The organism is Pelagihabitans pacificus (assembly GCF_009371985.2).
GTDB lineage: Bacteria > Bacteroidota > Bacteroidia > Flavobacteriales > Flavobacteriaceae > Pelagihabitans > Pelagihabitans pacificus.
This window is the reverse complement of sequence record NZ_VIKU02000001.1, coordinates 1,555,978-1,613,648: the sequence shown is the minus strand read 5'-3', so window position 1 is coordinate 1,613,648 and position 57,671 is coordinate 1,555,978. Positions and strand designations below refer to the sequence as shown.

Annotated in this window: 35 protein-coding genes and 1 tRNA gene (2 of these 36 only partly in view); 19 read left to right on the top strand and 17 right to left on the bottom strand. The window is 44.9% G+C overall.

Annotated elements, in window-relative coordinates:
* The 5 genes from FK220_RS06940 to FK220_RS06920 all read left to right on the top strand — a co-directional run.
* Window positions 1-2,866 carry the 3' portion of a T9SS type B sorting domain-containing protein gene (locus tag FK220_RS06940; protein WP_152573519.1) on the top strand. Its footprint begins 4,214 nt before the window's first position, so 2,866 of the gene's 7,080 nt are visible here — the last part of the coding sequence; its start codon lies beyond the left edge, outside the window; it ends in the stop codon at window positions 2,864-2,866.
* Between the two features lie 38 nt (window positions 2,867-2,904).
* Entirely contained in the window at window positions 2,905-3,822 is a 918-nt protein-coding gene (locus FK220_RS06935) for a PorP/SprF family type IX secretion system membrane protein (RefSeq protein WP_238718921.1), read from the top strand.
* 10 nt (window positions 3,823-3,832) lie between these two features.
* On the top strand, window positions 3,833-6,745 hold the full coding sequence (locus FK220_RS06930) for an OmpA family protein (protein WP_238718920.1): 2,913 nt from the start codon (window positions 3,833-3,835) through the stop codon (window positions 6,743-6,745).
* 239 nt (window positions 6,746-6,984) lie between these two features.
* Entirely contained in the window at window positions 6,985-7,155 is a 171-nt protein-coding gene (locus tag FK220_RS06925; RefSeq protein ID WP_166204799.1) for a DUF6747 family protein, read from the top strand.
* Window positions 7,156-7,486: 331 nt separating this feature from the next.
* Window positions 7,487-7,657, top strand: coding sequence for a DUF6747 family protein (locus FK220_RS06920; RefSeq protein WP_166204797.1), 171 nt, complete (start codon window positions 7,487-7,489; stop codon window positions 7,655-7,657).
* Window positions 7,658-7,740: 83 nt separating this feature from the next.
* On the opposite strand, the gene FK220_RS06915 is transcribed toward FK220_RS06920, so the two are convergent.
* The 3 genes from FK220_RS06915 to FK220_RS06905 all read right to left on the bottom strand — a co-directional run bounded on the left by FK220_RS06915 (window position 7,741) and on the right by FK220_RS06905 (window position 11,740).
* Complete coding sequence (locus FK220_RS06915; protein ID WP_152573517.1) at window positions 7,741-8,733, bottom strand: DUF4837 family protein; 993 nt, start codon at window positions 8,731-8,733, stop codon at window positions 7,741-7,743.
* A gap of 14 nt (window positions 8,734-8,747) precedes the next feature.
* Window positions 8,748-10,433: a LysM peptidoglycan-binding domain-containing protein gene (locus tag FK220_RS06910; RefSeq protein ID WP_394352418.1), complete on the bottom strand. Its 1,686-nt coding sequence runs from the start codon at window positions 10,431-10,433 to the stop codon at window positions 8,748-8,750.
* A gap of 113 nt (window positions 10,434-10,546) precedes the next feature.
* Window positions 10,547-11,740 (bottom strand): phosphoglycerate kinase, encoded by a 1,194-nt coding sequence (locus tag FK220_RS06905; RefSeq protein WP_152573516.1) that lies wholly within the window; start codon window positions 11,738-11,740, stop codon window positions 10,547-10,549.
* A gap of 212 nt (window positions 11,741-11,952) precedes the next feature.
* Between FK220_RS06905 and FK220_RS06900 the strand changes: the two genes are divergently transcribed.
* Both FK220_RS06900 and FK220_RS06895 read left to right on the top strand, forming a co-directional pair.
* On the top strand, window positions 11,953-13,104 hold the full coding sequence (locus FK220_RS06900; protein ID WP_152573515.1) for a DNA polymerase III subunit: 1,152 nt from the start codon (window positions 11,953-11,955) through the stop codon (window positions 13,102-13,104).
* A 57-nt stretch (window positions 13,105-13,161) separates the two neighbouring features.
* Window positions 13,162-13,560 (top strand): DoxX family protein, encoded by a 399-nt coding sequence (locus tag FK220_RS06895; protein ID WP_152573514.1) that lies wholly within the window; start codon window positions 13,162-13,164, stop codon window positions 13,558-13,560.
* A gap of 96 nt (window positions 13,561-13,656) precedes the next feature.
* Here FK220_RS06895 and FK220_RS06890 read toward each other — a convergent pair whose 3' ends face one another.
* From FK220_RS06890 to FK220_RS06865, 6 genes are all read right to left on the bottom strand, one after another.
* On the bottom strand, window positions 13,657-14,163 hold the full coding sequence (locus FK220_RS06890) for an OmpH family outer membrane protein (protein WP_152573513.1): 507 nt from the start codon (window positions 14,161-14,163) through the stop codon (window positions 13,657-13,659).
* A gap of 300 nt (window positions 14,164-14,463) precedes the next feature.
* Window positions 14,464-15,300, bottom strand: coding sequence for a class I SAM-dependent methyltransferase (locus tag FK220_RS06885; protein ID WP_152573512.1), 837 nt, complete (start codon window positions 15,298-15,300; stop codon window positions 14,464-14,466).
* The gene (locus tag FK220_RS06880) at window positions 15,278-15,838 is read right to left on the bottom strand and encodes a hypothetical protein (RefSeq protein WP_152573511.1); all 561 of its coding nucleotides are present in this window, start codon (window positions 15,836-15,838) and stop codon (window positions 15,278-15,280) included. The genes FK220_RS06885 and FK220_RS06880 overlap by 23 nt, the downstream gene beginning before the upstream one ends.
* Before the next feature lie 202 nt (window positions 15,839-16,040).
* Entirely contained in the window at window positions 16,041-17,909 is a 1,869-nt protein-coding gene (gene mnmG, locus FK220_RS06875; RefSeq protein WP_152573510.1) for a tRNA uridine-5-carboxymethylaminomethyl(34) synthesis enzyme MnmG, read from the bottom strand.
* Between the two features lie 95 nt (window positions 17,910-18,004).
* Window positions 18,005-18,424, bottom strand: a complete 420-nt coding sequence (gene ybeY / locus FK220_RS06870) for an rRNA maturation RNase YbeY (protein WP_152573509.1) — start codon at window positions 18,422-18,424, stop codon at window positions 18,005-18,007.
* On the bottom strand, window positions 18,417-21,884 hold the full coding sequence (locus FK220_RS06865) for a DUF4175 family protein (RefSeq protein WP_152573508.1): 3,468 nt from the start codon (window positions 21,882-21,884) through the stop codon (window positions 18,417-18,419). The genes ybeY and FK220_RS06865 overlap by 8 nt, the downstream gene beginning before the upstream one ends.
* 73 nt (window positions 21,885-21,957) lie before the next feature.
* On the opposite strand from FK220_RS06865, the gene FK220_RS06860 reads away from it, so the two are divergent.
* The 3 genes from FK220_RS06860 (at window position 21,958) to FK220_RS06850 (ending at window position 25,727) form a co-directional block, all read left to right on the top strand.
* On the top strand, window positions 21,958-23,037 hold the full coding sequence (locus FK220_RS06860) for an alkane 1-monooxygenase (protein WP_152573507.1): 1,080 nt from the start codon (window positions 21,958-21,960) through the stop codon (window positions 23,035-23,037).
* Window positions 23,038-23,135: 98 nt separating this feature from the next.
* On the top strand, window positions 23,136-24,641 hold the full coding sequence (gene gltX / locus FK220_RS06855) for a glutamate--tRNA ligase (RefSeq protein WP_152573506.1): 1,506 nt from the start codon (window positions 23,136-23,138) through the stop codon (window positions 24,639-24,641).
* Between the two features lie 153 nt (window positions 24,642-24,794).
* Window positions 24,795-25,727 carry an SPFH domain-containing protein gene (locus tag FK220_RS06850; RefSeq protein ID WP_152573505.1) on the top strand — a complete coding sequence of 311 codons (933 nt, stop codon included), beginning with the start codon at window positions 24,795-24,797 and terminating at the stop codon, window positions 25,725-25,727.
* 319 nt (window positions 25,728-26,046) lie between these two features.
* Here the strand turns inward: FK220_RS06850 and FK220_RS06845 are convergent, their stop codons facing one another.
* Window positions 26,047-27,732: a glutamine--tRNA ligase/YqeY domain fusion protein gene (locus FK220_RS06845; protein WP_152573504.1), complete on the bottom strand. Its 1,686-nt coding sequence runs from the start codon at window positions 27,730-27,732 to the stop codon at window positions 26,047-26,049.
* 284 nt (window positions 27,733-28,016) lie between these two features.
* On the opposite strand from FK220_RS06845, the gene FK220_RS06840 reads away from it, so the two are divergent.
* From FK220_RS06840 to FK220_RS06815, 6 genes are all read left to right on the top strand, one after another.
* Window positions 28,017-30,251, top strand: a complete 2,235-nt coding sequence (locus FK220_RS06840; protein WP_152573503.1) for a T9SS type B sorting domain-containing protein — start codon at window positions 28,017-28,019, stop codon at window positions 30,249-30,251.
* Window positions 30,252-30,279: 28 nt separating this feature from the next.
* Complete coding sequence (locus FK220_RS06835) at window positions 30,280-32,478, top strand: PorP/SprF family type IX secretion system membrane protein (RefSeq protein ID WP_238718919.1); 2,199 nt, start codon at window positions 30,280-30,282, stop codon at window positions 32,476-32,478.
* Window positions 32,478-46,352, top strand: a complete 13,875-nt coding sequence (locus FK220_RS06830) for a T9SS type B sorting domain-containing protein (RefSeq protein ID WP_152573502.1) — start codon at window positions 32,478-32,480, stop codon at window positions 46,350-46,352. Before FK220_RS06835 ends, FK220_RS06830 begins: the two co-directional genes overlap by 1 nt.
* 18 nt (window positions 46,353-46,370) lie before the next feature.
* Window positions 46,371-47,324, top strand: a complete 954-nt coding sequence (locus tag FK220_RS06825; RefSeq protein WP_152573501.1) for a PorP/SprF family type IX secretion system membrane protein — start codon at window positions 46,371-46,373, stop codon at window positions 47,322-47,324.
* A 92-nt stretch (window positions 47,325-47,416) separates the two neighbouring features.
* Window positions 47,417-47,776: a dihydroneopterin aldolase gene (gene folB, locus FK220_RS06820; protein ID WP_152573500.1), complete on the top strand. Its 360-nt coding sequence runs from the start codon at window positions 47,417-47,419 to the stop codon at window positions 47,774-47,776.
* A 35-nt stretch (window positions 47,777-47,811) separates the two neighbouring features.
* Window positions 47,812-47,882: transfer RNA gene (locus FK220_RS06815), tRNA-Cys, on the top strand.
* 130 nt (window positions 47,883-48,012) lie between these two features.
* Here FK220_RS06815 and FK220_RS06810 read toward each other — a convergent pair.
* The 3 genes from FK220_RS06810 to rnr form a co-directional block, all read right to left on the bottom strand.
* A complete protein-coding gene (locus FK220_RS06810; protein WP_152573499.1) occupies window positions 48,013-48,699 on the bottom strand; it encodes a LysE family translocator in 687 nt (228 codons plus the stop codon).
* Window positions 48,700-48,770: 71 nt separating this feature from the next.
* Window positions 48,771-49,454, bottom strand: a complete 684-nt coding sequence (locus FK220_RS06805; RefSeq protein WP_152573498.1) for a head GIN domain-containing protein — start codon at window positions 49,452-49,454, stop codon at window positions 48,771-48,773.
* Between the two features lie 54 nt (window positions 49,455-49,508).
* A complete protein-coding gene (rnr, locus tag FK220_RS06800) occupies window positions 49,509-51,698 on the bottom strand; it encodes a ribonuclease R (RefSeq protein WP_152573497.1) in 2,190 nt (729 codons plus the stop codon).
* A 623-nt stretch (window positions 51,699-52,321) separates the two neighbouring features.
* Here rnr and FK220_RS06795 point away from each other — a divergent pair.
* Complete coding sequence (locus tag FK220_RS06795; RefSeq protein ID WP_152573496.1) at window positions 52,322-52,759, top strand: RpiB/LacA/LacB family sugar-phosphate isomerase; 438 nt, start codon at window positions 52,322-52,324, stop codon at window positions 52,757-52,759.
* A complete protein-coding gene (locus tag FK220_RS06790) occupies window positions 52,756-53,196 on the top strand; it encodes a GNAT family N-acetyltransferase (RefSeq protein WP_152573495.1) in 441 nt (146 codons plus the stop codon). The genes FK220_RS06795 and FK220_RS06790 overlap by 4 nt, the downstream gene beginning before the upstream one ends.
* Before the next feature lie 13 nt (window positions 53,197-53,209).
* Here the strand turns inward: FK220_RS06790 and FK220_RS06785 are convergent, their stop codons facing one another.
* From FK220_RS06785 to dcm, 4 genes are all read right to left on the bottom strand, one after another.
* Window positions 53,210-53,584: a hypothetical protein gene (locus tag FK220_RS06785; protein WP_152573494.1), complete on the bottom strand. Its 375-nt coding sequence runs from the start codon at window positions 53,582-53,584 to the stop codon at window positions 53,210-53,212.
* 55 nt (window positions 53,585-53,639) lie between these two features.
* Window positions 53,640-55,316 (bottom strand): glycoside hydrolase family 5 protein, encoded by a 1,677-nt coding sequence (locus FK220_RS06780; protein WP_166204793.1) that lies wholly within the window; start codon window positions 55,314-55,316, stop codon window positions 53,640-53,642.
* Between the two features lie 90 nt (window positions 55,317-55,406).
* A complete protein-coding gene (locus tag FK220_RS06775; protein WP_238718918.1) occupies window positions 55,407-55,937 on the bottom strand; it encodes a hypothetical protein in 531 nt (176 codons plus the stop codon).
* A gap of 86 nt (window positions 55,938-56,023) precedes the next feature.
* Window positions 56,024-57,250: a DNA (cytosine-5-)-methyltransferase gene (gene dcm, locus FK220_RS06770; RefSeq protein ID WP_152573491.1), complete on the bottom strand. Its 1,227-nt coding sequence runs from the start codon at window positions 57,248-57,250 to the stop codon at window positions 56,024-56,026.
* Window positions 57,251-57,458: 208 nt separating this feature from the next.
* Here dcm and FK220_RS06765 point away from each other — a divergent pair, with 208 nt between their 5' ends.
* Window positions 57,459-57,671: the beginning of a (2Fe-2S)-binding protein gene (locus tag FK220_RS06765; protein WP_152573490.1), read on the top strand. Its footprint extends 252 nt past the window's final position; the window shows 213 of its 465 coding nt (coding positions 1-213); the start codon lies at window positions 57,459-57,461; the stop codon falls past the right edge of the window.

The window sequence follows — 57,671 nt, the reverse complement described above, 5'->3', positions numbered from 1 at the left end:
AAATGAGCCGGCCACATGCAACCCGAACGCACGAATAGAAGTACGGAATTTTGTGACTACTACCTCTTTGTCATGCTTCGGGGTTTCTTGTGGAACCTCTGAAATACCCACTGGTGATACTTTCGAAGACGTTATCATACAAAAACCGGAACTTGCCGAAACAACCCTAGCAGCAACGGCCTCATACGATTATGATTATGGGAATGCCACCTATGATTACTCGGTTGAATTTGGTATAGAAAATACAGGGGTGGTTGATTTGGCTCCAGGGTTTACCTATGACGTGTATTGTTCGGACGGTGCCGGCGGAAAAGCAGGGCTTTCCATCTACACCGGTAGCATAGCACAAGCCATTGTAGCTGGAAGTTCAATCACCGAAAATGTAACGTTCACGGCAAGCAACTTCTGTGGACCCAATAATAATATTATTGTTGAATTGGTCCCTTCTGCCAGCAATTGTCACTGTGATGTCTTGGCAATTGAAGTGACCGTAGACGACATAATCGACCCTGTCATCAACAATTGCCCTTCCGACATCACCATTACAAATACCGATCCCGGTACTTGTGGGGCCATGGTTAGCTGGACTCCCCCTACCGCTACAGACAACTCCGGAATAGCAACATTGACTACCAATAATTACAATTCGGGCGACGAGTTTCTTCCTGGAACTACTGAGGTAATTTACACGGCTACCGACCCCAATGGCAATACGGCCACTTGTAGCTTCAACGTTACCGTAGTAGATGCCGTAGACCCGGAAATAAATGGGCCAGGGAATCAGACCTTGAACAACGATCCGGGAAATTGTACAGCGGTTTACAACTATACCCTCTCGGCCTCCGACAATTGTATGATGAGCACAGGAACCTATCCAATAATGGCTGATTTTGAAGAGGGAGATAGAGGTCTTCTACGGGCAGAGTGCTGGCAATTCTGGGGATCGGTAATTCGAAATGCCAGTCCGTTTACACCGGGTATTTATAGTTTCCACACCCAAGAGATCATCAATGCAGAATCAAGGACGTTGGTGAGTCCGTTAACCTATTTCAATGGTACCGGACAGGTTATCTTTGAACACCGCCTTGAGAATCGGGTTGGGAACAATACTCGATTGACCGTATCCCTGGAAGATGAGGGTGGCGTCATAACCCCTATCTATAATTACGTATATGTGAATACCAGTTTGCAAAATGTAGTAATCGATATCACACAAACGGGGAATTACCGAGTGCGTTTTGATTTTGATACGGATGGGGGAGGTACCTCAGGCCGTCGGGCAAGACTTGACAACCTTCTCATCCCTGGAATCGATTTATCGGATACGACCAACAACCCTAGCAACTTTGGTGTATGCGGACTTCTAGACTTCGTAATTACGCAAACTTCAGGGCTGCCATCAGGTGCCGCGTTCCCTGTGGGTATTACAACAAATACCTTTGAGGTATTGGATGCTTACGGAAATGTGGGTACTTATAGCTTTGATGTCGAGGTCATCGACAATGAAAACCCAACGGCGAGCAATCCAGCCCCCCTATCATTTGAGTGTCTCTCCGATGTTCCGGCACCAGATCTTTCGGTGGTCTTGGATGAGGCCGATAATTGTGCGGCACCCACCGTAGCGTTTGTAAGTGAGTCGAGCAGCGGTGTAAATCCGGTGGTCATCACACGAATCTACAGTGTTACCGACGGTGCGGGCAACAGTATTCAGGTACAACAGGATATTACCGTTCAGGACAGTGTAGATCCTACAGCCAGTGATCCCGCTCCTTTGACCGTTTCTTGTCCGGTAGATGTTCCGGCACCGGACCCCACCGTGGTACTGGATGAGAACGATAATTGTACGCTGACTCCGATCGTGACTTTCATGGGCGAAATCAGCGATGGCAATAGCAACCCGGAATTAATTACGCGTACCTATAGCGTTGCCGACGATGCGGGCAATGCCATTACGGTGCAACAACTAATTACAGTCAATGATGTTGACGCCCCCATACCAAATGTGGCTCCCTTACCGGATGTTATGCTGGCATGTGGTGAGGCTTTAACCGTAATTCCGGAAGCTACCGACAACTGTATGGGAACCATTGTGGGTGTATCATCGGATGCGCTTAGTTATGATGTGGAAGGAACCTATACCATTACATGGACCTATGACGACGGAAATGGCAACACCAGCCAGCAAATACAAAACCTGATTGTCAGCTGCTCGGTCGATATCGAAATCATCAAAACAGTTGAACCGGTTCAAGCAGTTATAGGGGATACGGTCGTATTTACGATAACGGCTTCAAACCTCAGTGCCATTGAAGGAACTAACATTGGTGTTGAAGAAATTATACCAAATGGTTTTGTGTTGGTATCAAGCAGCGCCTCTATAGGCGCATATGATGAAGGTACTTCCACGTGGGAAATCCCTTCTTTGGACGGAGGAGCATCAGCTAGCTTAGAAATTACCGCGACGGTTGCAAGTGTGGATGAGACAACCAATGTGGCTGCTTTGATCTTTATGGACCAAATCGACCCCAATCCTTCCAACGATAGGGACGAAGCGACGGTTGAAGTAACCCAATCCACATGCCTAACCGTTTTCAATGAATTTTCACCCAATGATGATGGTGCCAACGACCTTTTCTTTATTGAATGCATTGAGCAATACCCTGATAATATACTAGAGGTATTCAACCGATGGGGAACCAAGGTTTTTGAAATGAGGGGTTATGACAATAGTTGGGATGGTACTTCAATGGGCAGGGCCACATTGAACACCTCCGAGAAACTACCGGTCGGCACCTACTACTATACGTTAAACCCGAATGATGGGACCACCCCGCCAAAAGCAGGTTGGTTGTATATCAGTAGGTAAATCCTTGTTATATGAGATTATCAATCTAACCAATGAAAATGTCCCGAATCTTTAAAATAGTATTTCTCTTTACCCTGCTAACTACTGGCATGTATGGTCAGCAAGAGCCCCAATATACCCTTTACAACTATAATACCATGACCGTGAATCCCGGTTATACAGGGTCTCGGGGACATCTGGCCCTTCTGTCGTTGTACCGCAGCCAGTGGGTAGGAATAGAAGGTTCGCCGAAAACTATAACGTTCGGTATAGATTCTCCCGTTGGTATTTCGGATGGGGTTGGGCTTTCGATCATACAAGATCAATGGGGTCCTGCCTCGGAAACCTATATTGATGGTAACTATGCCCACCAACTTATCCTTAATAGAAAAGGAGACAAGCTGGCGCTCGGACTAAAAGCGGGTGCGCGTTTTTTTAGCGTAGATTGGTCAAAAGGCATTCGAAGGGACCAAGATGATGTACAGTTCAATGAAAATGTGAATGGCAAGCTGTTACCGACCATCGGTGCGGGAATTTTTTATTATACGGGAAAAGGATATTTGGGGCTTTCGGTTCCTAGTTTCTTTCCTTCGGAACACTATGATCGGAATATAGAAGTACAATCCGTGGAGCGCATGCACTTTTATTTTATCGGCGGATATGTCTTCGACTTGAACCCAGATCTGAAGTTCAAGCCTTCATGCTTTGTAAAACAAGTGCTGGGGTCCCCCTTGTCGGTAGATGTTTCAGCAAATTTTCTAGTATACGAAACACTAAATTTAGGCGTTAACTATAGATGGGACGATTCTGTCAGCGCTCTGTTCGGGTTTCAGATATCGCCCAGATTTAATGCTGGTTATGCCTATGATTACAGTATCAACGAACTAATTAACTACAACTCCGGAACCCATGAGATCTTCCTTCGGTATCAATTGATTACCCGGGAAAACAAACTAAAGTCCCCCAGATTTTTCTAATAACCTAATCATGAAAAAATTCATCACCACCTACTGCCTCCTCCTTTTTATGGGAGTTTTTGCATTTACTCCTACGTCTAATATCGACGGATTAGATGCGGAAACCGGTACGCTGAAAATAAATTCCGACCATTCGGTTTCCACATCTGCCAACCCTTCCAATAGCAAAGAATTTGAAAAAGCGGCAAAGAGCCATGGGATTTCGCATCGCAAGCTTACCGATTTAAACAATGCGAAAAGCGGATATTACGTCATTGCGGGGGTCTTTGGCAATTTAAAAAACGCAAAGAAGTCCGTTCAACGCCTAAAGAAGTCCGGGCTAAATGCCGGTTATTTACAGGATGCCACTTCTGCATTAAACTATGTTTATATAGACCATTATGCAGACGGACAAGGTGCAGTCGATGCCTGTACAACGCATTTCAACGGCCGCTACAAGGAGACTGTTTGGATTATGGTCTCGGAAACAACCGTTGCGCCGAAAACTACCAAAAAGGCCGTAAAAGCGTTCGATGATATAAAAGGTACAAGTTTTCCAAAAGTGGCAAAGGAAAACAACATCCCGACCCGGACCTTCAGAAATTTAGAAGGGGTCAAAAATGGTTTCTACATCATAGCCGGCGTATATAGCAATGGTGATAATGTAAAAAAGTTGCTCAAAAAGTATAACAGAAAAGGATTTGAAGCCGGCAGCATTCACGTTTCCGATACCGGCCTACACTATTTGTATCTTGAATATCATACAAGCGGACAACATGCCATCGATGCCTGTGTCGACCAACTTGAGGGAAAGTATAAAGACAATGTATGGATTATGCAAGTCGAGGAAAGCGAACCCGTCGAGGAAACCGCTACCATTCAGGCTACGGAAGGAACAGCCTCCACAAACAGTACCGAAGAGCTGCTGTTAGCTGAACAAAAAACAGCTACGAGCATTAGTGTGGATGAAGTATCCTACGATATGCTAACGGCGACAAGCCAAGCCAATAGTACTTCAATCATATCCAATACTCCCAATAAAAGTAAGCTAATTCAAAAGGCAGATAGTTATTTCAACAAAATGTGGTATGCCGAAGCCGCCGAACTCTATGAACAAGCCTTGGCCAAAGGGGAAAAAAATTACTCTTTCGACATTATCCAAAAAGCGGCAGACGCGCATTACTTTAATACCAATATGGAAAAGGCCCATAGTTGGTATGAGGTATTGTATGAACAATATGGAAAAGAACTATCCGCTGACAATATTTTTAAGTACGCCCATTCCCTAAAAGGCACCGGTAAATACGCTAGAGCCAAAAAGCTGATGCGTCTTTACAACAAAAAAATGAACAGAGCCCAGGAAGGGGAGCTAGAGGATTCCAACCCTACACCCAATGAAATAGTACTGGACAATATTCTGGGAGCCACCCAGAACTTTGAAATTAAGAATATGGGCATCAATACGGAATACTCGGATTTTTCCCCCATGTTCTTGGACTCGAGTAAGGTAGTGTTTGCATCGGCAAAAGATTCTTCCTTTTTAAATACCAGGCGGTATAAATGGAATAACCAGCCGTTCCTGGATCTCTATGTGGCGAAAATAAACAAAGAAACCCAAGATCTCAAAGGCGCCATCAAATTCTCCAAGAAAATCAACACCAAATACCATGAGGCTTCGGTCACTTTTTCACCTGACAATACGACCATGTATTTTACCAGGAATAACTATGGAAAAAAATTAAAGCGCGATAAAAATGGTGTGAACCACTTGAAAATCTATGTGTCTAACAAGGTAGACGGTGAATGGACGGAAGCCCGGGAAGTGCCGTTCAACAGTGATACCTACTCCACCGGCCATCCGGCGTTAAGCCCTGATGGCAAACAACTCTATTTTGTTTCCGATATGCCAGGAAGCATCGGACAAACCGACCTCTTTGTCGTTGATGTGTTGGAAAATGGTAATTTCTCGGAGCCAAAGAACCTAGGTCCCGAAATTAATACCGAACGAAGGGAAATGTTCCCATTCATCAACGATAAAAAATTGTACTTTTCGTCAGATGGCCATACCGGACTTGGAGGATTGGACGTATACGAAGCAGCTATTGATGAGGAAGGGGGTTTTATGGAGGTTCTTAATGTTGGGCAACCCGTAAATAGTAATAAAGACGACTTTTCCTATATCGTCAACGAAGAAAATCAGCAGGGCTTTTTTGCTTCTAACCGGGAGGGTGGTAAAGGAGATGATGATATCTATTCCTTCAAACGCCTAATTGTTGAGGAAGTTCCTGAAAACCTGAATGCCATTGCCGGTGTGGTCACCGAGATGGTAACCGGCGACATTATGCCGCAGGCGCTGGTTGAATTGCTAGATGAAAATGGCATTAAACTGAAAGAAGTGGTCACCGAAGAAGACGGCAGTTTTGTGTTCGAGGATCTCGACAGCAGCACCAAATACATCCTGAAAACCACCAAAGGAGAATATTTCGAGGATAATCGGGAGGTAACGACAAAAGAAAACGAATTGGTCAATGTAGACGTGAACCTACGGCGTTTGGAAGAAATGATCGCCTTGGAAGATGGTATCAAGAAATTGAAGACCGAAATGATTTTCTTCGATTTCGATAAGTCTTACATACGGAAGGATGCCGCCGCCGAACTGGATAAACTGGTCGAAGTCATGACAGAGTACCCCGACATGGTGATTAAAATCGAATCACATACCGATTCACGTGGTAGCAATGTCTATAACAAGTACCTGTCCGAGAAAAGGGCAAAATCTACTCGGGATTACATTATTTCACAAGGAATCGATGCCAGCCGTATAGAAAGTGCCAAAGGGTACGGTGAGGAGCAATTGTTGAATAATTGTAACGGCCGCATACGTTGTACCGAGGAAGAACATTATCGCAACAGACGTTCCGAATTCATTATCGTTGATATGTAACTACTTAATCAAAAGGATTTAAAACCCGCTTTCCGAATCTGGAAAGCGGGTTTTTTTGTCCCATTTCCCCAGCAACATGGATTCAAGGAAAGTAATTGAAACGCAATTCCAATAACCAAACCCAGGTTTCACAACAAGCTTTAAGATCTTCACAACAAATAAACTCGGCAAAATACGTAAATATCAGATTTAGAGTTATATAGATAAGTAAACACCAAATCGAACTAAATATCTACAACATGAAAACTACCCTGCTGATCAAAGAAATTTATTTGGAAGCTTTTAGGAACCTGGGCCATGCATTCGTCAAATCGTATTTCAAGGCTTTCTCTTGGTTTTGTTTTGCAAGCTTCGCTATAATGCTTTATGCATTTATCTTCAGAGTTGCCACAGGCTTTGCCTTTGACTAACATATTCGACCAACCTAACTGAAAAAAGCACCCTTTATGGGTGCTTTTTTTATGGACACGCTTTTAACAAAATGCCAGGGCATTGATTGGATAAATTAGAACAACGGAAAAGAAACCCCTTATGCGGGTTTTTGGGCCAACAGAGCGCACCCATTTGTTTAATTAGAAACCTTCACAGTCCCAATGCTCCGCTTATCCCCTCAAATATGCCATACATCGAATAAATGCAATATGTCGAAAAAACAACGAAGATACGTTCCCGTTTATCTAAATAATTCTCTTCAAGAAACAGGGTTCTTCATCTTTGTCCCATAATTTAAAAGAACGATATATGAAGCAATTACTACTTGTAAAGGAAATTTATGTGGAAGCTTTTCGGGACTGGACCTATATGATACTCCAAAGGTATTTTAAGGCCTTTTCCTGGTTCTGTCTCTTTTTATGGGCCATCACTGTATACGCTTTTATTTTCAGGCTCTCGACTGGCTTCTCATTTGGCTGATTCCTAACGCTTATGACCAACCAACAAAAAACCCTGAAACCAATGTAAGTTTCAGGGTTTTTACTTTCCTTGAAGAATCCTTATTAGTTCCCCACTTCCAAGTCGATCGTCTTTAATATTGCTTCCAGTTCGAACATATCATCACGCTTTTCCGCGGCCGGTGCAAAGACAAATCCTTCGATGACCATCTTCCTGTCATTTTTTTCGTCATTGATAATGTACGTAAGAAACGGACCGGCCATCGGGTAATTCTTTATGTCCCATATACCTCTTACTTCCACTGCTCCCTTTCCGTCGATTTTCGTAGCGAATACATGGGGGGCAAAGGCTGGCTCGGTACGCATGTGCGTAATTTTACCGGGGTTGTCGGGACCTGGGATATATAGTTCCCCAATGGAATCCCTCATTCGTACAATATCCCGCACCAAGGTAGAGTCGCTCTTAAAAAAGTCTGCCGGAACGGTGTAGGCGATGATATTTGAGGTTCCCTTCAGAATTTGCCGATCGAGCCAAACAAAATTGTCTTCCTGCCTGCCTACCTTGTAGATTGATGGAATATCCATAGAAACCCCGAAAGTTTCTTTCATCACACCCTCCTTATTTAAGGATTTGAGGAATCTTTTTTGTTTTTCTTCGATTTCTACCGTCTTGAAAGCGTTGATCATCTCGTCGGCCTTCATCTCGATGTTCTCTATCAATTCCTCGTTGTTTCTGCCCTTGATGACCCCTATCTTCTGGGGAGTTGCATACAGGTCGGTTTTGATATGGGCGATATCCAGGGTGTCTTTCATCACATAAAGAACCGACCTCGAGCTTCTAGTGGTCCCGGTAAACGATTTCGGCGGAAAATGATTGATACTGAATTTTGGTTCGTTCAGGGTGAGCGCCAATACGGGGGCGGCAAAATGCTCTCGTACTTTGTCGCCTACCTCCCCTTTCCAAAGGGCGTCGTCCATAACGACCGCTAAGGAGTTAATGGGCCCAATACTCGATGGGAGGTAGTCTTGTCTTTTTCCTTCTTTGCAGGAAAAAAAAACAATCAATGCAACGAGGAGAAGTGTTCTGCTTAATTTCATATAGTGTTTTCTGTTTACGGTGAACATTCGCACAATTTCAATTTTGTGCCTGGTTGTAGATTTTTACCGCTAATACCGTTCCATTTTCGTAAATTCTCTACAGAAACTCCCGGATATTTTCTAGAGATGGTCCACAAGGAGTCGCCGCTCTTTACCGTGTGTACCTTTGTCCCAGGTGGAAAAGACTGATTTTTGGCGACGGCAGAGGCCTCCTTTTTGGGAGTTTGACTGCGATTTCCCCTGTATCTTGGATAGATGGTCAAGCGTTGTCCGACCCTCAAATTATTGCTCCTCAACCCATTCCATTGTTTAAGCTGGCTAACACGTACCCCGTATCGCTCCGCGATTTTTCCAAGATAATCGCCGCTTCTTACCTTGTAGCGAATACGCTCTCTTTCCGCCTGTTTGACCAATGCCGGTAAGGGACTTTCCTTGCTTTCCAATTCCTTTTTAACATGGGCGTAAATCTGTATTTCATTCGCCACAAATTTGCCCATGGCATCCTTTGGCAAACGCAATGCATACTTTTTCCCCTTAACGTAGGGAATTACATTTAATTTATAGGACGGGTTTAAAACCTTTAGTTCCTCGATACCCACCCCTACCAGTTTGGAAATCTGGTCGAACGTAATTAAACTCTTGACTTGGATTGTGTCGGTCTCGAAATAAGGCCTTTCTACCATTCTTCCTTTCAAACCGTGTTCCTCGGCGTATTCGAAGACATACATCGTAGCAAGGAAAGCAGGAACGTATCCGGCGGTTTCCCTTGGCAGATTTCTGCGAATGTTCCAGTAATTCCGATGCCCGCCCGACCTACGTATGGCCTTGTTTACGTTACCGGGTCCGGAATTGTAAGCCGCTAACGCCAAATCCCAGTCCCCGAATATTTCATAGAGCTTGGAGAGAAACTGACTGGCAGCTTTGGTGGCCTTGATGGGATCACTACGCTCATCGACATAGCTGGTAACATCGAGTTTGTATTGTTTGCCCGTACCGTACATAAATTGCCAAAGTCCGGTTGCACCTACCCGAGATCTGGCCTTTGGATTTAGGGCAGATTCTACGATTGACAAGTACTTCATTTCGAGCGGGATATCATGTCGGTCAAATTCCTCCTCGAACAACGGAAAATAAAACTGGCTCACGGTGAGCATACGTTCCATCAAATCTCGTTTGTGAGTCAAAAAAGATTTGATCAAACGCTCCAACGAGGGATTATAGACTACATTGAAAGGCGTCTTTTGATTGAGCCTTTCCAACCGCGCCTTCAACGAATCCCTGGGGAGATCATATACATAGTTCTCTTCTACCGCGATCGGACTACCGTCTATCTGGGAGCCATTTCCAAGTTCCAAAACCTGGTCATACATCTCGTTGAACAGCATGTTGGTTTCATAGAGCTCTTTCATCCAAAGACTGTCATACATAGCCGCCTGTGGGTGGTCTTTTAAATTGTATTTACCTTTTCCATCGGCGAGTGGTAGCGGCAAATCTTGGTCAGAGGTTTCATCCATCCGTTCCATTTGTTCGACACTTTTCTCAATATCGGTAGATAGTGTATCGACAACGGCCGATTTCACCACGTCAATTTTCCCATCGTTCGTGGAAATCGCCAAGGAATCTTTTTCCTGTGCATGCATTGCACCGGCAACCATTAGCGCTACAGCGGTTAGGAGTAACCGTATGTTTTTTGTCATCATCATCAATTAATCTTAGCGGAAGGCTAACGAAAATCCGATTTTTTTTCGAAAGTGGGAAATTTTCGGTGTTGAACCAATTGAATTCCTCTCGGTGCCTTTAATCGATAACGCCTTTATTCCCCGATTATTGCAGCGATTCCGGGCAAGGATTTACCTTCCAAACTCTCTAGCATGGCACCGCCACCGGTAGAGACATAACTTACTTTTTTCTCGAACCCGAATTGTTTTACGGCCGCTACCGAATCACCACCGCCTACCAACGAGAATGCTCCTTTTTGGGTGGCCTCGTCTATAAAGTTTCCTACCGCTATCGTCCCTTTTGCAAAGTTTTCCATTTCAAACACCCCTACTGGCCCATTCCAAAGAATGGTATTTGATTTCAAAATAATCTCTTTGAAAATTTCCAAGGTTTTGGGACCGGCATCCAAGCCCTGCCATCCATCCGGGATCTGGTCTACAGCGACCACCTGCGTATCTGCGTCGTTATCAAAGTCGTTAGCCGCCAAAACATCTACCGGAAGATGTACGTTCACTCCCTTCGCTTCGGCCTGTTTTAATATCGCGACAGCGAGCTCCATCTTATCATCTTCACAAATAGAATCCCCGATTTTTCCGCCTTTCGCCTTCACAAAAGTATAGGTCATTCCGCCACCAATAATCAAATCATCTACCTTATCCAAGATGTTTTCTATAATCGTAATCTTCGAGGAAACCTTGGCGCCCCCAAGTATGGCAAGCACCGGTTTTTCACCCGTGCGCATTACCTTCTCGATTGCTTGTATCTCCTTGGCCAATAAATACCCGAAACACTTGTTCCCTGGAAAAAAATCGGCTACTATGGTCGTTGATGCATGGGCCCTGTGAGCTGTTCCAAAGGCATCATTTACATAAATATCGCCGAGCTTGGCCAATTGCCCCGCAAACTCCCGGTCTCCTTGCTCTTCCTCGGCATAGAATCGAAGATTTTCCAATAACAAGACCTCTCCGGATTGCAAATCAGCTACCGCTTTTTCAGCGGTTTCCCCTATACAATCCGCTACAAATTTCACCTGAACCCCAATAATGTCGGATACGGCGCCGCAAATATGCCGTAAGGAAAGGTCTGGGTTCCTCTGACCCTTTGGTCTTCCCAGGTGTGACATCAAAATTGCACTACCACCATCTTCAAGGACCTTGATAATAGTAGGTTTTGCCGCCTCGATTCTGTTCGTATCGGTTACATGGAAATCCGAATCCAACGGAACGTTAAAATCTACCCGAATCAACGCCTTTTTGTTTTCAAAATCAAAATCGTCAATAGTCTTCATATACATGGTGGTTTACAGAATCGCAAATGTAATTATTTATTGGCATGGGATAAAGGGTGCCTACCTAATAATTTGCAATGTCTTTTGATAAATGAGACCCGTGCCAATAGCATTTCATAAAATCTGTCGAGGAAGCTTAGACTGTTCATTGAATCTTCAATATCGACCTTGCGGATAAAAACACGTTTCCTTAAAAAACCTATCTTTGGGCTATGCTTTTCAAAGACATTTTAGGACTTGTTCATATAAAAAATCACTTGGCCACCAGTGCCGACTCTGGCCGTATTCCACACGCCCAATTATTTGTGGGACCCGAGGGTTCGGGAACACTGCCTATGGCAATTGCCTACGCACAGTATATTATTTGCGGAAACGAAAAGGGAGAGAATCTCGGAGGTAATGAAGCCTGCAACAGGAAGTTCGATGCTGTTTCGCATCCGGATATGCATTTTGCTTTCCCTGTTGCAAATAGCGACAAGGTAAAAAGCCATGCCGTTAGTAATCATTACATGCAGGAGTGGCGCCAATTCGTCAACGAACAACCGTATGGGAACCTATTTGACTGGTACCGGTTGATCGGTATCGAAAAGAAGCAAGGCCAGATTGGAGTCGACGAAGCTATGGATATCGTGAAGAAACTTTCGTTGAAATCCTATGAAGGAGGATACAAGGTGATGTTGATATGGATGGCCGAAAAAATGAACAATGCGGCTGCCAATAAATTACTGAAGTTAATCGAAGAACCCCCGAACAAGACCATATTCCTTCTCGTTGCCCAAAATGAAGAACAGTTGTTGCAAACCATTCAATCCCGATGTCAAATAGTACATTTTCCACCCTTGGCAGAGGAAGCCATTGCAGATGGATTGATCGTTAACGGACTTACAAGACCCGAAGCGCTACGGGTGGCCCATGAGGCCAACGGGAACTTTAACAAAGCCCTCGATTTGATGAATCGGGACTCGGAAGATCTCGTGTTTGAAAAATGGTTCGTACAGTGGGTGCGAAGTGCCTTTAAGGCCAAAGGAAATAAAACTGCGATACACGAGCTTATTCTGTGGAGCGATGAGGTGGCCGCGACAGGTCGGGAAACCCAGAAAAAGTTTTTACATTATTGCATCGCGATTATCAGACAGGCTTTGTTGATCAATTACAATGCCAAGGAGTTGGCCTTTATGCAGATTCATGTTGATGGGTTCCAACTTGAGAAATTCGCGCCCTTTGTTCACGAAAATAATGTTCTGGACATAGCGCGTGAATTGGAGGATGCGGTCTATCATGTTGAACGAAACGGCAATTCCAAAATAATTTTTACCGATCTTTCAATAAAGTTGACACGTTTGCTACATCGAAAAGCGGCATAACTTTATGGCGATTCGCGAAATAAGTGAAGAGCGCAACTAATTAAAAAATAAATACGTATGGCTAGTATTACCGATAATGCCGCTGAGCTACTGCTGTTACTCTTTCTAGTAATAACTTTTTTACAAAGTGGCATTGACAAAATAATCGACTGGGGCGGAAATCTCAGTTGGCTCAAAGGTCATTTTTCGAAAACGCCTCTGGCCGGACTGGTACCTGTTTTGTTGGCAACGGTGCTATTGGCCGAGCTTATCGCAGGAATACTATGCGCTATAGGCCTATATCAACTTATTGCTAGCGGTGAATCAAAAGTCGCTTTTTACGGAGCAGTACTATCCTGTGTTTCGCTTTTGATGCTTTTGTTCGGACAGCGGATTGCCAAGGACTATGTGGGTGCCAAGACCATCGTCGTTTATTTTGTCCCCGCGGTGTTTTTGGTGTTTCTTTTACAGGGATAGGAGAAACAAGACCCCTATGATCCCTGAAAGAAGGTCTCCAAAAAAATCCCTATGGCTTAGTAAGCCATAGGGACATTATCTGGAAAAGCATTTCTTTTAGTTCTTGTACTTATCGTTCAAAATCTTTAAGATTTCGTCAGTAAGATCGTCTGCATCGGTTCCGTATAGTACTGCGCCCCCGTCACCACCTCCAAGAATATACCTGTAGCCATTGCCTTTCCCGTAAGCCTTGATTTCTTTCTTGACCTTGCTCACCAAAGAATCCATTTCGGTTCTACCGTCTTGTTGTATTTTTTGCTCTTCTTGCTGGATCTGTTGGCCGATGAACTGACCCTTTTGTTGTATAAGACCATACTCCTCCTGGGCCTTTTTCTGTGACATGCCCTGGGCTTTTGCCTGAAACGCCTGTGCTTCTAACTGAAATGCCTGGGAAATACTGTCTTTCTTTTTTCCCATTGCGGCTACCTTGGCATTAAACTTTGTTTCTACATCTATTTTCTCCTGATACTCATCCATCAGCTTTACATTGTCTACATATCCAATTTTTTGTTGTTGACAAGATACCATTGCCATTACAGTGATGGCCAAAATCAATTTTTTCATTGTACCGTTATTTGTGGTTTCCATTTTTAAGTGGGGCAAAAGTAGGAAAGCTTTTTCGAATGCTACCCTAAGAACCGGATTTTTTGATACGCACTATTTTGGCGGTGCATGCTGCAAAAACAAAACAATAAGCGATTTCTATTAAAAGGCATAGCCTGTATCGGGTTTGTCTATGGAAATTGGTTTTGTAAAACCCCTTATTGTAACAGAATCTCTAGTTGGCAGGCCATTTACTAGGTTACACATCTGAAATGGCGTTAAAAGGTCTTAAAATGGTTTTTATGTGGGTAAACACTTTTTTCAGCTATTTTGTCCTCTCTGAAGGATATATATTAGTGAAGAATACTCTTTGGAACGCCATGCCATTATGTTCGATCGAAGCCCGTTAAAAAAAGCATGTAAATATCGTTGTTTTCCCGTCTTGTATTTTTCGGATAGCAGCGCAACATAAAAAGAATCGAAGTGCATCGGCTTGACATTGATCACTTTCAAATTGGAAGATGCAAATAATTTTTGAATGGCGCTTCGTGAAAAGTGCCAAAGATGTCTGGGCACATCGTAGGCCGCCCAGAATTCTTTGTAATGTTCTGCATCAAAAGATTTAAAATTCGGGACGGCTACAATCAGTGTTCCTTCGTCTTCCAACAAATCTACCAGTTTGCTAATTTGGTTTTCCAAGTCGGGTAAATGCTCCAGCACATGCCATAGAGTGATTACTTGATACTTCCTTTGGTTCTTCGGGGCAATTTCCGGTATTAGATTGATTCCTTTTTCCGAGGCCTTTTTTCTGGCCCCCCAGTTGGGTTCGACCCCGCTGACCTCCCATCCTTTTCGTTTGGCAGCTAGTAAAAAATCACCTGTGCCGGCTCCAAAATCCATGAGTGTTCGTTGGCCACTATCATAGCGATTAATCAATCGAACCTTTCTCCGTATACTATACCTTTTGACAGTTTGGTAAATTTTCTCCAGCAAACTACTATTGGCATCGGTATGTGAAATATACCCAGTGCTTTCGTAATATCGGTCCAAATCTTTCGGACGTGGTTTGGTAATCAACATCTCGAGGTCTTCATGCAGTAACAATTCGAACTCCTCTCCTGAAACGGCATGGTCTTTAGTTCTTAAATACGACTTCATTATAGTTATGGGTAGACAGGTACTCTTTTTTTAAGGCCGAAAGATAGTTTAAAACCGCTTCCCGTGAAAGCGCATTTAAAGAGAGACAATCATTTTCACTATCACTGTATACCTCGATTGCAATGTACCAATGTCCCTTTCTGCTGAAGTTATTTGCGCTTTCCATTAAGTAAGGTTCAAATTCCTCGTTGCCCAAGGCTCCATTGAGCACTATATCGAACATGGCCGGGGCGAGATTCAATGTCTTATCAGCAATTTCAATTTCATACCAGGCGAAGAAATACTGTTCTTCGTTTATCTTAAATGGAATATCGTCATAAACATTGGTGTCGTTCAACTGAAACTTTGTGTTGACATATTCATAAAAATGACCAGCGTCTTTAGGATCTTCAAAAATGAACATCTGTCTTTTCGAAAGGCCTCTTTTGAACTTTTTGCCTCGGGTTACCTTATAATCTTCAATAGTTGGAGCAATACGTAAAGGAATGCAGGAGTGAAATAAAACGAAAAGTGATACCAAAAATAGGGAATGCCGCATGCAGACTGGTTTAAGAAGTTAACAAATCACCTCAAAAACCGAACCAAAACGACTACATTTTAAATAGCTGAACGCTCAGGAACCAATTAGACTAGGATCGTATTTATTCATCAGATGGCAACAGAATCTGACAATTCAAGGAGCGATTTCAATGACGGGGTTCCCCTGGCCTTGTGAATGTTCCACGTGGAACATTATGATTTTACCTGCCCAAATAAACCAAGAGCACACTAATGTCCGACGGATTGACCCCACTGACCCTTGATGCCTGTGCAATCGTTACGGGCTGAATGGCATTCAGCTTTTCCCGTGCCTCAAAGGAAAGCGATTTTAATTTGGAGTAATCGAAATTCTCCGGAATCTTTATTCCCTCTAGTCTTTGTAATTTGTCGGCATTATTCTTCTCCTTTTCGATATAACCGGAATATTTAACTTGAATTTCAGCTTGTTCCAGCACGTCCCTACCAAGCTCATTGTCCTCAACGAAACCGGAGACCGTTTCCAATTGAAGCATATGATCAATCGTAACCTTTGGCCTAGAGAATACCTTGAACATTTTATCGGACTGTTTGACGAGGGAAGAATCCAAATCGGCCAAAATCGGATTGATCTCCTCCGGACGTACGCTCGTTTCCCTGAAAAAATTTACAAAAGCATCTGACTTTCGTTGTTTTTCTTCCATTCGCTTCAAACGTTCTTCCTTTGCAAGACCTATAGCGTATCCCTTGGGTGTTAGCCGCAAGTCGGCATTATCCTGCCGTAAAAGCGTTCTGTATTCTGCGCGGGAGGTAAACATGCGATAAGGTTCTTCGGTTCCTTTTGTAATCAAATCATCGATCAGAACTCCAATGTATGCCTCATCACGTTGTAAAATGAAGGGCTCTTCTTCATTTATTTTGAGATGTGCATTGATGCCCGCCATCAACCCTTGTGAAGCCGCCTCCTCATACCCGGTGGTTCCATTAATCTGTCCGGCAAAATAAAGATTTTCTACCAACTTCGTCTCCAAAGTGTGCTTTAGCTGTGTGGGCGGGAAATAATCATATTCAATCGCATACCCTGGCCGAAAAAACTTTACGTTCTCAAAACCTTTCACCGATTTTAAGGCTTTATACTGTACATCCTCGGGCAGCGAAGTGGAAAATCCGTTCACATATACTTCCACGGTATTCCAACCTTCTGGTTCTACGAAGATTTGATGGCTGTCCTTATCGGCAAAACGATGGATTTTATCTTCAATAGACGGACAGTACCTAGGCCCAATACTTTTAATGCGCCCATTGAACATGGGCGAGCGATCAAAGCCTTCGCGGAGTAAATCATGAACCAATTTGGTGGTATGGGTCATATGGCAATCACGCTGGTTACTCAGTACCGGTGTTTGCAAATATGAAAATTTTTCAGGGCGCTCGTCGCCCGGTTGGGGAATCATAACTTCGTAGTTCAACGATCTTCCATCGACTCTCGGAGGCGTACCGGTCTTCATTCGGCCGCTATCGAATCCGAAATCAACCAACTGTTCAGTGATGCCCGTCGAGGCTTTCTCGCCAGCCCGACCGCCCCCCAATTGCTTTTCCCCGATGTGAATCAAGCCGTTTAGAAAAGTGCCGTTGGTAAGCACCACCGCCTTCGCTTTGATATCGAGCCCCAAGGAGGTGCGAACCCCGATCACCCTTCCGTTCCCGACCAAGAGGCTCTTTACCATATCTTGATAAAAATCACAATTTGGTGTGCCCTCCAAAGCAAGCCGCCATTCCTCGGCAAAACGCATACGGTCATTTTGTGCACGTGGGCTCCACATCGCAGGACCCTTTGATTTATTGAGCATCTTGAATTGGATGGCCGATCTATCCGTAATAATACCGCTATAGCCCCCTAATGCATCAATCTCCCGTACTATCTGCCCCTTGGCAATGCCTCCCATTGCCGGATTACAGGACATTTGTCCTATGGTCTGGAGGTTCATGGTCACTAGCAACGTTCTAGAACCCATATTGGCGGCAGCGGCAGCGGCTTCCGCCCCCGCGTGACCACCTCCAACCACAATTACATCATATCCGTCTGTGAACATCTGCTTTCTATTATTGATATCTCAAGTAAAATACCGGGCTTTACAGGTATTCCACCTTAAAGACTTCACTTCAAATTAACGGCCGCCATTGTAGACTAACGTTCCACGTGGAACATTTCAATCTTTTCATCTTCTTTACGACGCATCACTGCTTGGTCCTTCTTCTTTTTGTCATCGTATCCCAAAAGATGCAGCACTCCGTGTACCATCACTCGCCTCAACTCTTCCTCAAAAGCAATAGCCAGTTCAGAGGCATTTTCCTTGACACGTTCTACCGAGATAAAAAAATCACCAGACATCGAAAATGCCTCGCAGTAATCAAAGGTGATGATATCCGTATACGTGTCGTGCCCAAGATATTTTTGGTTTATCTCCAGTAGGTATCGATCCGAACAAAAAACATAACTTAATTCTCCCAGCTTCTTTCCCTCCGATTCAATTACCCTACTTATCCAATCGGAATACCTGGTTTCATCTCTCAATCGAAAGTCGACCTCATAATGAAAGCTAATCATCCTTCTTAAAATATTCCTTGACCTTTTCTTGAAAATTAGGCCGCAAAGGTAAGGCTTGGCGGTTTAAAATCTCCACCTCATTACGATAATTATCGAGTAGTTCAGGTTTGGTTGTTATAGGGTTTTGAAATCCGGTCTTATTCGTAGTGCTTTCCCGCTCCGGTTTCTTACCCTGCTTCATAGCGGCATTTTCCAATTTCAACAACTCGTATTGAATGTTGTTTATTTTAGATAGGCTTCGCTGTGTTACCCCATTTTCCAATAGATCATTTTCAAAATCTTCCATTTGTCGCACTAACTTCTCTCCCAATTTCCGGTCGCTATTATTGATCATATCCCGTAACTGCTTTTCCAACTGTTCCCTCAGCTGTTGTTGCTGCTTATAGATTTCATAAATCTCCTTTAACTCCTCTTCGCTCGGTTGTCCTTGACCTTGTCCGCCCTCCTGACCACCATTATTTCCAGAAGCACCTTGACCTTCTTTTCCTTCTCCGTCCTTACCTTCTCCATTATTACCTTCTCCACCATCTTTTCCTTCTCCATCCCGGCCCCTATCTCCAGACTTTTGGTCTCCCTTTTCCCCCTGTTCTCCTTGCCCCGTTTTACCCTCACCTTCCACATTCTGGGGCTTTCCCTGTCCAGACTGGCCCATGCCCTGCATCTTCTCCTTTAGCTCTCCTTGGGATTTGATGATATCCGGTAACTGAAAGCCATCCTGACTTTGACCGGAACCCTGCCCCATCTGCATGCTTTGATTCATATTATCCAACAAATCCGCTAAAAAATCCGCTAAACTATTCGAAGCGTTTAACACATACTTCTGGTACGATACTCCCTGGTATATTCGGCTTTCGGCCATGCTTTCCAAAGACCTGTCAATATTGTAATATACCTCGGTAATCTGCTCGTTCACGAACTCTGAAAGTTCAGCCTGCCTGAGGGATAGTGCAAAAAGACTATCGTCGACATGTTCAAAAAGGCCCTTCAACTCTTGTTGTTCCCGTACGACCTTGGAGAACTGGGGAATATCGGCATCGGCCGCCTCCAAACTTTCAAACAGGTTCTCCTGCTTAAAGGAAAATGTAATCAAATTGTCCAATATCTGCCGTAACATCTCTGCATCCTCGGCAATGGAGGAGCCGCTAGACCCCCCTGCGGCCGATTGCTGTAAATCTTCGGATAACTCCTTCATTTTCTGCGACGCCGACTTCTGTTTTTGTGAAGCTGCTTTGGCCACGTTGTTCTTTTGTGTTTCCGAATCTTGTTTCTTTTCCTCCTCAAGTTTTTTCAGCGCCTCTTCCTGTAATTGCCTTACCCCTTCCTGTTTCTCTTCATCCACGTTCATATCCATAGGTTTCTTCAAATCCGCATTATCTTTTGCTAACTCAAGCAACTCCTTTGAAATTTGGTTAAATTCCTTGTTTATTTCTTTTTGCTCCTCCCGTTTGTCGGGCTTTCCCAAATCTTCCGAGGCCTTCTCCTGCTTTTCAGCCAATTTTTGAAGATCTCGAGCCAATTGTGCCGCCTTCTCCGTCACGTAATACCGTTTGGTCAATTCCAGCAATTGTTCTAGGTTTCGTTGGCTATTCCGCTGCTTTTTGCCCAATTCATCCAATCGCTTGGCCAACTCTTCCTTGTTTATTTTATCGGCAATCTTATTAAGTTCCTCCAATAATTTTTCATTCTTCCTAGCCTCCTTCTCTTGTCGCTCCAAACGCTCTTGCAATAGTTTATTGAGTTTGTCGTCTTTATCCGATTTTTCCAGATTCTCTTTCAATTGCTTACTAAACTTTTGCATCATGCTTTCTTGCTGTTGCTGTTTTTTCAGGAAGTCCTTGATTTGGCTCTGATCATTAAAATTCAATTGTGCCTTCTCTTTTTGCTGCTGGTTGATGTTCTTGAGGGTCTCTTTTTGCTCTTTAAACTTTTTCAAGGATTTATCCATGTTTCCGATAATGGACTGCTGTGACTGCAACTCCCTGTTTTTTAACTGATCTTCATCAAGTAGTGCCATTGAAAAGACCTGACTTTTACTGGATTTCCCCTTATGAATCGCATCGTTGTCCCTTGCCTCGAAGAAAAAACTATAATTCTTCCCGGACTGCAAGTCCAGGCCCGATGGAAATGTATAATAAAACTGTTCGAAATTGACGTTTGGATTGCTTAGCACCAACTCCTGCTTCTTATCGGGGTCGTCATCGGGATAACAAACCAGACGAATGCGACTTAGCTTGTAATCGTCGGTCGCCTCCCCTACATAATATAGAACATTTGGATTCAAGGAATCGGTCAGCTGCCTAGCCCTAATTGTGGGGTAGGCATCCTTGATTATTTTAAAGCGATAGGACAACTTTTCGTAATCGGCAATATATTGATTCGATGTTGCCAACTCGTAGGGCAAATCCGAATAAACGCTTTTAGAAAGTTGAAATTGGTCATCATCCCCAGAAAAAGCAAGTGAGGTGTCCCTGGTTATCAGTCGTATGCTTTCGATATGCCGGCCTCTAATTTGCCAAGTAACCTTAGTACCCTCAGGAAAAGTGGCGTTCCCTGTGCTATTCAAAACCTCTGGCAACCGATTGGTATAATTCGGATAGTCCAGACGGATCTTAAAATCCTGTATGGAAGGCGTCTTTAGCACATTGAGGTGGTAATCGGCCGAGCGAATCCCGTTCGCCGTAAAGTGAAAGTCCGATGGTTGCAAGGGGGGTGAAAACGTATATTGGAAAACTCCATCCTGTTTTTGGAGCAGGGACTCCTTACCATCAATAGTAATAAATACTTCGCCTGGACGCACGTCGCCAACCGTTGTCAGCCGAATCGTATACGATTTTGAATCCAGCACATCCAGTGTTTCGTTCAGCAATTTGAAACTGAAAGGCGCCGGCGGTTCATACGCCAAATCATAATTGACCACTCTATTGGCCGATCCAAAGAATGAACTCCAATTTCCGCTTATCCACAACGACACAAATAATAATAAGGGTATTATTAGGTATTTGGCATATTGCAAATTCTCTTTAAAATTCACAGCCTTGGCAAACGGGATGGGTTTTAGTTTTTCCGATCGTTGCGCAATACTGGCCAACAGCAATTCTGTTTGGTTCCTATCCTCTGCCAAATCAAGCAAATTGTAAAGTTTGTCCCCTACTTCAGGGAAATGCTTCCCGATCAATAACGAAGCCTGTTTGTTGCTGATGCCCTTGCGAAGTCTAAACAGGTAGAAAAGCGGTGTAGCGATATATCGGTACAACAGGAAGAATTCCACCCCAATGAACACCAATAACAATATCAGCCGGCCCGTAGAATTGAGCCATAAGAAATACTCAACACCCATGATGACGAAAAAGAACAGTAGACCCAGTGCCAAAAAAAGCATGCCGCCCTTCATCAATAATTTGGTGTAATACTTTTTCGTAAACCTATTGAGTTTATCGAGTATGTTGTGATAACTGTTCAATATCCATTATATTTAATACCAAGATACTTGATATGGTAAATTTAAGTATCAATTAATTGTTAAAAGGTTCGTGATGAAAGATTTAAAGTACCTGGCGGCCTTGACATTGCCACTGTCGGCTGTAATCGGTTTATATATACAGGGCATATGGAGTTTCTTCACTCCGTTTTATGCATTTGTACTGATTCCTATTCTGGAACTGCTGCTTCCACACGATGAAAGCAACTATGAAGGCGCGGAAAGAGAAGATAAAGCCAAGAGCAAACTGTTCGATTGGATGCTCTATTTGAACATCCCGATCGTATTCGGTCTATTAGGGTATACCCTATGGTTTGTTTCCACCGCTTTTCTCACCAAGTACGAGCTAGTAGGGCTTATGATATCCTTGGGAATTGTTCTAGGAACCAATGGCATCAATGTTGCTCATGAATTGGGGCATCGACAGACCACAGTGGAACGACATCTTGGCAAGCTATTACTGCTTCCCTCGCATTATATGCATTTTTACATCGAACACAATTTCGGGCATCATGCAAACGCAGCGACCAAAGAAGATCCCGCCACGGCACGGTATAACCAAACGGTATATTCTTTCTGGTTTACGTCGGTAATTCGCCAATACATAAGTGCTTGGAAGCTGCAGCTAAAACTTCTTAAGGGAAACAATGAAGGTTTTTTAACCCTCAACAACGATATGCTGTGGTACAGCATCTTACAGCTTGCCTACTTGGCCGGCATCTATTTGTACTTTGGTACCATCGGCCTACTTTTCGCCATTGGCGCCGGGATCATAGGATTCTTAATGCTCGAAACGGTCAATTACATAGAGCACTACGGCCTGTCGAGGCTAAAACTGCCATCGGGCCGCTACGAACGCGTACGTGAAGTACATTCATGGAACAGCAATCATGTAATGGGCCGTATCGTACTTTATGAACTTACAAGACACAGCGACCATCATTATAAATCCTCCAAGAAGTATCAAATATTGGATTACCATGATATCTCGCCACAAATGCCTTTCGGGTATCCGACCAGTATGGTGCTTTCGTTAGTACCTCCTTTGTGGTTCAGTCTGATGAACCCACGGATTCCCGACGAGATGAAACAACAATCCCATACCCCTTCCGATGGAACGCCAGCCCTCGGCTAAGTATGGAACGCTAGCTTGCTTTTGATCCAGTAAAATTCCACCACCGTACCCCTGTCGGCAGGTGCATCTTTCGTAACTTTGGGCCATAATAAGTTTGTATGACCCAAAATATACGTGTTCGTTTTGCGCCCAGTCCTACCGGGCCCTTGCACATTGGGGGTGTGCGCACCGCCCTTTTCAACTATTTATTCGCCAAAAAACATAGAGGTGCCTTTGTCTTGCGAATCGAGGATACCGACCAAAATCGTTATGTGGATGGGGCGGAGCAATATATTGTTGAGGCGCTTGAATGGTGTGGGATTCCCTTTGATGAAGGACCTGATAAAGAGGGCGGTTTTGGCCCCTACCGACAAAGTGAACGAAAACATCTTTACCGCCGTTATGCGGAGGAACTTGTTGAAAGGGGAAAGGCCTACTATGCCTTCGATACTACTGAAAAACTCGATTTTCATCGGAAGGACCATGAAGCAAAGGGCAAAACCTTTATCTACAACTGGCACAACCGTTTGAAATTGGATAATTCCCTTTCCATGATGCCAGAGGAAGTCCAAACGCGTTTGAGGTTGGGTGAAGATTACGTTATCCGGTTTCTAACTCCCCCTGACGAGAAACTTCAGCTACGGGACCGCATTCGTGGGACCATCGAAATCGATACCAACATTTTGGACGATAAGGTTCTTTTTAAAAGTGACGGAATGCCCACTTATCACTTGGCCAATATTGTTGATGATCACCTCATGGAAATCACCCATGTCATTCGGGGCGAAGAGTGGTTGCCCTCTTTGGCTTTACACCAACAACTGTACGATGCCTTCGAGTGGAAGTCTCCGGAGTTTGCCCACCTTCCTTTGATCATGAAGCCGGTCGGAAAGGGAAAATTGAGCAAAAGGGATGGAGAAAAAGGAGGATTTCCCGTTTTTCCGCTATCATGGAACGATTCAATAGGCTATAGGGAAGCCGGGTATTTCCCAGAGGCCGTTATCAACTTTCTAGCGCTCTTGGGCTGGAACCCCGGGACCGAGCAGGAGCTTTTTGGTTTGGACGAATTGATAGACCTTTTCTCCCTGGAACGCGTGCACAAGTCCGGTGCGCGTTTTGACCCTGATAAAACCAAATGGTATAACCAACACTACTTACAGCAAAAGACCAATACAGAGTTGGCACACTCGTTCTTACCCATCGTCCGGGCAAAAAATATCGTCGATTCCAAGGTGACCACAGATTATTTGGAATCGGTCATCTCTTTGATCAAGGAACGCGCCACCTTTGTTTCCGACTTTTGGGAACTGGGTGATTATTTCTTTGTGGCACCAACGAACTACAATGAAAAAGCCGCTAGAAAGCAATGGAGAGAGGATACTCCGGAGATAATGAACCAGTTGGTATCCGTTTTGGAAAAGACGAACGATTTTACAACCGAACCTTTGGAAGCCATCGTCAAAACCTGGATTTCCGAGCAAAATCTGTCCTTCGGTAAGGTCATGCCCCCGCTCCGCCTCGTATTGGTAGGGGATATGAAAGGCCCTCATATTTTTGATATCATGGGCCTAATCGGGAAGAAGGAAACCATCGCTAGAATACGCAGGGCAATTTCCATTTTGTAGTTGGTGCCCCCTCAAAGACGGCTGTTTCCAAAAACCTAATGATTGGTAGGTAGGTAATTGCCGTTAAGCGCTTTTGTAACAATTCTTAGAAAACCACTACCCATATACAAAGCGTTTTCGTAAATTCATTCCATTAACTAAAAATCCGAAACCATGGGCTTTAATGTGTTTTTAATACCGATTATTTTTTTTGCGCTCGTAATTCTCTTTTCCTCTTTCTTCATCGTGAAACAACAGACTGCGGTGGCCATTGAGCGCTTTGGTAAGTTTCATAGCATACGGCAATCGGGTCTTCAGATGAAAATTCCGCTGGTAGACCGTATTGCAGGCCGATTAACCTTAAAAATACAGCAACTGGATGTAATTATCGAGACCAAGACCTTGGATGATGTTTTCGTCAAATTAAAGGTTTCCGTTCAATTTGTCGTCATACGCGAAAAGGTGTACGACGCATTTTATAAGTTGGAGTATCCCCACGACCAAATCACTTCCTTTGTATTCGATGTCGTACGTGCCGAAGTGCCCAAAATGAAATTGGATGATGTTTTTGTTAAAAAAGACGATATTGCCATAGCGGTGAAACGCGAATTGCAGGAATATATGTCGGATTATGGGTACGACATCATCAAAACCCTGGTAACCGATATTGATCCCGATGCGCAGGTAAAGGCGGCCATGAACCGCATCAATGCCTCGGAACGTGAAAAAATAGCCGCCCAGTTCGAAGGGGACGCTGCGCGAATCCTAATCGTTGAAAAAGCGAAGGCCGAAGCCGAGAGCAAGCGCTTACAAGGACAAGGTATTGCCGATCAAAGAAGGGAAATCGCGAGAGGGTTGGAAGAATCAGTAGAGGTCTTGAACAAAGTGGGCATCAACTCACAAGAAGCCTCCGCTTTGATAGTGGTTACCCAACACTATGATACCCTTCAGTCGATAGGAGAGGAGACCAATACGAATTTAATCCTCCTTCCCAATTCGCCCCAAGCTGGAAGCGATATGTTGAATAACATGGTCGCCTCATTTACGGCAAGCAATATGATCGGGGAACAAATGAAGAAAACCGGATCACGGAAAAAAGAAGAGTAGAAGCCATTTTCCGAAAACTAAAACCCCTTTGACGGATCGACACTGTCCTGGGGCTTTTTTTGTGTACAATTTAAAAAACCTTTGTCGGATAGCGGTAGTTGCTTTCTTTGAAACGCTATTCAGGTCTATCGGGGAACCTGCTCCATTGCAAATGCTTCATCTTTCAAAATTCTTTCATAAAGGCCTCCTAAGAGGGGAAAACACAGCCGAGCCACAAACACCACCATAAAAGAAGAACACCTCTTAGAATCCCTTTAAATCTGTTGCTTTTCATAGAAAATACCGATTGCTATATTTCAATCGATAAGAAATTCTTATGCTAGTCTTTTCGAAGGATTTTTGCCCAAGTGTCCCGCAAACCGACCGTTCTGTTAAACACCAGTTTCTCCGAATTCGAATCAGGATCTACACAAAAATAGCCCAATCGTTGAAATTGAACCCGATCTCCTACTTTGGCATCTTTCAAACTAGGTTCCAAATAGCCGGTAATGGTTTTCAACGATTCCGGGTTGATGAAATCCATAAAATCCTTGTCTTTGTGCGTATCTGGACTTTCATCGGTAAACAGCCGATCATATAAACGAATCTCGGCCTCGATGGCATGCTTCATAGACACCCAGTGCAACGTACCTTTCACCTTGCGGAGGCTCTCCTCGGTACCACTTCCACTTTTGCTTTTAGGGTCGTACGTACACTGTACCTCGATAATATTCCCTTCGGTATCTTTGGTGCAGCTTTCGGCCTTAATGATATAACCGTTCTTCAAACGCACTTCCCCGCCTAGCTTTAATCGAAAGAACTTGCGATTTGCCTCTTCCCTAAAATCATCTTGCTCAATATAGAGCTCCCCTGAAAAAGGCACCTTTCTAAAACCGGCCGATGGATCTTCCGGATTATTTTCCGCATCCAACCATTCCTCGCTACCTTTCGGGTAATTGGTAATGACCAATTTCAAGGGATTTAAGACACCCATAACCCTTGGGGCAATTTTGTTCAAATGGTCTCGGACATGAAACTCCAAGAGCGATACATCGATTAAATTTTCCCGTTTCGCTATCCCTATGGTATCCGCAAAATTACGAATCGATTCCGGAGTATAGCCCCTTCGTCTCAAGCCGGAAATAGTGGGCATCCGAGGGTCGTCCCATCCTTTCACAACCCCACTTTCGACCAACTGTAACAGCTTGCGCTTGCTCACTACCGTATGGCTTAAGTTGCGACGCGCGAATTCCCTTTGTTTCGGTCGTATCTTCCCTGGGTCGTAAATCTGGTCCAGAAACCAGTCGTATAACTCTCGATGTGGCAAGAACTCCAACGTACATAACGAATGCGTCACCTGTTCCACATAATCGCTCTGACCATGTGCCCAGTCGTACATAGGATAAATACACCAATCGGTATCAGTACGGTGATGTGTCCTGTGAAGAATCCGATACATTAACGGATCGCGCATAAGCATATTCTGGGCTGCCATATCGATTTTGGCCCGTAGTACATGGGTACCTTCGGCAAACTTACCTTCCTTCATTCCTTCGAATAATTCCAAATTTTCCTCGACCGAACGACTTCGATACGGACTTTCAGTGCCCGGTTCGGTGGGTGTTCCCTTTTGATCGGCCATTTCCTCCGAAGTCTGACTATCCACGTAGGCCTTGCCATTCTTGATTAAAACCACGGCCCAATCGTAGAGCTGCTGGAAATAATCCGACGCATACCGTTCGGTATCCCACTCAAATCCCAACCACTGCACATCTCTCTTTATCGCATCTACATACTCCTGCTCCTCCTTGATAGGGTTGGTATCATCGAAGCGCAGGTTTACGGGGGCATTGTACTTCAATCCCAGCCCGAAGTTGAGACATATGGAGCTGGCATGTCCAATGTGTAAATACCCGTTAGGCTCGGGAGGGAAACGAAACCGAAGCTGGTTCTTTTCATACCCCGTTTTCAGGTCGTTTTCGATGATGTGTTCCAGAAAATTCAGGGATTCGCGTTCTTCGCTCATGAACAGTTTTTTTAAAGCTACAAAAGTAGCGAAAAACCCCTAAAAGCGCACCTCAAAATACCCTCCCATACAAATAAGGGCGTTTCACAACAACTTTGTTCCACGATACAACATTAAATTCCCTGCGCGGTAATTATAAGCCATATTTGTTGTTGAATACTGTATAGCTGTAAAGCAATGGCCCACTAACCCAATTTTGAGCTATTGTTAAACATCGACCACTTATTCGTTTTATCCGGTCCCAAGTCAGATAGAACCAGTAGTCACTAAAACTACAACTACTTATGAAAACAAAATTATTTCCCCATCTGCGTTTTCTCGCACTGACCTTTCTGCTCTTTGGGGCATGTGAAGCTTCCGCGCAAATTATTATTCAAGCACCGGAACCCGCCCCAAACCCGAATTTTGGGGGCTCTCCTTGGACCCAAATCTGCGCCGGCATCGGAGGATTTAACCAGTACTATGCGACTGTAGATTTTACTGGGTCGACCAACAACGATAATGAGTGGATCTTGGAACTATCCGATGCGAGCGGGAGTTTTGCCTCCCCCATCGAATTGGCAAGGGAAAGCGATAACACAACGGTTCAAGACACCGGTTTTGAATTCTCAATTCCTACCGATACAAGAGGTTCAGGATACAAACTACGGGTTAGGAGTACCAGCCCTGCCAAAATTGGTACGGAGTCCGGTACCTACAATATGTACTACATGGACCAAACTACGAGCTTTAATATAAGTCCCAATGGAGACGGTTCCACCGGTGATGTGTGCAGCACAACACCCATTAATCTCACCGTAGACAATATACCCAATGCAAATACCTATCAGTATATTTGGTATCGAAGCGGCTCCCTATTATCCGAGACAAGCGAAACCGTTCTTGCCGACCAAAGTGGCGTATACCAAGCATATGTGGATTACGGAAGCTGTACTGGGTCGAGCAATGCCTTTTCCAATTCGGTTATGGTAACCATCGGTTCCGCCGGAGCAGGTATCTCCATAGTCCCGCCTGCCAAAACCGCCTTGTGTGCAGGGGACGTGGAAACCTTACAAATAGATACGACCGACCCTTCGTGGAACTATCAATGGTATCAAAACGGCACCGCCATTACCGGAGCGACCAATCCTTCTTATAATGTCGACGCGAACACTCCTGGATTTGAAGGAAATTATGAAGTCGAGATTTCCGCTACCGGAATCTGTAATGAACGATCAGCGGCGGTCACCATTACCAACGCAGCCAATTTTACGGTTACGAGGGACAATCCCGCCAATATTGTGGTATTGCCTTCCCAACCGGAAACCCTAAGCGTAAGCACTACCGCTCTTTCCCCTTCGTACCAATGGTATCGAAACGGCAGCGCCCTAAGCGGAGAGACCAACAATACGTTAGCCATCACACAAGACGGAACCTATTACGCAGCGGTGACACAAAATGGAGGGGCCTGCTCCTCAACGACCAACTCGGAAACTACCACAGCGGTCGTTCCTGCTGCCTTTGAGGTAGTTATCGGCTATCAAGGCACCTATTCCCAGTGTGTAAGCACCAGTGGTGTGTTGGAAGTGACTACCATCAACGCCGACGATGGGGCTGGAAACTTGACCGATGTAACAGCATCCTTAATCGATGCCTTTGGCTATCAATGGAAAAAAGATGGTGTAGACGTGGCAGGAGCTACGGCAAAGACCATTAGCCTCACCAGTACTGCCGAAAACGGATCATATAGTGTCGATGCCGTGTTGAATACCTATAACGATACCTCGAATAGTCTATCGGTTCAATTATTGACCAATGAGACAGTGTCTATTACCAGTACAAGTACCGTTTATTGTAACAGTACGGATACAATCACCGTTAGCACCTCCTCCGATCTAAGCAGCGATGCCTTTTCTTGGGAGCGGGATGGAACCAGTATCAATACGACCGACTTTGCCCTAAACGTAAACGAACCAGGAACATACCGTTTGGTCATTGATAAAAATGGATGTGACCTGATTTCCAACGAAATTTCCATTTCACCTTTGAATGCCGATCTGATACAGTTAGACGTTGATGGGGATGTGGTATTTCCAGAAGGAAGTTCCAGGACCGTTACCGCATCTGGCGGGACCAGTTATCAGTGGTTTGACGCCGACAACAACCTGGTAAGCAACGGCGACTCGATGACCTTCACGGAGGAGGGCGATTATGTATTGATTGCCAACATAGACAACTGTGAAGTTTCCAGACAGCTCAGGGCCGTTTACTTGGAACTGTTCAATATACCCAACGTAATTACTCCAAACGGAGACGGAGCCAATGACCAATGGGTAATTCCCAATTCCTATTCGAACAAGTCCGATGTCAACGTCATTATTTATGATGATAAAGGAACTGAATTGATGAATGTTATGGGATATCAGAACAACTGGCCCGAATCGTCCATGTCGTTCCCTAAACAAAATATGGTATTCTACTATGTGGTCAAGAACGCCACCGAAACATTAAAACAAGGCACTATTACAGTTATTAGATAACAAAACACCAACCATACTACCTGAGACCATGAAGCTTTTAAGACTCCTTTCTGTATCGATGATTGCCCTTTTGGCCATGACAACGACCTTGCATGCCCAGGAAGACGATCCCATTCTGCCCTACCGGGTGGCGCCGCAGAACTTGCTAAAGTTCAATCGGTTTTTGATAAACCCTACCTTTTCCACGGTAAGGGAAGACAAGTCCTATATCAACTTGTTGCATAGAAACCAATCGGTACAATTTCAGGACAATGACCAGACGTACTTCTTAAGTTATAGTGGCCGTATCGGTGATCGAAGTGGTCTTGGTTTGAGCTTGTACACGCAACGTCTTGGTCCTATTTCCAATATCGGGGTGCTGGCGAACTATGCCTATGGCCTTAAGTTAAGCGATAAGAGCAATTTCACTTTTGGGGGTAATCTGGCCTACTATAGTACAGGATTAAATCTGAACGATGTTAGTGCCCTCGAGGTTAATGATCCCCGGCTTATCGGTACCCAAGACAGTAATGTACTCTCTTTTCAACCTGGATTTAATATTTCATACGGCAATTTCGACTTTGGAGCCTATGCGGAGAACCTAATCGAATACAACCTAAAGACCAGCGAATCGCTCTCCGAATTTGGGGATAAGGCCTATTCGGCCCATTTACAATACACCTATCCTTTTAAAAGCGGATCGGGAATCATGGAAAATGCCCGATTGATGCCTTTGGCCCGTGTTCGAATGAATGGCCAAAGAGCGGTCTCCTCAGGCGCCAATGACCTTACGTTGGGAGGAAGTCTCATCCTCGACCTTCCCAAACTGGGATGGTTACAGGGAGGATACGATGATTTTTATGGCGCTTCTGCCGGTGTCGGATTTAACATCAATAAAAGACTTTCCTTGGGTTATACCATGGAAAAAGGCTTAGTCAACGACTTGGATAATTTCGGTGTCACCCATGAAATATCATTTGCCTACTCCTTTACTCCTAATTTGACCGAAGACCGAGTGATGCTCGAAGATGGTTATGAGGAACTGGCAGATAGCGAAGAGCCTACCAACGAAGACTTGGCAAGTAGTGAGGAGATCGAGGAATTAAAGCGAAAGCTGGCAGAGAACGATGCCATTATCGCCGAATTGATGTTCCGCCAAGACTCCTTGGAGGCCAATCGCCAAAAAGATTTGGAACGTCGTTTTGAGATGGTCATGCGCATGGTACGCAACGAGACCAATGGCGAGCGTCCGGACCTGGAGAAAAGGGCGGAGGACCTTTTCCTTGGCGGAAAGGAGCGACCTACGACGCTGGCCGATAATTCTAACGACAATAGCTATACAGCGAATAGCGGCCCGACCCAACCAAAGGATATGGTGACCCCTGTTTCCACGGAATCGCAACGTACCAATAATGCTTTTGACAACAGTGGTAGGGATCGAGTAACCACCACTACTCCAAATACACAACGTAGTGGCAATTCACCCAGCACTAATTCGGCCATAAACAACAGATTAGCTTCCACACAGGATAACACACGAAACCAAAACGAAACTCAAATTGCCGATCGAAACGCCATCAAAAGTCGAAAATTCCGCAACTTGGATGGGGTGGAAAACGGCTACTATGTCGTCGCCAATGTGTATAAAGGGGGCCATTATATGGATAAGTTTATGAACGACCTCAATGGACGCGGCTTTGTGACCGACTATATCGATAATCCAAACAACGGTTTGAAATACGTGTATTTGGAACGTCACGATAGCTGGGAAGACGCCGCCGCTGCGTACAAAAGTAAATTGGGAGGCGCCTACGAAGGAGACCTGTGGATCATGAACGTAGACAATCGGTATACCAACGAACGCTATGCCAGCAACGTAGAAAAAGTCAAAGAAAAATCCAATCGGTATTCCGATAGCGAGGTTGCCTACAATGAAGTGGCAAAGGACAAAGTCGAAGCCGTTGAACCGATTACCAAAAAGGCTATTATCAATGGCGTGGGCTCTGGTTATTATATCATCGCCAACGTTTTTGCCAACCCAAGGAATGCCAATCGTTTTGTGAAGTTGTTGAATTCCTATGGGTTAAGTGCCAGCTATTTCATTAATCCGGAAAACAACTGGCGCTACGTATACCTCAAGAGACACGAATCTTGGAATAACGCTCTCATTTCTTACTACACCAAACTAAATGACACGTATGATGACAAAATGTGGATTATGCGTGTGAAACCAAACCTACTGACTTAATGAAACCTTTATCGACCAAAAAGCTATTCTTATCTGGTTTTTTATTACTTATTGCGGGGTGCCTTACCAGCTTCTCCCAACTAAAAAACGATTTCGATGTTCGCTATGAGGCAGATATACGGGGTGAATTAACGTTCATTGCCAATAATATCGTCAATCGTAATGTAGAAGAATCCGTCCGATACCGATGGGTACGGCGGCGTGGGAGATGGGTGCTGGAAACCACTACGGTGCCGGCAGCCAGCCCTAACGAACCTTATAACGATACCGGGAGTTCTTCCATCAGCAACGACAGTCACGATATGCAATATATCGACATTGACAATGACGCCAGTACCTTTAGTTCGAGCAGTGCTACCTTGGACATACCCGATGAAGGCTGTTCCTTGATTAGATATGCCGGACTTTACTGGGGTGCGGTGTATGTGAACCCGGATCGAAGTAATCTCGATGAAATAAAATTTCGAGTGCCCGGGGGTACCTACCAAGATATTACCGCCGATGAAATTCTTTTTGATGGTAACGGTGATACCGACTTCGGATATTACAGCCCTTATGCCTGTTATAAAGATGTAACCTCCATTGTAGCCGCGAATCCTAATCCGGATGGGGATTACTTCGTCGCGAATGTGAGGGCCAGCCTCGGTGGAGGGATTGGTGGAGGTATTTCCGCTGGTTGGACCTTGGTCATTGTTTATGAAAATCCCAATTTACCCGGCAGCAAGTTCATAACCACTTTCGATGGCTATGCAGGAATCAAGTCGGGGGAGTCAACCGATATTCCTATCAGTGGATTCACCACTTTACCGGCTCCGTTCGATGTGAATGCAAATATTACGGTAGCCGCGTTGGAGGGCGATAACCGCATAGAGGGCGACGGCCTTCTGATCAGTTCCGGAGGTAATCCGTTTACCCCCTTAAACAGCACGGTTAATCCTAGTGACAACTTTTTTAATGCCAACATCTCGATTGACCCGAATATCGTGATGACAAGAAATCCCAACAGCATCAATACCCTTGGGTGGGATACCGATCTTTTTCCAGTTACCAACAATTTCAACCAGGTAATCCCCAATGACGCGACCAGCGCAATACTCCGGGCCACCTCGTCGCAGGATAAATACGACATTTTCTTTGCGGCTTTTGATGTGGAAATCATCGCCCCCAATATCGTTTTGGAGAAAAAGGTTTTTCTGCCGGGAGGATCCAGTGATGCCGACAATATAACGGGCCAAGGGGTAAATCTCGGTCAGAATTTAGATTACGTGCTCTCTTTTGATAATATCGGAAACGATGATGCCACCGGTACCAAACCGGACCATCCGGATTACCAGCCTGGCGATAGTCCATTTTATACCATTAGAGATGTTCTTCCACTGAACGTATCGCCCCCTGATGGGCGTACGGATTTTATTCCATCCGATTTTGTACTTCCTCCGGGAATGGCACAACCGACGTATGATCCAGCGACCAGGACCCTCATATTTACGATTCCCGATGAGTTGGTGGAAAAGGATGCGCCCCAATATTCGATTCGATTCAGCGTACAGGTCGCCGAAAACTGTTTTGACTTTATCAATGCCTGTTCCGATCAAATCGAGAACTTGGCGTATTCAACCTATAGAGGGGTTGAAAACAGTGCTCTGGTGACCGATGACCCGAGTGTTACCGATTTTGATTCTTGTGGCTATGTGGTGCCAGGGGCGACCAATTTTCTATTGGACGACCTATCTGACTGCAATTTTGAAAGAACACTGGAACTCTGTGGCTCTAGTACCCTTTTGGATGCCGGAGATGGTTTCGGAGGATATATATGGAAGTTGGATGCCAATGAAAATGGAATTTTCGATGACTCTGATCCCCTGGTGCCCGATGACGGAGATCCAGACAATGATCCAAGTACTATTTTGGTGAATCAAGTGGGGACCTATATTGTTGACAAACTAGACCTCGACCCGTGCAAGGGCTTTAAAGAAATAATTCATGTGGTGCCCTACGGATCCGGATCGATACCGAACCCGATTATCGATTATTTCAATATGGTCAACAGCGATGCCGATACCACTAACGATTTGGCTGGGGAAATTGTTCAATGTAGTATCGACAGTGATTTTTTACCCAAAATCTTTCTTTGCGGTCTGAATGATTCCAGACAGTTGCAAGTAAATATTCCGGATGCACAAAGCATCAGCTGGGAATTATTGGATCAAGCCAGTTGCGATTCAGAAGGTGATAATTGTGCCAGTAAAAGCGTGGAGTGCGTGTATAATCAAGTTGGTACTGGCAACAATTTCATTGTCAATACAGCCGGTAAATACCGGTTGCAAGTAAACTATCTCAACGGATGCGCCAGCCGTTTTTTCTTTCACGTCTTTCAAAACACACTCGATATCCAATCTACCAAGCAGGATATCATTTGCAACACACCTGGTAATATCACGGTAAACAGTCCTGCTACCGGATATGGATACCGCTTGGTCGACGATAATACAGGAGCGGTCATCGTGCCATTCGGCACCAACAACAGCTTTGACTTCGGACCCGGAGAAAATGGTGGTTACCGAGTGGAGGTGACCCCGCTTGACAGTTCGAACCAACCAATAACAGGTGCCTGTATCTTCAGTACCCCGGTCATCGGCATTCTTGATCGGGAGGTACAATATGCCGTTGATACTACCGATGCCGGTTGCAATGGTTTAGGGTCTATTAGCCTCGAAGTAAGCAATGCCGACGCCAATTATGAATATGAAATACGTTTGGATGACGGAAGCAACGGGGGCCAGGGAACATTGGTCGATAATGCCACTGCCAAAACGACCAATTATTTTACGTTCGACAATCTTGCCGCTGGTGATTATATTGCGATTATTCGAACAGACGATGGTTGTTCCTACAGCGAGCAGGTTACAATCGCTGATGATGGCCGATTGAATTTGGAGGCAAGGGTATCGCAACATATTACCTGTAGGGAAGGGAACATCCAAATGTCTAGTACAGGAGGTCAAACCCCACATACCTATGCTATTTGGAGTCATGTCGACGACGGTGGGGCCACAGTCATTTCCTATTCCGATGTGACCGATATTCCGGCCTCGGAATTCCAGTCAAGCCAAATTTTCGATATCGTAGATCCAGGAGAATACACCTTCGTAGTAGTTGATAGAAATAGTTGTTTCGCTTTCTCCAATACCGTTACAATAGAGTTTCGCCCTGCGGCGGAGTTCAACCCTACCTCGGTAAGTGATGTGCTTTGTTTTGGAGACTCCAATGGTTCCATCCAGATGAACCTAACAGATGACAATAATTACCAACTTACCTATTACCTATTTGACAATGCTACCTTCGATGAAACCAATTACAACCTCAACAATGCCCAAGCGGTCAATGCCACTGGCTATTTTCCCGGGTTACCGGCCGGGGATTATGCCATCGTCATCAATCAACGAAGAGGTAGTGCTTCTTGCGATTACTTTGAATACCATACTGTTTCTTCACCAACGAGTGCCCTTGCGATCGATGGGGTCAAGATTCAGGACTACACCTGTACACAGGATGGTATCATTGAAGCACAAAACGTAACCGGAGGTACTGCCCCCTACGAATACAGTATAGACGGAATCTTTTTTGTTTCCGATACTACTCCCAATGCCCATCGTTTTGAAAACTTGGGTGAAGGCTCCTATGTAATTACGGTAAGGGATGCAGCAGGATGTACCGAAACTACGGGTCCCATTCAAATGAACCCGCTTAATGAACCTACAAATCTAACATTTGCCTCCACACAACCTATCTGCCCTGCAGTCACCTCCGACGTGACGGTGACCGTTATAGGTGGCAATACTCCTTTCAACTACGAGATAATCGCCCCGGCAGGGGATGCCCTCGATAACGGAAACGACCCTGTTTTTGTTGGATTGGCGCCGGGCACCTACACCTTCCGGGTCGAGGACGCCAAGGGATGTACTATTGAAAGAAATTATACCATCAATCCAATTACCCCCATAACGGTGGTTGGACAGCTGGACAACAACATCTCGTGCTTTAATCTTCAAGACGGGGCGGTTACCTTTAACGTAGCAGACTTTGCAACTTCCTATGATTATAGTGTGGTAGGTCCTGCTAACTTTAATGGGGTTGGCGAAACAAGTGCCACCGTATCACTTACTAATTTGGAGGATGGTACGTATTCTATTACGGTTACTGATTCCGATACACAGTGTATAGCTACCGCAAGCGTGACCGTTGCCGCGCCTCCGGCAGCTCTCGTAATTTCCGATTTAAATATTACCGATCTGAGCTGTTCAACAAGCGGTACCGTCCCAGGTTCTGTGACCGTGACCGCACAGGATGGATGGGGTGGCTACGAATACGAGTTGGAAGATCCGGCCGGTGGAGTAACAGGGCCACAGTCCAATAATTCGTTCTCCGGACTCACGGATACTTCTGGCGACTATACGGTAACCGTCAGGGATGCCGGAGGGTGCACCGTAACCCGAACCTTTACCCTTACCCCCACGGTAACTCCAGTGTTGGAGGTAACGGCCAATAGTTTATGCTATGATAGCACTGCGGGCTTGACCTTAACCGCCAATGTCACCTCCGGTGGGGAAGCGCCTTTCCAATATCGATTGAATGGTGGCGCCTATCAGACCGAGGTCGATTTTACGGGCTTGGGACCTGGAAGCTATACGATGGAGGTTATCGACAGCAAAAACTGCACGGCATCCACCAGTATCGATGTTTTTCCGACCTTAACCGCCTCGGCAAGTCTGATAAAAGACTTGGATTGCAGTGCCTCTCCCGATGCGGAAATCCGTGTAACCATCAACGGCGGAAACCCAACGTTCACCTACGAAGTGTTGCGGGACAATGCTTCGGTTCAGGCAAGCACTCCTGTACCAGCCATCCCCTTTACGTTTACGGCGACCGTTGCAGGAACCTATGAATTTGTGATAACCGATAGCGAGACTTGTTCGGTGACCACCAATGAGGTAGTGGTGACCGACAATCCGCTTCCGACGGTAACCCCAGTTCTTACACAACCGCTATGTAATAGTGAAGCCAATGGTAGTGTCGATTTAAATGTGACCGGGGGATTACCTCCGTACAGTATCGTGTTCAACGGAAGCGCTCCAAGTACCCAGGAGGTATATGCCGGTCTGTCGGCCGGGGTAAACTATCCCTATACGGTTACCGATGGCAAAGGCTGCGTCGCTTCTGGCAGCATTACCCTGTCAGAGCCTTCAGCCTTGGCATTTGCCACATCGATAACACAACAGTATACCTGCGATACGGGGTCTGCAACCATCGAAGTCACCACCTTGCCTACAGGTGGGACCGGCCCTTACGAATATAGTATTGACGGTGTGAACTTCAGTGGTTCGACCACCTTTTCAGGACTGTTGAACGGACCCCATACCATCACGGTCAGGGACGCGAATTTTTGTACGGCAACCAGCATACAGACTATTGATCCATTAAACGGGCCGACCGATTTATCCTTTAGTGCGACGGCTGTCAGCTGCCCCGCGCTTAGCTCTGATGTAACCGTTTCCGTAGTAGATGGCAATGCTCCCTTTACTTATGAAATTATTGCTCCCGCGGCCAGTACGGCCAATAATGGAAACAACAATGTTTTTGTGGGACTGGCTCCAGGTACCTATACTTTCCTGGTGACCGATGCCAAGGGCTGTGATATTCAACGAGATTATAGGGTGGCCGATATTACGCCCGTCACTGTGGTTTCACAATTAACGACCAACGTCAGTTGTTTCAATGTTTTACCTCCGGACGGGGAATTCTCGTTCACGGTCGATGATTTTGCGACCACTTATAGTTACACCGTTGAAGATGGTAGTGCTGCTGTAATACAGTCGCAGAATACTATCAATCTAACCACGCCAATCGCGGTGGCCGGTCTTGCCGCCGATACCTATACCGTTCGCGTGACCGACGATACCACCAATTGTACCGCGACCACGACCATGACCATCAGCAATCCGCCGGCTGCTTTGGATTTCACCTTTACGGACACGCCGGTTACCTGTCTCGAAAACGCTACCATCACGGTGATGGCCACAGATGGATGGGGAAGCTACGAGTACCAATTGGAGAATACGGTAGGCCCGTCAATGGTTTATCCGTATCAACCAAACAATACTTTCACCAATGTCCCGGCTGGTAGCTACACCATTTATGTTAGGGATGTTGGAGGATGTGTTGTCGACAAGCCCATTACGATCGATCCTGCACAAACACCAACCATAGGGTTGGACACTACTTCGGATATCTGTTACGACAGTGCGACCCAAGCATCACTAATCATCAACATAACCGACGGTGTCGCCCCGTTTAGCTACACGATAAACGGAGGAGGACAAACCGCAGTTGTTGGCAACCCGTTTACCATTCCCAATTTAATACCGGGAACCTATGACATTCAAGTCACCGATGCCTATGGCTGTATGTCCAACATATTATCCCAGACCATAGCCCCGCAACTGACGGCAACCGCTACCTTGACACAAGACCTTTTGTGTACCGGGAATGCTATCATCGATGTTGTAATTAATGGAGGTACCACACCATATGCCACCTATCAAGTACAGATAGATGGGGGTGGCTATGGGGCGACAACCGCCATTGCTGGCACCAGCTTTACCTATAATGGCGCTGCGGTTGCAGGAACTTATCAGTTTTTAATTACCGATGCCCAAAACTGTCCTATCGAGACCAATGAGGTCATCATTACGCCGACGGAGATTCCCCAAGCCACACCGACCGTAACCGATGTTGCCTGTTATAACGGTTCCGACGGTTCCGTGTTCATCGATGTGGATTCGAATTTTGGTACCGCTCCCTATACCATCAGTTTCAATGGGAGTGCCTTTACCTCTACCACGAACTACTCTGGACTGTCTGCGGGCAATTATCCTTTCATCGTTAGGGACAATAGAGGTTGTGAGTTCAATGGAAACGCCATGGTCAATGAGCCTTTGCAAATCCTTTCGAGTATGACTGCAAGGGACGTAACCTGTGTTCCTTCATCGGGTGGCGTGAACAGTGGAAACCAGCTTGGAGGTGTCGATGTAACCATTACCCAAGGAGGTGTCGCCGACTATATTTATACGCTATACGACAGCGCGAACAATATCGTGGTGTTAGGTAACGGAGATCCAAATCCGGTTACTTCATCGAGCACGACACACTCTTTTGACGGGGTCGATTTCGGAGACTATTACGTACGGATTGTCGATGCCAATGGCTGTGAAAGTGATCTCGGTTCCGTTAGGGTCCGATCAAATCCATATTTAACGCTTACCGCCAATATCCCACCACCGGATTGTCCGACAGGCGGAACGGCTGAAATAACCGCTTCCGGCGGTTCTGGTGATTACACCTTTGATATTTATGATGTAGGGACGCCACCGACCTCGGAAATTTCAACGGCACCCGATACCGAAGTGGCGACCTTCACTGGCTTGAATCCCGGTCAAACCTATATCATCAGGGCGTATGACAACACCAACAATTGTACTAGCTATCAGGAAGTAGTCATTCCGACTTTATCGGGAATCACCGTAACTATAGATAGCACTACTGACCTAACTTGTGCCGGGGCCGATGATGGTGTGATGACGTTCACGGTCGATAACTACGATCTAGGAGTTACCAGTATCGACTACGAAATACTGAATGCGGTGACCAACACACCGGTAACAGGGGCAGGAACATATGCAGGAACCATCGGACCTGGTCCGGCAGGTGGACCGCAAAGTTTGACCATTAGCCAGATTCCCCCGGGTGATTATGTACTGCTTGTCGATGAGGCCACCGCCCCATCCTGTAGCAATACTACTACCTTTAGAATTACCGAGCCAACCCCGGTAACCTTGACCTTGATCAGCCAGACCGCCGCGAACTGCAATGATCTTGCCGAAGTAACGGTGCGAGCCAGTGGAGGAACCGGCCCATATAGCTACGCCTATGTGGTCAATGGTGCAGGTGTTCCCGGTGCCTTCCCTGAAGGGGCAACTTTTACATTAAATCCCACGGTTAGTTTGGATTGGGACATATATGCCCAAGATGCAAATAATTGTATCGTATCCATACCATTGGACGTGACCATTACCCAAGATCCATCGCCCCAAATAAGTGTCGCCCTTAATGACCAATGCACCGCTGACGAAGGAGGATTTTCCGTGGATATCACGTTGGATGCGGTCGGAATTATTCCCCATCGAATCAGCATTGATGGTGGCGCGCCACAAAGCGCTTCGGGCCTAAGTGTGGTCGGTGATATCATGACCGTTACCAATTTGAGTTCAGGCGCCCACACGTTTGAGATATTGGACGTAAACGGATGTGGGGAAACCGAAAGTATTACTATTTACCCGCCATTAGCGATTGTTGCGAATATTACAAATGATGAAAATTGCAATCCCGCCAATACGGGCGAAGTGACCGTGACTGCCAACGGTGGTTCTGGCAACTATACCTACAGACAAATTGCCCCGGCCGGTCCTACGGAACCATCGGGTATCTTTACAGGATTGACCCATTCTACCTCGTATACCTTTGAAGTGGAGGACGTCACCACGACTTGTAGGATTCCAATTACTGTCACTCTACCCACGCCAGTCGTTCCGACCTTTACCTTAAGCAAGACCGATGTGAGCTGTTACACTGGTAGCGATGGCACCATTACAGTTACCCTTGACCCCGGTAATATCGATATGCCGTATTCCTACAGCTTGGATGGGGGAGCCCCACAGCTCTCCAACGTATTCAATGGTTTAAGCCAAGGAACGTACGATGTAACGGTTATTTCGGATAAGGGATGTGAAGACACGAGGTCGATAGACGTAAATGAACCTAGTCAACTAGCAATCACTGCCCTGCCCTCTGACTTCAGCTGTGATGATGTGGCGAGTACCATAACGGTCACCATCGATAACGATGGTACGGGTAATCCGTCGGGAACAGGGCCTTATACATACAGTTTTGATGGAGGGGCCAACTACCAACCGGGCAACACCTTTGAGGTTCCCTATGGCTCGGCCGACGTTACGGTCGTTGTCAAGGACGCCAATCATTGTACCGATACCCGAGTTGTGAATATTCCAGTAAGACAGGATGTCCAGGCCACTATCAACAGAATTTCGGCACCTATCGACTGTACAACCGCCCAAGAGGTAATCGAGATTGTGGTCACCAATGGAGTCGGACCTTACACCTATACCGAGCTGCCTAGTGGGGCCGTTGTTCCCGACCCCACCAACATCGTTTTGACCGCGCCTGGAACGTATACCTATGAGGTGCTCGATACCGATACCAATTGTTCCGTAATCGTGGAGCACGTCATTGCCCCATACGATTTGATTGACGTATCGGCAACCGTTACCTCCGATGCTACCTGTAGTTACGGCACCGATGGACAAATCGAGGTGACCATTACGGGGTACACCGGTACCTTTGACTATGAAGTTCTTGATAGTACGGGAAGTGTTGTTGTCGGGACTTTGGACTCGGACAACGCCACTTCCGATCCGTATGTCTTCAGCGTGTCTACCACACTTGGGGCCGGAACCTACTCCGTGCGGATTATCGAAACATCCTTCCCGGAATGTCGTGATATATCGAATACCGTGACCATAGATGCTCCAGAGGCAGTAATGGTAATGGAGGTCAGCAATACCCCTGCGAACTGTAATGATGACGCGATTGTGGTAGTGCAGGCCAGTGGTGGCACAGCAGGATATACTTATGCCGTTTTACCCGATGGAAGCCCAGCTCCAACACTTCCGGCACAGTTTACGGAGGATGAGACATTGCATCTAAATCCGAGCACAAATACGTTATGGGACGTTTATGCCATGGATGTAAATGGATGTATCTCCCCTGTACTGGATATTACCATTAGTTTGGATACTTCCCCGGATATTTCTTTGGCCATTGATGACGAGTGTGCGGCAGAAGGAAGTTTTGGAATTACCGTTACCCTGGATGCCGTTAACACGGGTGTTGCACCCTATACCATGAGCATCGACGGAAATGCCTTTGAAAACATCGCTAGCTTTCCACACACCTATGCGGGATTAAGTGCGGGGGGGCATTCTATAGAAATACGCGACGCCAACGGATGTGGGGAAACTGAAAATATCAACATCGATCCGGAGCTAACGGTAATCGCGGTAGTCAACACCCAACCTACTTGTGCCACGAATGATGGAATCATCGAATTTACGGTGGCGGGAGGTTCCGGCGCTTTCACGGTCGAGCTGTTAAGGGCCGATCTTTCGGCAACCGGGATCGCAGCTACCGGAAATCAGTTTACCGGAGTCGCCTTTGGAGATTTTGTCGTGCGGGTAACCGATACCACATTGGGTACGCCTAATTGTAGTGCCGATGCCCCTATTTCATTGGAAGAGCCATCATTGGTAACCTTGTTGCAAACCGACAAAACGGATGTTAGCTGTAATGGCCTTTCCGATGGTTCCATTACCGTTAATATGGAAACACCGTCTGCAGGGGTGAATGACAACCCGCCGTACACTTTTGAGATTACCGATGGTACCAGTACATTTACGCAAAACACCAACCTGTTCACCGGACTTTCCGCGGGAACCTGGGATATTACAGTAACTTCCAACAGAAACTGTGTTGGTGTAGATCAAGTAACGATCGTGGAACCAACGATATTGGACGCTGCCATAACCAATGTAGGTCCTTTTGTCTGCGACCCTAATAATACACAACAAGCGGCGACCATTGAGGTTACCATTACAGCCGGAACCGGAACACCGGATTATTTCTATAGTGTAAACGGCGGCAGCTTCTTGCCAACCGGAGGAGAAATTTTTACGTACTCCGCCATAACGGCCGGCAACTACGACATTGTCATTCGCGATGCGAATGGATGTATGTTCCCGTTGCCGACCCAGAACATAGCGCCCCTTAATACCTTCATGGCAACCGTGGCACTAAGTGATGCGATTACGTGTGCCAACGGACGTGAGGAGGTCTTGATTACGGTGGCCGATAATGGCAATCCGAATACCTATACGTACGAGTTATTGCCTATGGGCAATTCCAACGGTACGCAAACAGCCACAACCGGGAATACCGCCACCTTTGAACTTACAGCAGTGGGGACCTATACATTCCGGATTACCGACACGGCTACTGGTTGTTATGTGGATACTGCGCCCTATGAAATAGTGCCATACGATCTTATCGAGGTGACTGCGCAGGCCGTCGATCCCGTCATATGCTATACTGATGTGAATGGAAGCTACAGCTTAACCGTTTCCGGCTATACCGGTGATTACGACTATGAAGTGTTCGACAGTGCCGATAATCTAGTTCTCGGCCCAGTAAGAACCGATACCGGGGTTAATCCCAGGGTGCTTAGCGGATTGTCTGGCGGTAGTTACTATGTACGTGTGACTGAGGTCGATGCTACTGGTACACAGCAGTGTTCGGATGAGACTAATATTTTCACCATCGTATCGCCCGATATGCCACTTTCCGTGACTACCACGCCTTTGGCCAACGTGACTTGTGACAATGACCGAGGAGAACTCTTGATTGAGCCAAGTGGAGGATACGCTCCCTATGATATTGTGCTGACCAACACTACAACCGGGGATGTTTATACGGAAAATGATGTGCTAAGCCACGTCTTTAATGGTCTTTCTGCGGGCAATTATACCATTGTAGTAACCGATAACGCTAGAACCCCTGGTTGTCAGGTAACCGATAACGAAGTGCTCATCGAGCCTACGCAAATAGATGCTACCGCCGTCGCTACCAACACGCCGCTATTGTGCGAAGGGGACACGAACGCTACCGTTTCTGCGATAGGCGTTGTCAATGGTAGCGGCAATTATGAATATCAGTTGAATTATTACGATCCGGCAGACGCTAACGATCCCTTCAACACTTCCGGTGCTATCTTGACCTTCAGCTCGGGTGCCCAAACAAGTCCCAATTTCAACAATTTGGGTGCGGGTATTTACAGCATCACCGTATCAGACGGATGGAACTGTGATCGTGTAACAAATTTGGTGGCCATTGAAGAGTATACGCCGGTGGTCGCTACATTGATTAGGACTAGCCCTATGACCTGCCAGACAGGTATCGAGCTCAGGCTATCTGCCTCTGGAGGTGCAGGAGCACCTTACGAATATTTTAATCCGTTGACGGGTACGTGGGATGCCATGGATGATGCTGCATCAAATGATGTTAAAATCCTAAGTTTTCCAAACAATCCAGCGACTGATCCAGACCTCTATCAATTTATCGTTAGGGATAGGAATGCTTGTATCTCAAATCCTTCCAATGAGATTTCGGGAAGAGAGCCGGAGGAATTGCAACTAGAGGCCACTGCCATTGCAGGTATTGACTGCTTCGGAGCGGATACAGGGGTCATTCAGGCGAGTGCCGAGGGTGGTTTAGGAAATTACCGATACTCGTTGTTCACCGATGCGGCTTTGGCCAATAATTATTACGGGGCCGGGGTCGATCAGGCTTCAGGAGAGTTCAGGGATTTACCAGCTGGAACCTATTACGTCAATGTCATCAGCGAGGATTGTACAACGCCTCCCGAAGAGGTAATCATCGATCCTGCGGTTTATCTCGAGTTCACGACCACTAAAACCGATGTGAGCTGTTTTGATGAGGAAGATGGAACGATTTCCGTATTGGATAATGGTGGTGGAACCGGTGAATATCAATACGCCATCTCTGGTCCTAACAATAATAACTTACAACAGTTTGATTCTATTAACGTCTTTACTGGACTGGAGGGTTCTCCGGAAGGAACGGTTTATCAAATAATCGCCCAAGATTCCAATGGTTGTCTCACATACTTCGAGGAGACCATCTATAAGCCGACAGAATTAATGCTGACGGCCACACCAACCGATGAGAGTTGTTTGGACAGCAATGACGGAAGTATTTTACTGAACATTACAGGAGGTACCGCTCCTTACCGTGCTGCTTTAAATTCTACCGATGATTCCGATTTCGTTCCCGTGGTCGATGGTTACGAATTTCAGGATTTGGCTCCCGGCATCTATGAAATTTACCTGCGCGATCAAAATGACTGTCCGTCAGTAGCGATTGCTACCGTAGCGGAAGGAGTGAATCTACGAGCCGAGGTACGACCTGTGTACGAATGCGACAGCAATAGGGTTATGAACTATATCAACATTACCCTGGAGGATGATACCATCCTCGGAGACGTCATGTACGCTTTGGATTCGGATGATATCAATGATGCCCAACTAAGTCCGGATTTCAGAAATTCAGCGCCTGGCGAACATTATGTTACGCTGTTCAGCGGCCGATGTGTTAGTGATCCATATCCATTTACCATCGAGGAATTTGAGGAATTGACGCTTCGTCTTGAAAACAACAACATAAATGAAATCACGGCTATTGCCGAAGGCGGACAGCAGGAGTATACCTTCTATTTCGGAGATGTCAACAATGGAAACGATAACACTTACTACATCAACAGAACGGACACCTACGTAGTGACCGTAGTGGATGAAAACGGTTGTGAGGTTTCGGTTTCCATATTCATGGAGTTCATTGATATCGAGATTCCTAACTTTTTTACGCCCGGGGATGGAGATGGACTGAACGACACCTGGAAACCTCGGAACGATGAAGGCTTCCCTGAGATACTAACTGTGATTTTTGACCGTTATGGTAGGGAGGTGTACAAAATGAGACTCGGTGATCAGGGATGGGACGGACGTTACAGGACAAAGGATCTCCCTAGTGGTGATTACTGGTACATTTTAAAGCTGAACGGAGAAAACGATGATCGTGAGTTCGTTGGCCATTTTACCCTATATCGATAAAACTTAACCTACGTAACCATGCGCAATAAACTATTGATACTTGCCCTACTGTTCGGCGCCGTGTTGGCCAGGGGGCAAGAACTAAACTCCCCCCAATTATCCCAGTATTTGGCCGATAATCCTTTTGTGCTATCGCCGGTATATGCCGGTATAGGTGATCATGTGAAAATAAGGCTGAACGGACTCGCCCAATGGGTGGGAATCAAAGACGCACCACAAACCCAATCGTTGGCCGCCGACATGCGCATCGGCAACCAATCGGGAATAGGGATGTTTTTATACAATGATAGTAATGGGTATACCAAACAGCAGGGAGCACGTATTTCTTTTGCCCACCACTTGACCTTGGATCGGTATGACGACGAGTTTTTATCCTTGGGGCTTTCCTACAACTTCAACCAGTTTCGCATTGATATCGATGAGTTTATCGGTGGTGAGTTAGATCCTTCCGTTATCAACAACAGACAAACCACCAACCACAACTTTGACGTGGGTGCCATGTATCGGTACGGTAAATTCTATTTTAGCGCCAACGCCTCGAATTTGTTGGGCAAAGATCCCCAAGATTTGACCTTTAACGCCGACGAACCTAATGAGCTTAGGAACTATTATGTATATACCGGATATCGTTACCGAAAAAACAAGAACAGCGACTTGGAAATAGAGCCCTCCCTTTTATTCAAAATCTTCGAAAGTGATGGCCGTTCCGAAACCGATTTGAACCTGAAATTTCGTTGGTACGATTTTGAGGATTACTACTACGCGGGTGTGAACTACCGTTTTTTGAACGATCAAATCGGTGACCCACTATATATCGCTCCTTTTGCCGGACTTAAAAAATCGAATTTTTACTTTGGGTACTCCTATCAGATCATTTTAAACGAAATCATTACCTATAGCACGGGGACCCACGTGGTAACCATTGGAGTAGACCTCTTCCAAGGATTGAGTAACTGTCGTTGTACCTACTAATCGGATATTGGATGCCCTACTACCATATCGTCGGCCGTTAGGCTTTCCTTTTTTCGGCGGATTCCGTTAAGTTTGTATAAAATGTTTATGTTTTGGGTAGTATTAAAGTCGAAAATATAAGGGTCTATGCCTATCACGGCTGCTTACCCCAAGAAACGGTCATTGGAAGTGATTATCGCGTAGATGTAGCTGTGCACGCCAACCTATCCGAACCTGCCAAGAGTGACAATCTCAAGGAGACAGTGGATTATGTTCATATCAACCATATCGTTAAAGACGAGATGAAGGTGCCATCCCAACTTTTGGAACATGTGGCACAGCGTATTCTAGACCGACTATTTTCGGAAATAGCTATGGTGGAAGAGGCGGAAGTGGGCGTTTCAAAAATAAACCCTCCTATCGGCGGAGATGTTGGAAGAGTCACCGTAATCCTGTCCCAAAAAAGAAGTTGATTATTTAAAATTATGTTACCTTTGCCCCGCAAAAAGGCATCGTGGCCGAGTGGCTAGGCAAGGCTCTGCAAAAGCTTGTACAGCGGTTCGAATCCGCTCGATGCCTCTAAAATGATTCCCTGCCCATACATGGGTGGGGATTTATCGTTTATAGAAAAAGTCCATTGGATACGTACAGCGTTTCCCCCGAGGATTCGGGGCGCTCAATACCTCTGAAAAAATCCCTTCCCTTTTCCTTATCTGATTTTATCGATACGTTCCAGTCCTTTTTCAATATTGAACTTGTCTTTTGGTAAGAACCCTTTCGTAATCAAGACCAAACCACAAATCACCAAAATCACCCCAAGTACCTTTTTAACCCTACGGATTCTTTTTTTGGTCAGCTTTTGCTTTAATTGCTTGGCCAGCAGAATTTTCAAAAGGTCGGTTACAAAATAAGCCGCTATCATGGAAGTAAAAAATGCCATGATTCGGGATGAGTCGTTGTCGAGGCTTGGGCCCACTACGATAATGATCCCCAGCCAAAAAACAAGCACCCCGATATTGATAAAGTTTAGAAGAAAACCTTTAACAAAGAGCCCGAAGTATCCCTTACTGACCTTAATGGACGTCTTTTCCGCTTCCTTGGAGGTTTTTGTAATGCTTTGTTTCCTTACAAAGGTCGTCACCCCATAAACCAAGAGGATTGCCCCGCCGAACACATACAGACCAGGCTGATTGCTTAAATTTTCCAATAGTTGAAAGCTACTAAAATAGGCTACGGTTATGAAGAGTATATCCGCTACTATTACTCCCAAATCAAAGACCACGGCCGCACGGAACCCTTTGATGGCGCTAGTTTCCAAGAGCACAAAAAAAACAGGCCCGATCATAAAGCTTAAAAGAAAGCCCAAGGGTATCGCTGCCTGAATGTCTTCCCACATGCTACTAATTGGGTTATTGGTTGAAAAAGCGTAACGGTTTGGTAATTATGCTACAAATTATGGATTTCAAATCACATTCGTGTCACCGTACCCCCAAAAACGGTTTTTTCATCCATCTTGGCGGGATCACCGTACACCAGTACCTCGCCTCCGGCCTTCACAGTGGCCTTTACATAGTCCGTTGCATAAATTTCAGCCCTCGAACCCGCATTTACATTGACCGTCGTAAACTTGGTTTTGAAGTTTTTTCCTTCGTAGATTCCCCCGGTATTGATAGCGACATCCTGTAAATCGGAAGTACCGATCGCTTCTATGAGTCCGCCGGTTACTGATTTTACCAAAAGCTGTTCTACTTCCGCATCGATTTCCAGCTCACCACCCTCTTGAGCCTTTAATTCCAGTACATCTTGTCTGATGGTTTCCTTAGAAGTAATACGTGCATCTTCATTTACATCTATTACAATGATCTTACCGCTGTAATACAGGTCTACAAAGGTGCGATAACCACTGAAGATTTTATCGATTTGCATGCGCAGTTTCAATACGCCATCATTGTTGACAATAGCCACTTTTTGGGTGTTTGCTCCTGTGATGACCGCTTTATTCACATCTGACTTTATCAAATTTACGGAGAGTCCGTCAAAAGCCTTGATTTCTGTGAACGTATCTAGATCTTTGGTTATTTTTTGGTCTTGGGCAATGGCAGTAGTAAATCCTAACCACGATAAAACGTAAAACAGTACTAATTGTTTCATATCGGTTTTTAAGCAGGCACTAAGCACTAAACAAATTCTATTCCAAAAAATTGTTTACTCATGCTTTCCTATCAAGGAAAAATCCAAATGGCGTTTGACCAAATCAGTGTTTTTCACCATCACGATCACCTCATCCCCCAGGGTATATGTTTTTTTGGTACGTTCCCCTATAATGGCGTATTGCTTCTCATCAAAGATATAATAATCCCCTTTTATATCACGAATCCGCACCATTCCCTCACACTTATTTTCGATAATCTCCACATAGATGCCCCATTCGGTAACACCTGAAATTACTCCGACAAATTCCTCATCTTGATGGTCCTGCATGAACTTGATTTGCATATACTTAATCGAATCGCGCTCGGCATTTGCCGCCAGGTTTTCCATATCGGAAGAATGCTTGCATTTTAGTTCGTACGTTTCGGCCTTAGGGGATTTTCCCCCATCGAGGTAATGTTGTAATAACCGATGTACCATCACATCGGGGTACCTTCGGATTGGGGAGGTAAAATGGCTGTAATAATCAAAAGCCAAGCCATAGTGTCCTATGTTATCGGTCGTATATATCGCCTTGCTCATACTACGGACGGCCAAGGTATCGACCAAGTTTTGTTCTTTCTGTCCCTTCACATCGTCAAGAAGTTTGTTTAGCGATGCGCTAACGGATTTTTTGTCCTTGAAGTCGAGTCGATGACCAAACTTTGAAATAATGCCATTCAGTGCCTGTAATTTATCTTCATCAGGCTCATCATGCACACGATATACAAAAGTCTTTTTTGGTTTTTGCCTCCCAATAAACGCGGCTACCTTGCGGTTGGCCAATAACATAAATTCCTCAATCAGTTTATTGGCATCTTTTGACTCCTTGAAATAAACGTTTTCCGGCTCATTTTTATCGTTCAGATTAAACCGAACCTCAATGGAATCGAAAGAGATGGCTCCTTTTTGCATTCGCTGCTCTCGCATTACTTTTGCTAATCGATTCAAGGTCAATGTCGCATTGACGACTTCTTTCGATACCGAATACCCTTTACCCCGAATCGAGATTTCCTCGGGAATAGTACCGTTTTTGTTTTCAATGATGTACTGTGCCTCCTCGTAAGCAAAACGCTCATTGGAATTTATGACCGTTCGCCCGAACCACTGTTTCTTGACGGCAGCGCTATTGTCTATTTCAAAAATGGCCGAGAACGTATATTTTTCCTCATTCGGTCTAAGGGAACACGCATTATTCGATAATACTTCGGGTAGCATGGGCACTACACGATCTACTAAATATACCGAAGTGGCCCTATTGTAGGCTTCGTCATCTAAAATCGTATCGGGTTTCAGGTAATGTGAGACATCGGCGATATGTATGCCGATTTCATAGTTACCATTTTCCAAGATTTCGAACGAAAGGGCGTCGTCAAAATCCTTTGCATCTTTTGGGTCGATGGTGAATGTGAGTACCTCTCGCATATCCCGTCTTTTCGAAATTTCCCCTTTCTTTATGCTCGTATCAAGCTGATTGGCAAAACGTTCTATCTCCGGTGGAAAATTATAAGGCAACCCGTATTCCGCCAAGATCGAGTGTATTTCAGTATCATGCTCCCCGGGTTTTCCCAATATTTCAGTGATTCTCCCATAAGGAGAATCGGTATTTTCGGGCCATTCGGTCATTTCAACAATGACCTTATCTCCATCGGTCGCCTTTCCTATTTTATCCTTTGAAACGAACACATCGGTATACATCCTGAAATCCGAAGGCCTCACGAAGGCAAAATTCGGCTGCATGTCCACAATACCGACAAAACTGGTTTTATTCCTTTTCAGGATATTGATAATCTCACCCTCCAGTTTTCTCCCTTTTCTTCTAGGATAGATATATACCTCGACGGTATCTTTATGAAATGCTTTGTTTAATTTGTTAAACGGTACGAAGACGTCATCATCAATACCTTCCACTACGATATACGCATTCCCCCTACCGGTAATATCGACTGTTCCGGTATGGTAGGTTTTTGTGGAAGGAGCCGCCTTATAATTGCCCCGGCTCTCTTCTACGATGCGTTTTTTTTCTTTAAGTTGAACCAGTCTTTTAATCAATTGGTTTCTATCATGGGCTTCGCTAACGCCAATTCTGGCGGCAATTTGTTTATAATTGAAGGATTTTTTAGGTTCTTTCTCAAGAACGGTAAAAATTCCTTTGGTAATTTCGTTTTTTCTACTGTTTTTAGTTCGCTTCTTCTTCTTGGACATTCAATTCTTATTAGACCGGAAAATTACGAATTATAATTCATTGCGGTTTTAATCCTACGTGCTGTATTTTTTATAAAGACAATATGCTTATTAACAATTATTCCATATTCATATTCTTTCTTTTTAATGTAAAATTAAAAATGTTGTCTATGTTGGTCTGTTGATAGGTGGGAAAAATAAACCCTCAAAAAGTTGCTTTCAACCAATTTTAAAACTTACTGACAAAATTTACCATCACGGGAATCTTGAAATCGAGCGTTTTAGCGATTTTATCAAGATAAGTTGATAACCGATTTCAACATGAATTTTTTCATAAGTATCGCTTAAAATTATGTTAACTCTTTCATGTATTGATTTGATATGTTCCTATCAAATAGTTAGAAGAAAATTATGCTAATCACAAAGCATTTTGTAAAACAAATTTCAAATGAAAAAACAAAATAGGAAAGTCAGTTTTTATTGTCGGTTTATCAACAGTGCCAACAACCAATAAGCCGGGCTAATTAACAATGCTTTTTGTGAAAACCAGAATATTTGTTGTGAAAGCATTCCTTTATGTGGTGAAAACGCTCTTCTGTATAACAATTTGTACTTTTGTATTACTAATCGGAATTTATTTAGCAATGAAAATAGCCATAGGGAACGACCACGCAGGTACTGAGTATAAATTAGCGGTTATCGGCTTGTTGAAATCGATGGGTATCGAGGTGCTGAATCATGGTACCGATGGTACGGATAGTGTAGATTATCCTGACTTCGTACATCCTGTCGCCAGGGATGTAGAAGAGGGAACGGTTACTTATGGAATTATCATTTGTGGAAGTGGCAACGGTGCATCGATGACGGCAAATAAGCATCAAAAGGTGCGTTGTGCACTCTGTTGGACCAAAGAAATCGTCGCCTTGGCAAGAGAGCATAACGACGCCAATATCTTAAGCCTACCGGCACGCTATATTTCACTGCCTCAGGCATTGGAAATGGTAAAGACCTTCTTAAGTACCGATTTCGAAGGCGGAAGGCACGAACGTAGGATTGAAAAAATACCCTGCGCAAATCCATGACAATCACGACCAAGACATTCCCTGAGCTTACTACAGAGGAACTGTACGCTATTTTACAGTTGAGAAGTGAAGTTTTTGTAGTCGAACAGCATTGTGCTTACCAGGATTTAGACGGTAAAGATCAGAAAGCACTGCATATAATCGGTACACAAAATGAACAGTTGGTAGCGTATACCCGAGTGTTCGGACCAGGTGAATATTTTCGCGAGGCCAGTATTGGAAGGGTAGTGGTGAAACCTTCGGAAAGAAAACACGGATATGGCCGCGAAATTATGAACGCCTCCCTAAAAGCCATTAAGAACTCTTATCACACAACTACTGTTCAGTTATCCGCACAGACATATCTCAAGAAATTTTACAATTCCCTGGGTTTTGAACAGGTGGGTAAGGGTTATTTGGAAGATGGCATACCCCATATAGGTATGTTGAAGAAGTGATAGCACCCTCACCTCAAATCTTGATCGGCGTCTTATTGGTAAGATTAATATCCTCTAGCATATTATCGGTGAATTTATAATGCCCTTTTGTGGTAATGATGCGGAAATGATGGGAATTCATTCTGCTCATTGTATCCAAAAAAAGCCATTTTGACTTCAATAGTCGCGGTTTTTCCGATTTTAAGCTAATATCAAAATAGTATTTTCGCCCATTTTTAATCGCTACGATATCTGGTGTAATTTTCGAACCACTTCCCTTTCGAACGTACGATTTTGGGGTTTCATATCCTTCAATATCGGCCTTGATTTCTTCAAATCCGCTCGACTCCAAATAATGAATTGATTTCTCCAGGAATTCCTGATTCTCAGTTTTATCTAATTGTATCATAATCAACAAGATAATAGAATTCCTTAAAAATCCAAATTTTTAGTGATCAACCGTATTATTGGTTCAATATTTCTGTAAATAAATCGATCAGGGGTTGATTTACGTTACTGGGGTCGGGAAGACCAAAACCAAGATATAATCCAAAGGCATCCTCATGATAGGCATGGTAGGTAAAATGTATGTTATTGGTCTTCGCGATATCAACCATATCCTTTACAAAATCGAGCCCGCCTTTTTCATCTTGAAAACAGGGATATCCCGCACCGAACTCACCCATATACAGGGGAGCGTTCCGATTCTTGGCCCAATGGGCCATTTTTTCGATCACCGATTCCAAGTACGCTCTATTCCGTCTTAAAACAGGTCCGTCAACCGAATAGAAGTCCAATCGTATCTTACATTCGGCATTGCCGGCTACGTTCTCGCCTTTCATCCACCCGCTGATTTGATAGGAATGGTTTGCCCTGGTTTCAAAGACTTCCCCATAATTGCTCATGTTGGCGTCCGTGGTAGCCCCCTCGATGTATAAACTATTGGAATCGTTGCGACCTTCCAAATTGGAAACAGCGCCGATACCACTTTCATTACGGCTCCAATAACTCCAACTTTCCAGAGTAGTGAGATTGGCTTCGTAAATGGTACGTACAAAATCTCCGTTCTCATCGTATTCGGTTACTATAATGTCATCAAAATAAACCCGTCCCCCCACATTTTCACCAACCAGTGCAGGTATGCCAATATCAATATTCGGGTCGGCTACCTCATATAGAACGCCCTCGAAGTACTCCCACTCAGTGGTACCACTGGGCAGACTTGGATTATCGAACGAAGCGGTATACCACTGACTCTCGGAGATTTCCAAAACCGTTTCATCGGGATAGCTTCCGCCATCTCCCAAATCTGCAAACTCAAGTAGCTGATGGGTGTAGAAATAAGGGTCATATCCATGGAATTCGTAGATCAGGTTGTTCCCTGTAACCGATGGAAAATTGAGGTTGGTATCCGTTTGAGCTCCTTTGACATAGATGGCTTTTTCCAAAAAGATGAGATGATGCCTGTTCACCGAACGGATTGCATCTATTATTTTTTGGGCCAATTGGCTCCACTGATCGATAGATTGGGTGGGTACGGGCTCATTAACGGGACCGAACCCTGCAATTTGCACTTCGTTTACATAGCGTTTGGCAATTTCCTTCCACAAGGCGGCCAGTCGATTTTGGTTTTCCGTATTGGTCCACAAAGCATCTCCTTCCCCCTGCGATTGGTACCCACCCTGGGGAACATGCATGTTCAATACCAAATAAATACCGTGTTTTTTGGCCCAGGCAATATTTTGGTCTAGCCAATCCCATCCGCTTTGACGGTAGGTATACGGATCGGAATCGTCTTCAAAATAATGATAGTTCATGTAAAAGCGAATGGTGTTCATTCCCATGGAACGAACGCGTTCGTAATCTATTTCGGTATGATGCGCTGGCGGTAGGGCGGAGTTTTCCCAAATAAAATTGTTAAAGGCGACGCCCTGTAAATATACCGTGTTTTTATTTGCGTCCACCAATTGCGTACCCTCCAACTGCAGCAATAGATTTTCAGAATACTCCTCGGGAAAGGTATCTTCCCCTTTCGGTTTCTCTGACTCTGGTTCAGGATCGTTTTGGGTTAACGGAATGTCATCGTTGCCACAGGAAACGAACAAGAAGAAAATCAGAAAAAGGCAACTCGGTAATTTCATCTCATTTTTATAGTAATATACGGAAACGACCATCGGTTAAGATGATGGAATAAAAACCCGACATAAAGATCACCTGGCCTTTGCAATAATTTATGCAAAGCGTTTCGCAATTCGCTGTGCTACCAAAAAATCCAATTTAAGAATTAGATTAGTTGGTTTTTCAGCTTTGTTTTGGCTTGAAAAAAAGAGATACCCTTCCCTGTCCTCGTGCAATTCCTGTAGTTTTACCTTCCCATGATACCGCACTTCCTGCTTGGCGTACCCGCCTAGTCTTTTTTCAGTCAGGTTTCTGGCCGATAAGAAACGAAGCAGTTTTTTCCGGTTTACAAAAGTAATTTTTGCTGCGGTAAATTTTCCCGGCTCGTCCGAGTAAATCCCTGTGATAAGTGAATAAAAATCGGTTTGTTTCCCGGTATCGAACAACCAACCTTTTTTTGGAACGCCTGCTTTTTCATAGCGTAGTTCAAAGGCAAAGGTGGGCAAGTCTTCATTGAGGTAATCGAGCTGTGCTTTTTCGTCCAAAAAAAACGTTTTGCCACTATTTTTGCTTTTAAAGATTAAATCGATGCCTTCCAATTGCCGTTTTGAATTCGCTACACGTTCAAAATGATAGTGTTTCAAATGAAGCCTATATAGAGAATCGAGGTATGTCGACAGGCACTTTTCTTTCTTGAGGTCCGATTTAAACGTGCTTACAAGCGCCATTTTCACAAATTGATTTTTTCATATAAGGAGGCTCCGATTTTTTCGATCACGCCGACTACCAAGGCATTTCCCATAAAAAAAGCACGTTTTGAATCGGATATGCCTCTTAGTTGGGTATGATTATCAGGGAACATGTTCAAACGTTCCAGTTCTACGGGGGTAAGTCTCCGTAGGCCCTTTTTAGTAGCGATTACATGTTTGAAACGGGAGGCACTTTTACCGCCCTCCCCGGTAATGATGGTTCTTGAGGCCTTATCCAATGCATCGGGAAATATCATGCTACCTTCACTATAGTGGTAAGAATGGCCGTTTTTGGAGGTACGTATTTCTTTTTTACTTCCTTTTAGGTATTCCCATTTTGGAAGGTCCTCGGTCGGAAGGAAGAAGTCTTCGGTAACCTCCCCATTTTGAAGAATATCTCCCAGAACGATTCTCGGACCATCGTAATTTGGAAGTGTTTTCGAAGTAAAAACAGTTCCATTGATGAAGATACCACTATTTTCAAAAGGGGATAACTTTTGTCTTTTATTAAAATTTTTCGATAGGGACACTAAGTCTCTATCTATTCTTAATTCAGAAGGTTTTTGAACGACCTTGACAACGGGAAAAGAGTGCGCGAGCGTACCCAAAGTATGAATCCATTCGGTTGGGTCCTCTCCCTCAAGTTGTTTGTATATGACGGTAGATCGGTGATATGCCAGGATAAAAACACGCCGTCTCCGTTGAGGCATCCCGTAGTCAGCTGCATTGATGACACGCCATTCTACCGCATAGCCCAAATCGTCCAAACTTTTCAATATGATGGCAAAATCCCTTCCCCGTTGGGAGGAAGGTGATTTCAACAAGCGGTCCACATTTTCAAGAAACAAATAACTGGGCGGGTGTTTTTTTTCGGAAAGAATACGGTGGATACTCCACCAGAGCACCCCTTTTTTCCCAATCAATCCTTTTGAGTTCTGAAGGGTGGTTGCGACGGAGTAGTCCTGACAGGGAAAGCCTCCCACCAGTAGATCGGCATCTGGGATGGTATCGATAGATACTTGGGCAATATCCTCATTGCTGTGGTTTTCACTTCCGAAGCGCGCTTCATAGACCAAGGAGGCGTGTTGTGTCTTGGTTGAAGGCTCCCATTGATTGCTCCAAACCACCTTATAATGACCCGAATGTTCCAATCCTAGACGAAAACCGCCTACCCCGGCAAAAAGTTCGATGACGTTCATTTTTTTCATCTAGGACGAATTTAATCAAAATAGGAACTAGACCGATAGGTTCTTATAATAATTGAAAAACGAATTTCACCGGGTCGATATACAAATGAGGTATGAATTTGACTTTGACCGTCACTAGTAATCTGGAAGGGACCTTCAATTGAATGTTAAAGCGTATCAAGTCATCTTATATTTTTGTAACTTCAAGGCAATCATATACACAATTATCATGGCAAATTTTAATTTGAACATTAACGGTAAGAGTCAGCAAGTAGACGTAGACCCCACAACGCCCATTCTTTGGGTCTTGCGTGACCACTTGAAATTAGTAGGAACCAAATACGGTTGTGGCGTCGCACAGTGTGGCGCCTGTACCATACATTTGGGCGATTCGGCAGTACGTTCTTGCCAGTTGCCCATCTCAACAGTGGGTGACCAGGAG

What these genes read in the sequence shown, in the direction of transcription:
- FK220_RS06935 (WP_238718921.1), top strand. Translation starts at nt 2,905, where the DNA reads ATGTCCCGAATCTTTAAAATAGTATTTCTCTTTACCCTGCTAACTACT.
- FK220_RS06930 (WP_238718920.1), top strand. Translation starts at nt 3,833, where the DNA reads ATGAAAAAATTCATCACCACCTACTGCCTCCTCCTTTTTATGGGAGTT.
- FK220_RS06925 (WP_166204799.1), top strand. Translation starts at nt 6,985, where the DNA reads ATGAAAACTACCCTGCTGATCAAAGAAATTTATTTGGAAGCTTTTAGG.
- FK220_RS06920 (WP_166204797.1), top strand. Translation starts at nt 7,487, where the DNA reads ATGAAGCAATTACTACTTGTAAAGGAAATTTATGTGGAAGCTTTTCGG.
- FK220_RS06915 (WP_152573517.1), bottom strand. Translation starts at nt 8,733, where the DNA reads ATGAAATTAAGCAGAACACTTCTCCTCGTTGCATTGATTGTTTTTTTT.
- FK220_RS06910 (WP_394352418.1), bottom strand. Translation starts at nt 10,433, where the DNA reads ATGATGACAAAAAACATACGGTTACTCCTAACCGCTGTAGCGCTAATG.
- FK220_RS06905 (WP_152573516.1), bottom strand. Translation starts at nt 11,740, where the DNA reads ATGAAGACTATTGACGATTTTGATTTTGAAAACAAAAAGGCGTTGATT.
- FK220_RS06900 (WP_152573515.1), top strand. Translation starts at nt 11,953, where the DNA reads ATGCTTTTCAAAGACATTTTAGGACTTGTTCATATAAAAAATCACTTG.
- FK220_RS06895 (WP_152573514.1), top strand. Translation starts at nt 13,162, where the DNA reads ATGGCTAGTATTACCGATAATGCCGCTGAGCTACTGCTGTTACTCTTT.
- FK220_RS06890 (WP_152573513.1), bottom strand. Translation starts at nt 14,163, where the DNA reads ATGAAAAAATTGATTTTGGCCATCACTGTAATGGCAATGGTATCTTGT.
- FK220_RS06885 (WP_152573512.1), bottom strand. Translation starts at nt 15,300, where the DNA reads ATGAAGTCGTATTTAAGAACTAAAGACCATGCCGTTTCAGGAGAGGAG.
- FK220_RS06880 (WP_152573511.1), bottom strand. Translation starts at nt 15,838, where the DNA reads ATGCGGCATTCCCTATTTTTGGTATCACTTTTCGTTTTATTTCACTCC.
- mnmG (WP_152573510.1), bottom strand. Translation starts at nt 17,909, where the DNA reads ATGTTCACAGACGGATATGATGTAATTGTGGTTGGAGGTGGTCACGCG.
- ybeY (WP_152573509.1), bottom strand. Translation starts at nt 18,424, where the DNA reads ATGATTAGCTTTCATTATGAGGTCGACTTTCGATTGAGAGATGAAACC.
- FK220_RS06860 (WP_152573507.1), top strand. Translation starts at nt 21,958, where the DNA reads ATGAAAGATTTAAAGTACCTGGCGGCCTTGACATTGCCACTGTCGGCT.
- gltX (WP_152573506.1), top strand. Translation starts at nt 23,136, where the DNA reads ATGACCCAAAATATACGTGTTCGTTTTGCGCCCAGTCCTACCGGGCCC.
- FK220_RS06850 (WP_152573505.1), top strand. Translation starts at nt 24,795, where the DNA reads ATGGGCTTTAATGTGTTTTTAATACCGATTATTTTTTTTGCGCTCGTA.
- FK220_RS06845 (WP_152573504.1), bottom strand. Translation starts at nt 27,732, where the DNA reads ATGAGCGAAGAACGCGAATCCCTGAATTTTCTGGAACACATCATCGAA.
- FK220_RS06840 (WP_152573503.1), top strand. Translation starts at nt 28,017, where the DNA reads ATGAAAACAAAATTATTTCCCCATCTGCGTTTTCTCGCACTGACCTTT.
- FK220_RS06835 (WP_238718919.1), top strand. Translation starts at nt 30,280, where the DNA reads ATGAAGCTTTTAAGACTCCTTTCTGTATCGATGATTGCCCTTTTGGCC.
- FK220_RS06830 (WP_152573502.1), top strand. Translation starts at nt 32,478, where the DNA reads ATGAAACCTTTATCGACCAAAAAGCTATTCTTATCTGGTTTTTTATTA.
- FK220_RS06825 (WP_152573501.1), top strand. Translation starts at nt 46,371, where the DNA reads ATGCGCAATAAACTATTGATACTTGCCCTACTGTTCGGCGCCGTGTTG.
- FK220_RS06810 (WP_152573499.1), bottom strand. Translation starts at nt 48,699, where the DNA reads ATGTGGGAAGACATTCAGGCAGCGATACCCTTGGGCTTTCTTTTAAGC.
- FK220_RS06805 (WP_152573498.1), bottom strand. Translation starts at nt 49,454, where the DNA reads ATGAAACAATTAGTACTGTTTTACGTTTTATCGTGGTTAGGATTTACT.
- rnr (WP_152573497.1), bottom strand. Translation starts at nt 51,698, where the DNA reads ATGTCCAAGAAGAAGAAGCGAACTAAAAACAGTAGAAAAAACGAAATT.
- FK220_RS06795 (WP_152573496.1), top strand. Translation starts at nt 52,322, where the DNA reads ATGAAAATAGCCATAGGGAACGACCACGCAGGTACTGAGTATAAATTA.
- FK220_RS06790 (WP_152573495.1), top strand. Translation starts at nt 52,756, where the DNA reads ATGACAATCACGACCAAGACATTCCCTGAGCTTACTACAGAGGAACTG.
- FK220_RS06785 (WP_152573494.1), bottom strand. Translation starts at nt 53,584, where the DNA reads ATGATACAATTAGATAAAACTGAGAATCAGGAATTCCTGGAGAAATCA.
- FK220_RS06780 (WP_166204793.1), bottom strand. Translation starts at nt 55,316, where the DNA reads ATGAAATTACCGAGTTGCCTTTTTCTGATTTTCTTCTTGTTCGTTTCC.
- dcm (WP_152573491.1), bottom strand. Translation starts at nt 57,250, where the DNA reads ATGAAAAAAATGAACGTCATCGAACTTTTTGCCGGGGTAGGCGGTTTT.